The sequence below is a fragment of the Kitasatospora sp. SUK 42 genome, assembly GCF_015776785.2.
Taxonomy (GTDB): Bacteria; Actinomycetota; Actinomycetes; order Streptomycetales; family Streptomycetaceae; genus Kitasatospora.
In genome coordinates, this window is the sequence record NZ_LFMD02000007.1 from 1,021,635 (window position 1) to 1,078,225 (window position 56,591).

The window sequence follows — 56,591 nt, forward strand, 5'->3', positions numbered from 1 at the left end:
CGCCGGCGCCGTCCGGGCCCGCGTCGAGGTGGCCGCCCAGCGCGCCGACCCGCTCGCGGAGACCGACCAGTCCGTACCCGCCGCCGGTGCCCGAGCCGTTCGGCGGCGCCCCGCCCGGCCCGTTGCGGACCTCGACGGTGGTGGCCGGCGCCCCGTAACCGACCCGGACGGTGACGGGTGCGGCGGGCGCGTGCTTGCGCACGTTGGTCAGCGCCTCCTGGACGACCCGGTGCACCGCCAGCCGGTGGGTGGTCGGCACGGCCTCCGGGTCGCCGGAGAGGGCGAGTTCGACCCGCTGCCCGGCCTGGGTCGCCTCGCCGACCAGTTCGGTGAGGTCGCGCAGGGCGGGCGCCGGGACACCGGCCGTCCCCGCCACCGGGGGTGGTTCGTCCTCGGCCTCCCGAACCGGCGGGTCGGCGCGCAGGGCGCCGAGGACGTCGCGCAGGTCGTCGAGCGAGCGGGCGGCGGTGGTGCGCAGCAGTTCCAGGCGGTGGGCGAGGCGGTCCGGGTCGGCGGCGACGGTGCCGGCCCGGGCCTGGTCGCGCAGCACCCCCGCGTGCAGCACCAGCAGGCTGAGGCGGTGGGCCAGTACGTCGTGCATCTCGCGCGCGATCCGGGCCCGTTCGGCGGCACGGGCCTGACCGGCACGCAACTCCCGTTCACGGCTCAGTGTCTCGACCTGCTCGTGCAGCGTGCGGATCAGCACCCGGCGGCCGTGCAGCCACAGACCGAAGGACAGGGTGGCGGCCTGGACGAGGAGTTGGGAGCCGGTGGTGCCCGCCCAGCCGACCAGCGAGTCGGCGCGGACCGCGCTGAGCACGGCGATGACCGCACCGCCGGCCACCGCCGGACCGGTCCGGCCGAGGAAGGCGAGGTAGTAGACGCTGAACAGGCCGGGGAAGGCACGGTTGAACAGGCCTCCGGTGAGCACCGGCAGGACGGCGGAGGCCACGGGGTAGCGGCGGGCGAACAGCAGGGAGAGCGCGGCGAGCGCTGCCACGACGGTCCGGGTCGGGCGCAGCGGGCCGTCGGTGTGCAGCCATTGGGAGAGGCCCTCCTCGACGGCGAGGGCGAGGATGCCGAGCAGCAGCAGCGTCTCACTCCAGGGCCGGCGGTCCGGGCCGTACCAGCCGAGCAGGCCTGTGCGCATCGGGCTCCTCCGCTCCCACCTCCGACCGTCCGGCCGTCCGAACGCCCGCGTCCCGGGCGTCCCTGTCCCCGGGCGTCCGCGCCCCCGGGCCTCCGACCGGCCGACTCGATGCTACGGGCGGGCGACTGCGGGGCGCGCCCTCCTCCCGGGCAGCCGCACCCTCGACTTTCGTCGAGGGTCGGCGTCGCTCACCGGCCGATCCGGGTCCGCCGCGGCCTCCCTAGCGTCGACGGCATGACGACCGAACCGCTCCGCCACCGCCCCGACTCCCCGCCGTCGCAGCGCAGTTCGCCCGCTTCGCCGAACGGCGGGGACCACCTGCTGTTCCTCGCCGAGGCACTGCGCACCTTCCACGACACCGGCGCGCTGGCACCGAGCGGCGCGGAGCTGGTGAACGCGCTGGTGGTGCCGGTCACCAGCCGCCCGAACCGGCCGATCTCGGTGCTGGAGGTCGGCGCCGGGACGGGCGTGGTGACCCGTCGGCTGGCCCACGTGCTGCGCCCGGGCGACCGGTTGCACGTGGTCGAGGCGAACCCGCGGTTCGCCGAACGGCTGCGGGAGGACCCGGTGCTGGCCGCCCGGCAGCCGGGGGTGGCGGTGCGGCTGTCGGCCTGCCGGATAGAGGAGCTGTCGGAGGCGGCCCGCAGGGAGGGCACGGCGGAGGACGAGACGGAAGGCGCGGCGGAGCGGTACGACGTGATCGTGTCCGGGCTGCCGTTCACCAACTTCGAGCCGGGCCAGGTCCGGAACATCCTCGACCTCTACCTGCGGCTGCTGGTACCCGGCGGCGAACTGACGTACTTCGGCTACCTCGGCACCACCACGGCTCGCACCCTCGTCTCGGGCCCCCGCCAGGGTGCCCGCCACCGGGCGGTGGTGCGACTGCTGCGCCGCTTCGAGACGACGTACGGGCTGGGCGAGCGCACGGTCTGGCGCAACCTGCCGCCCGCCCGCGCCTACCTGCTGCGCTCGCCGGGCGGACGGGAGGAGTGGGCGCCACCGACGAACACCTCGGACATCTCGGACGCATCGGACACAGCGGACGCGCCGGACGGGCGGCGGTTGGGCGGGGCGGCGCGGGCCACCCGATGATGGAGCGGGGCCGCGCCCGGCCCCGACTCTCTGACGGCGAGGAGCCTGTGATGACCCTTTCGGTACGTGACGTGACGGACCAGAACCGCTTCGAGGCCTGGGTGGACGGCCAGCTGGCCGGGTTCGCCGCGTACCTGCGCAGCGACAACCTGGTGGTCTACCCGCACACCGTGGTCGAACCCGCCTTCGAGGGGCAGGGCATCGGCAGTGCGCTGGCCCGGGCCGCGCTGGACGACGCCCGCGAGCGCGGCCTGCCCGTCCTGGCCACCTGCCCCTTCATCAAGGGCTGGATGCTGCGCCACCCCGAGTACATCGACCTCGCGTACGAGAACCGCAGCCGGGTCGCGGACTGAGCGAGCGGGGCGGCCCAGGCGGGCGGGGCGGGGGACACCCTCCGTCCCGAACAGATGACAATCGACAGATTTCAAAATTCAGATAACAGACGACAGCGAACAGATTTTGAAATCTGTTCGCTGTCGTGCCATAGTGAGATCCGGGTCACACCGCCCTCGCCACCCGGCGCCGCGCCTGCCCCTGGAGTACTCATGTCCGCGACCACCCGCCCCGCACAGCGCACCCTCGGCACCTCCGGACCCGTCACCTCCGCCCTCGGCCTCGGCTGCATGGGCATGTCCGACATGTACGGCCCGGCCGACGAGGCCGAGAGCATCGCCACCATCCACGCCGCCCTGGACTCCGGGGTCACCCTCCTCGACACCGGCGACTTCTACGGCATGGGCCACAACGAACTGCTGATCCACGAGGCCCTGCGCGGTCGCGACCGCGCGAGCGTGCAGATCAGCGTGAAGTTCGGCGCCCAGCGCGGCCCGGACGGCCAGTGGCTGGGCTACAACGCGAGCCCGGCCGCCACCAAGACCGCACTCGCGTACACCCTGCGCCGCCTGCGCACCGACTACGTCGACGTCTACCGCCCCGCCCGCCTCGACCCGGACGTCCCGATCGAGGAGACCGTCGGCGCCATCGCCGACCTGGTGAAGGCCGGCCACGTCCGCCACATCGGCCTGTCCGAGGTCGGCGCCGACACCCTGCGCCGCGCCGCCGCCGTCCACCCGATCAGCGACCTGCAGATCGAGTACTCGCTGCTCTCCCGTTCGATCGAGGCCGCCATCCTGCCCACCGCCCGCGAACTCGGCATCGGCATCACCGCGTACGGCGTGCTCTCGCGCGGCCTGCTCAGCGGCCGCTGGAACCCGGACCGCACGCTCGCCGACACCGACCTCCGCGGCCACAGCCCGCGCTTCCAGGGCGACAACCTGGCCCACAACCTCGCACTCGTCGAAGCGCTGCGCGAAATCGCCGCCGCGAACGACGCCACCGTCGCCCAGCTCGCCGTTGCCTGGGTGGCCTCGCGCGGGCAGGACGTCGTCCCGCTGGTCGGCGCCCGCCGCCGGGACCGCCTGGCCGAGGCCCTCGGAGCGCTGGACGTCACGCTGAGCCCGGCCCACCTGGCCGCCATCGACGCGGCCTTCCCCGCCGGCGCCGCCGCGGGCGACCGGTACGCTGCCGCGCAGATGACGAGCCTGGACAGCGAACGCTGACCGACCCGGCCACCGGCGCCACCGCACGGCCGCACGGCCACCACCGCACCACCGCACCACCGCACCACCCCGACCGCACGACCTAAGGACGGACCTCCCCGTGACCACGGACACCGCACTCACCGCCGAACAGATCCTGATCGCGGCGGAGGAAGTCCTCCGGCGGTTCGGCCCGGCCAAGGCCACCGTCGTGGACGTCGCCCGCGAGCTGGGCGTCAGCCACAGCAGCGTCTACCGCCACTTCCCCAGCAAGGCCGCACTGCGCGAGGCGGTCACCCAGCGCTGGCTCGACCAGGCGCACCACGAGCTCGAAACCATCTCGATCCAGACCGGCGGCGCCGCCGAGCGGCTGCACCACTGGCTGACCACCCTGTTCGCGGCCAAGCGCAAGAAGGCCCTGGACGACCCCGAGCTGTTCGCCACGTACATGGTGCTGGTCGAGGAGAACAGCGCCACCGTCGAGGCGCACATCGACACCCTGGTCAAGCAGATCGCCCAGATCGTCCAGGACGGCACGGACGGCAAGGAGTTCAAGCTCGCCCACATCCTGACCACCGCCCGCGCCGTCTTCGACGCCACCTCCCCGTTCCACGACCCGGCCTACGCGCCCAGCTGGTCCGAGCCGACCGCGGACGAGCGCTTCGAGGCCGTCTGGAAGATCATCCTCGGTGGCCTGAAGGCCAAGTGACGAACCGCCACCTATCCGGACGGACCGGGGCGCCGGCACCCGGGAGAAATCCGCTCGCCCGCACCCCGGCCATCCGGCAGACTGCCGCGCACGGTTGATCTCACCTGGAGGATGACATGCGTACGGCCGGTCCGGTCCTGGACAGCCTGGAGGGGCTCGCCCTCGGCGACGCCTTCGGCGACCGGTGGTTCCCGGTCCCGGCCGACGAGGCGCCCGCCGCCCTGGCCGCCCGCCTGGTCCGCCCGGCGCCCTGGCACTGGACCGACGACACCGCGATGGCCCTCGTCCTCGTCCGCCACCTGGCCGCCCGGGGCGAGGTCCACCAGGACGAGCTGGCGCGGGAGTTCGCCGCCGAGTACACCCGGGAGTACCAGCGCAAGTACGGCCCGTCGATGCACCGGGTGCTGCGCGGGATCGAGGCCGGCGGGGACTGGCGCGCCATCACCTCGGACCAGTTCGAGGGCCAGGGGTCGTACGGGAACGGCGCCGCGATGCGGGTCGCGCCGCTGGGCGCATGGTTCGCCGACGACCTCGACGAGGCCGTCCGGCAGGCCGAACTCCAGGCGCTCACCACGCACTTCCACCCGGAGGCGGTGGCCGGGGCGGTGGCGGTGGCGCTCGCCGCGGCCCTCGCCGTCCGGAGCCGGGGCGGGATCCCGCCCGGCCGGGCCGAGTTGCTGACGGAGATCGCCGAGCGGCTTCCGGAGAGCGACGTCCGCTCCGGCCTGCGGATCGCCGCCCGGCTGCCCGGCCACACCAGCGTCCGGCACGCCGCCACGGTGCTCGGATCGGGGCGGATGATCTCGGCCCCGGACACCGTCCCGTTCGCCCTCTGGTCCGCCGCCGGGCATCTGGACTCGCTGCCCGAGGCCATCTGGCACACCCTGGAGGGCTGGGGCGACAAGGACACCACCTGCGCCATCGCCGCCGGGGTGGTCGCCGCCCGCACCGGGCTCGCGGACGTCCCGGCCGCCTGGCTCGCCGCCCGCGAGGACCTGCCGGGCTGGGCCGCGGAGTCGGCTCCGACCCCCTGAACCGAGCAGGCGGGCCCGCCCCTCCCCCGGGGCCGGCCCGCCTGCGGTCGTCGAGTGGACTCCCGGTCAGCGGCGCGAGTTTCCGAACAGCAGCCGGTAGGCGATCAGCAGCACCAGTGCGCCGCCGATCGCCGACACCCAGGTCGCGCCGTCGAAGAAGCGCGCCGTGATCGACCTGTGCAGGAAGTGCGACGCGATCCAGCCGCCGACGAAGGAGCCGGCGATGCCGATCAGGGTCGTCACGATCAGGCCGCCCGGGTCCCTGCCCGGCAGCAGCAGCTTGGCCAGGGCCCCCGCCACCAGGCCCAGCACGATCCACGCGATGATGCTCATCCGCCATCCCTCCCGTCCTGCGGCGCGACGGCCCCGTCCCGCCCGCTCTGCCCCGAAGGACGCCGCCCGCCCGCCCCCGGTTCCCCTCGCCCCATCCCGCGAGGCGACTCCGGCCGGGCCGGGGAGGCTCCGGGCAGGGCCGGTCCAGGAGGGGATGTTGTGGGCCGTGCCGACCCACAGGGCGAGGAAGTTGTACGTGGTCCAGGTGCGCCGCCGCACCGGGACCGGTCGGAGGTCGTCGCTGGTGAAGCCGTCGCGGTGCTGCCGCTGTCTGCCGCCGCTGGTCGCGGTGTCGGCCATGGGCAACTCCCGTCTGACACGACTGGGATCAGAGGTGGGGGATGATGTCCGTTCCGTAGGCGTCGATGGTGGTCTCGACCGCGTCGTGCATGGCGTAGACGGCGAACTGGTCGACGCCGAGCGAGCGGAGCTCCGCGAGCCGGGCGCGCTGGGACTCGGCCGTCCCGATCAGGCAGAAGCGGTCGACGATCTCGTCCGGAACGAAGGCCGTGTCGGGGTTCCCGGCCCGCCCGTGGTGGCTGTAGTCGTAGCCCTGGCGGCCCTTGATGTACTCGGTGAGGGCCTCGGGCACCAGGTCGGAGTGTTCGCCGTAGTGGCTGACCAGGTCGGCGACGTGGTTGCCGACCATCCCGCCGAACCACCGGCACTGCTCCCGGGCGTGGGCGAGCGCGGCGGGCGATTCGTCGGCGGTGACGTACGCGGGCGCGGCGACGCAGATGGTGAGCGCGTCCGGGTCCCGGCCCGCCTCGACGGCCGCGGCCCGCACCGCCTTGACCATGTACTCGGTGAGGTAGGGATCGGCCAGTTGGAGGATGAATCCGTCGGCCTGGCGTCCGGTCAGGTTCAGCGCCTTGGGCCCGTACGCGCCCATCCAGATCGGCAGCGCCGCGCCGGGGCCCACCCACGGCAGGTGCATCTCGGTGCCGTCCACCTCGACGGTCCGTCCCTCGGCCAACTCCTTGATGGCGTGCATGGCCTGGGAGAGCCGGGCGAGCGTGGCGGGCTGGCGTCCGGCGACCCTCATGGCGGAGTCGCCGCGGCCGATGCCGCAGACGGTGCGGTTGCCGTACATGTCGTTGAGCGTGGCGAACAGGGAGGCGGTGACCTCCCAGGTCCGGGTGGAGGGGTTGGTGACCATCGGGCCGACGGTGAGCCGCTCGGTCTCGGCGAGGATGCGGCTGTAGATGACGAACGGCTCCTGCCACAGCACACAGGAGTCGAAGGTCCAGCCGTGGCTGAACCCGGCCTGTTCGGCGCGGATCATGCGGTCGATGAGCAGGCGGGCGGGCGGGTCGGTCTGCAGGACGAGGCCGATGTCCATGGGTGGCTCCGGAAGGGGAGGTCGGGCCGCCGCCCGCTCACAGAACGATCGCGGATCGGGCGCCGGACGGGCGCCGAACGATCGCCGAACGGGTGCCGAACGGGCGGCGGCAGGTCAGAAGGGTCGGGGCGGGCGGTCAGACGAGGTACTGGCAGGTGTCCCGGCGCAGGAAGGCGCCGTGCCCGGCCCGGCCCAGCCAGGTGCCGTCGTCCAGCACGACGGTACCGCGCGAGATCACCGTCCTTGCCCGGCCCGTGAGTTGACGGCCCTCGTAGGCCGAGTAGTCCACGTTCATGTGGTGGGTCGCGGCGGAGACGGTCTGCACCGCGGTGGGGTCGTAGACGACCAGGTCGGCGTCGGCCCCCGGTGCGACGGTGCCCTTGCGCGGGTGCAGCCCGAACATCCGGGCCGGGGTGGTGCAGGCGATCTCGACCCAGCGCCGCCGGCTGATGTGCCCGTCCACCACGGCCTGGTGGAGCAGGTCCATCCGGTTCTCCACGCCCGGAAGGCCGTTGGGGATCTTCGAGAAGTCTCCGCGGCCGAGTTCCTTCTGCCCGACGTAGCAGAACGGGCAGTGGTCGGTGGAGACCACCTGGAGGTCGTTGGTGCGCAGCCCCCGCCAGAGCGCCGCCTGGTGCTCGCGGGGCCGCAGCGGCGTGCTGCACACGTACTTGGCGCCTTCGAAGCCGTCGGCGCCCTCCTCGGCGAGGTTGTCGGTGGAGAGGAAGAGGTACTGCGGGCAGGTCTCGCCGAAGACGTTGAGCCCGGCGTCGCGGGCCTGGGTGAGTTCGGCGAGGGCGGATGCGGCGGAGACGTGCACGACGTAGAGCGGGCTTCCGGCCACCTGGGCGAGCCGGATGGCCCGGTGGGTGGCCTCGGCCTCCAGCAGCTCGTGCCGCACCTCGCCGTGGTGGCGCGGGGCGCTGCGCCCGGCGGCCAGGGCCTGTTCGACCAGGACGTCGATGGCGATGCCGTTCTCGGCGTGCATCATGATCAGCCCGCCGTTGGCGGCGCCGCGCTGCATGGCGCGCAGGATGCGGCCGTCGTCGCTGTAGAAGACTCCGGGGTAGGCCATGAAGAGCTTGAAGGAGGTGGACTCGCCGGAGTCGACGAGGGCGTCCATCTCCTTCAGGACACCGTCGTTGACGTCGGAGACGATCGTGTGGAACGCGTAGTCGATGGCGCAGTTGCCCTCGGCCTTGGCGTGCCAGGTGTCCAGGCCCTCGCGCAGCGAGCCGCCGACGGGCTGGACGGCGAAGTCGACGATGGTGGTGGTGCCGCCCCAGGCGGCGGCGCGGGTGCCGGTCTCGAAGGTGTCGGAGGCCGCGGTGCCGCCGAAGGGCAGTTCCATGTGGGTGTGGGCGTCGACACCGCCCGGGATGACGTAGTGGCCGGTCGCGTCGATGACGGTGTCGGCGCTCCAGGCCTCGGCGGCGGCGCTGCCGGTGGCGGCCAGGGCGGCGATGCGTTCGCCCTCGATGAGGACGTCGGCGTGGAGTTCGTCGGTGGCGGTGATGACGAGGCCGCCGCGGACGACGGTGCGCTGGTGCGGGTCGCGGGTGGTCATCGCGCTGCTCCTCAGGCCTCGGCGATCGGTCCGTAGGCGTCGGGGCGGCGGTCGCGGTAGAACGCCCACTGCTGGCGGACCTCTTCGATCAGGCCGAGGTCGAGGTCGCGGACGACGAGTTCCTCCTCCTTGTCGGAGGCGACGTCGCCGACGAACTGGCCGCGCGGGTCCACGAAGTAGGAGGTGCCGTAGAAGTCGTTGTCGCCGTACTCCTCGGTGCCGACCCGGTTGATGGCGGCGACGAAGTACTCGTTGGCGACGGCGGCGGCCGGCTGTTCGAGCTGCCAGAGGTAGGCCGACAGGCCGCGGCTGGTGGCGGAGGGGTTGTAGACGATCTGCGCGCCGGCCAGGCCGAGGGCGCGCCAGCCCTCGGGGAAGTGGCGGTCGTAGCAGATGTAGACGCCGACCCTGCCGACGGCGGTGTCGAAGACCGGCCAGCCCAGGTTGCCGGGCTTGAAGTAGTACTTCTCCCAGAAGCCCTTGACCTGCGGGATGTGGTGCTTGCGGTACTTGCCGAGGTAGCTGCCGTCCGCGTCGATCACGGCGGCGGTGTTGTAGTAGACGCCGGTCTGCTCCTCCTCGTAGACCGGCACGACCATGACCAGGCCGAGTTCGCGGGCGAGCTCCCGCATCCGGCTCACGGTCGGGCCGTCCGGGACGGCCTCGGCCCAGCGGTAGTGCTCGGCTTCCTGGACCTGACAGAAGTACGGGGAGTTGAAGACCTCCTGGAAGCCGATGATCTTCGCGCCCTGGGCCGCGGCCTCACGGGCGTACCTCTCGTGGAGGGCGATCATGCTTTCCTGGTCGCCGGTCCAGCGGGTCTGGACCAGCGCGGCACGGACGGTCTGCGACATGGGTACCTCCGCAACTCCGCGGTCCGGCCGCTCCGGTCGGACGCGCGGTCTGAGGGTTGACGGGGCGGGTCTCGCCTGCGGGCCCGCTCGGGGAACCGCAGGGGTCTACGTGCGTAGAAGGCGATCTGTAGACGGTAGGCCGGGCCTCGGTGGCCTGACAATACGTCGGTGGCAACGCGTCTGGGGCGATCCTGTTGCGCGGACACGCGGGCTGTCCCGGGTGGGATGAAACGCTGGTTTACCCCGGAAGTCGCCCCCTTACTCGTTCGGGTGAAAGCGGGCGCACGGGGTGCGGAATCAGCCACGCGGCCCGCGCCCGACGCGCACCCCACCCGTACCGGACACGCGCTCCACCCGCACCCGCCGCGCACGCCGCTCCCGCGCCCGGCCGGTGCTCCACCCGCCCCCGGCCCGTGCTCGGCTTGACTTCGTCCGACCCGCTCGGGAAAGATCCGGCACATGGACTCCGGCGCCACTCTGGTCTGCCGCCTGCACGTCGATCTGCGACGCCAGGCGAGTTCCATCTGTGCCTGTTGACCTTGCTCCTTCCCGCCGGTCCCACCCTGTGACTCCTGCCAGGGCCCGCACCGCGCACCCGCACCCGCAGTTCTGATCCCGCCCCGCCCGGCCACCCGTGCGTGCCGTGCCGCCCAGTCGGCCCGCGCCCGCCGCCCTGGTCGCCGGATCCGGGCCAGCCCGTCGACGCTCCGCCGCAACCGAGGACGCCCCATGAGCCTGGACCTCGCTTCCCAGCCCCCGACGCCCGCCGCTGAGACACCTGCTGTCGAGACACCCGTCGGCGAGGCACCCGCCGGCGAGAAGCCGGCCGCCGAGAGGCCCGCCCCCGAACGGACCCGCGCTCCGCTCACCCCGAACACCCTGCGGAGCATCGTCCGCGAGCTGGCCGAGCAGCCGGAACACTGGATCCACCACGTCCGCCTCTCCACCGAGGAGCGCTGGTACCGGCGGCTGGTGGCCGATGAGGACCACGAGGTGTGGCTGATCAGCTGGCTGCCCGGCCAGTCCACCGGCTTCCACGACCACGGCGGTTCGCGGGGCGCGTTCACCGTCGCCCTCGGCGAGTTGGAGGAGCTGTCCCTCGGCGGCCCGGACCAGGGCCTGCTGATCCGCCGGATCTCGGCCGGCACCACCCGCGCCTTCGGCCCCGAGTACGTGCACGACGTCCGCAACACCGCCTCCGGCCCGGCCGTCACCCTGCACGCCTACTCGCCCCCGCTCAGCTCGATGGCGCACTACGACCTGCGAGCCGGTGGGCTCGTCCGCACCTCGGAGGAAGGACCGGAGCAGTGGTGAACACGATCGACGACCTGGTGGAGCGAGCGCGCGAGGGCGTGCACCGACCGCGCGCCCGGGAGGCGTACCAGGCGCACCTGGAGGGCGCGCTGCTGGTGGACATCCGCCCGGCGGCGCAGCGGGCGGCCGAGGGCGAGATCCCCGGTTCGCTGATCATCGAGCGCAACGTGCTGGAGTGGCGGCTCGACCCGACGGGAAGTCACCGCATTCCCGAGGCCTCGGGTTACGACGTCGAGGTGATCGTGGTCTGCTCCGAGGGCTACGCCTCCAGCCTGGCCGCGTCCTCCCTGCGTGAGCTGGGGCTGCACCGGGCGACCGACCTGGACGGCGGCTTCGTCGGCTGGGCGGCCGCCGGGCTGCCGACCCGCTCGGGGGGCTGAGCCGCTCGGAGGGGCTGACCCGCTCGGAGGGGCTGACCCGCTCCGGGGGCTGGGCCGGGCTGGCGACACGCCCGGGCGTCCAGAACGGGCCACCCCCCTGCCCGGCAGCCGGACCCGGCGCCAGTGCCGGGTCCGGGGCGGTGGCCTGGGCCGACTTGACGTGTCAAGCGGTAAATCAGAGACAGGAGATGAGACAGGTCATAGTCTGATCCGAGTTTCCGCCGGTCCGAACCTGGGCAGCCACGCGGGCGGAAGACGCCCGGGCGGTGGATCCGACAAGCGGCACCAGCACCATTCAGCCACTTGCCGACACACCGCCATCAACTGAACGACCGACCGAACACAGGCGCCGCCTCCCCGGGGCGCCCTGATGAGGAAACTCCCCGTGATCACATTCGAGGGCGCCGGCAAGCGCCACCCCGACGGCACCATCGCCGTCGAGGGCCTGGACCTGGAGGTCCCGACCGGTCGGATAACCGTCCTGGTCGGGCCGTCCGGCTGCGGCAAGACCACCCTGCTACGCATGGTCAACCGGATGGTCGAACCCACCTCCGGCCGGGTGCTGCTGGACGGCACCGACGTCGCCCAGCTGGAGCCCGCCAAACTGCGCCGCGGCATCGGGTACGTGATCCAGCAGGCGGGACTCTTCCCGCACCGCAAGGTGATCGACAACATCGCCACCGTCCCCTACCTGCTCGGCTGGGACCGCAAGGAGGCCCGCGCCCGGGCGGCCGAGCTGCTCGAACTCGTCGGGCTCGCCCCCGAGACGGCCAAGCGGTACCCGTTCCAGCTCTCCGGCGGCCAGCAGCAGCGCGTCGGCGTGGCGCGCGCGCTGGCCGCCGACCCGCCGGTGCTGCTCATGGACGAACCCTTCAGCGCCGTCGACCCGGTGGTGCGCGCCGGGCTCCAGGAGGAGCTGCTGCGGCTCCAGTCCGAGCTGCACAAGACGGTGCTGTTCGTCACCCACGACATCGAGGAGGCCGTCCGGCTCGGCGACCAGGTCGTGGTGCTGCGCGAGCACGGCCGGATCGCCCAACTGGCCGACCCGCACACCCTGCTGACCACCCCCGCCGACGACGGCGTGGCCGCCTTCCTCGGCCGTGACCGGGGCCTGCGCGGCCTCGGCCTGCGCCCCGCGAGCGCCGTCGCGCTCCGTCCGGTCGGCGACGGGCTCCGCTACGGGGGCTGGGAGTTGGCCCTGGACGACGCGGGCCGCCCGATTGGCTGGATCGATCGCACCGCGGTCAGCGCCGAACTACATCCGGCGGCCGGATTCCGGCCGGAAACCGACACCCTGCGCACCGCGCTGGACGCCGTCGTCCTCTCCCCCGCCGGGGTCGCTGTCGCGCTGGACGGCGACGGCCGGGCCACCGGCACCGCGAGCCGGGACGCGATCCTGGCCGCACTCACGCCCACCGGAGCGACCGCCGTCGGCGGCATCGACGCGAACGCCGACGAGAGCTCCGACACGAACGTCGGAACGGGCCCCGACGCGAACGCCGGCGCGAAGGCCGACGCGAAGACCACCGTCAGCACCCGGAAGGCCCTCGCCGCCGACGGGACGGGCGAGGCCGGGACGACGGACCGGGTCGGCGGGCCGGAGGGATCCGACGGTGGACGATGAACCGATCGTCCGCTGGTACTGGATCGGCGACCACCTCGGCTACCTCGGCAACCTGCTCGCCGACCACGCCGTGATCGCGCTGCTCCCTGTCCTGATCGGCCTGCTGCTGGCCGTCCCGCTCGGCCTGGCCTGCGCCCGCTTCCCCCGGCTGTACCAACCGCTGTCCGCCGTCTTCAACATCGTCTACGCGCTGCCCTCGCTGGCCGTCTTCGTGGTGCTGATCCCCTACACCGGGCTCGCCACCCAGGCGACCGTGATGATCCCGCTCACCTTCTACGCCCTCGCCGTACTGCTGCCGACCACCGTGGACGGGCTGCACGCCGTCCCGGACTCCGTCCGGCAGGCGGCCACCGCGATGGGGTACGGGCCGTGGCACCGGCTGACCACGGTCGAGCTGCCCGCCGCCGTGCCGTACCTGATCGCCGGTCTGCGGGTCGCCGCGGTGTCCAGCATCTCGCTGGCCAGCGTCGGTGCGCTGGTCGGACGCGGCGGGCTCGGCTACCTGTTCGTCGACGGCTTCCAGCGCACCTTCCCGACCCCGATCGTGGCCGGCATCGTGCTGATCGCCGTCCTCGCGCTGGCCGTCGACCTGCTGTTGGTGGGCGCCCGGCGGCTGCTCGCGCCCTGGGCCGTCCGGGAGAAGGGGGCGGGCTCGTGAACTGGCTGAACTGGCTGAGCGACTTCTTCTCCGCCCCGGACCACCGCAGCGGTCCGGACTCGATCGTGCACCGGGTCTCCGAGCACCTGCTGCTCTCCGGCGAGGCCCTGCTGTACGCGGCACTGCTCGCCGTCCCGCTCGGGCTGCTGATCGGCTACACCGGGCGCGGTGTCACCGCGGTCACCGCGCTGGCCGGGGCCGCCCGTGCCCTGCCCACCCTCGGTCTGGTGACGCTGGCGGTGCTGCTCGCCGGGGTCGGCGACACCGCCGTCCTGATTCCGCTGGTCGCGCTGGCCGCGCCACCGCTGCTGGTGGCGGCCGTCGAGGGGGTGCGCGGCACCGATCCGGACGTCCGGGACGCCGCGCGCGGGATCGGACTGACCCACCCGCAGGTGCTGTGGCAGGTCTGCCTGCCGTCCTCCGCGCCGACCCTGCTGGCGGGATTCCGCACCGCGACCGTCCAGGTGATCGCGACCGCCACGGTGGCCGCCTACGTCGGGCTGGGCGGTCTCGGCCGCTACGTCATCGACGGGCTGGCCACCCGCCAGTACGCGGTGACCGTGGGCGGCGCGCTGCTGGTGGTGCTGCTCGCGGTCGGGGCCCAGCTGTTCTTCACCCTGCTCGCCCGGTTCGCGCTCCCGCCCGGAGTCCGCGCCCAGCGCCGGGCCCGCTGACGTTCCTCTTCCCATCCTTATCCTTTCCGGAAGGACTACTGTCACCATGTCGACAATCAAGAAGAGCAGGCGTGCCGTTCTCCTCGGCACGCTCGCCGCGCTCGCCCTGGGCGCCAGCGCCTGCGGCTCCTCGGGCGACAGCAACCCGCTCGGCGGGGGCTCGACCGCGGCGGCCTCCGGCGGGGGTGCCACGGCCGGCGGCGGCTCCGGGTCGACGGTGGTGATCGGCTCGGCGAACTTCCCGGAGAACGTCCTGCTCGGCTCGATCTACTCGCAGGCGCTCAAGGCCAAGGGCGTCAAGGTCGAGGAGAAGTTCAACATCGGCAGCCGCGAGGTGCTCTACGGTCAGCTGCAGAGCGGCAACCTGACCGTGCTGCCCGAGTACAACGGCGCGCTGCTCGCCTACCTGGACCCCAAGTCCACCGCCGTCACCACCCAGGACGTGAACGCGGCGCTGGCCAAGACGCTGCCGGCCTCGCTGGGGCTCCTGGACTCCTCGCCCGCCGAGGACAAGGACTCGCTCAGTGTCTCCCAGGAGACCGCCGACAAGTACGGCCTCAAGAGCATCTCCGACCTGGCCGCCAAGGCCGGCGAGTTCACCATCGGCGGCCCGCCGGAGTTCAAGTCCCGCCGCGAGCAGCAGTTCAAGGACGTCTACGGGCTGACCTTCAAGGAGTGGAAGCCCACCGCCGACACCACGGCCAACGCGCTCAAGGACGGCGGCATCCAGGTCGGCAACGTGTTCACCACCGACCCGAAGATCGTCCAGTACAAGCTCGTCCCGCTCTCCGACCCGAAGAACCTGTTCGGCGCGCAGAACGTCACCCCGCTGGTCAACAAGTCGGGCCTGGACGCCAACGCGACGGCGGCGCTCAACGCGGTGTCGGCCAAGCTCGACACGGCCGGGCTGACGGCGCTGATGAAGCGCGTCGCGATCGACAAGGAGGACCCGTCGACGGTGGCCAAGGACTGGCTGAAGTCCAACGGGCTCGGCTGACGCCCGGTCGCAGGGCGAACTGACCGGTACGACGAACTGACCGGCCTACGGCGAACGGCGGTGCGGAGGGACTCCCCTGCGGACCGCCGTTCGCCGTGTGCGTGGGGGCGTCGGGGCGATTTCCGGCCCGCCCGGGAGTCTGCGGGCGTCCGCAGGAGCCTTTCGGCGTCCCCAGGTGTCCCCAGGCGCCCTCGGTATCCCCAGGCGTCCCCAGAAGACCTTCCCTTCCGCGCCGCGGACATGACAGTGTGGCGCCATGCGCACTCGTCTCCTCGCCGCCACCCTCACGGCACTTGCCGCGGTGAGCCTCGCTGCCTGCTCCAGCTCGGGTTCGAGCACGAGCAGGAACGATTCCGCGGCCGGCTCCCCCACCGCCGCCACGCCTTCCGGCGCCGCGACCGCCTCGACCACCTCCGGGGCTCCGACCACTCCGGCCGCTCCGACCACTCCGGCGGCCCCGGCCAGCGCGACGCCCGAGGCCCCCGCGCCGTCCGGGCCCGGTGCGGACCCCTCGGCCCCGGCCAAGCCCGCGCCGCCCGCCGACGCCGGACTGCCGGCCAAGCCGGACGCGGATCTGAGCGGCAAACTGGTGGCCGCGCTGAACGCGATCGACCCGGCGATCGTCGCCGGCAAGCCCGACCAGGCGGTGGAGCAGGCCCGCGCGCAGTGCCAGTCGATCTACCAGTTCCCCAAGGACAAGGCGAAGCTGATCGACCTGGCCAACCAGCACTTCACCACGCCCGACCACCCGCAGGGCTTCGGACCGGACGCCGCCGCGAAGATCAACGACGCGCTGCGCGCCACGCTCTGCCCGCCGCCGCGCTGACCCCGGTCACGCCGATCGGCGTGCGTCGACCGCCATCGGCTTTGGCCGCCGATGCCTCGATCCGGATCGCAGCGCCCCCGAACCGCCCGGTGTCCTGAGCGCCGGGCAGCCATGGCCGCGCCCCGCCCGTCGGGTGCGCGGCCATCGGCGTTCCCGGCCACGGGCTCGCTCCCGCCGCCGCCCGACCGCCGCTCCCCACCCTTCGGCCGCCGGGGTCGTATGCTGACGAACTGTTAGGTCTCTTGACAGACCAGTGGTCTAGTCCAAACATAAGCATGTCGATCCGACCGGGATGCACTGTGGGGGTGTGACCACCGGCGGCTGAGGCATTGCCCTGCCCTGCTCCGCTCCACCCCCGCTCCGTACGGCGTGCACGCATTCACTCCGCCGCCCGCCTCCACGCGAGTCGGAGGGTTCCGCACGCCCCTGTGTCCGTTGCCCCATCCGGACCCGGGACCCGCGCGGCCGACCCCACACGGCCGCCGGCGTCCCGGCCCGCAGGACTCCCCAACATCCCGCCCCACCACGCCTGTTGGAGAATCAATGCGTCTTCGCAGAACCGTTCAGGCCGCACTGACGGCCTGCGCCACGTTGGCCGCCTCGGCCGGCCTCGTCGCCGCCGGAACCAGCGCCGCCCAGGCCGCGACCCCGCTCCCGAGCCGGGTCTTCGCCCCGTACTTCGAGTCCTGGACCGGCCAGAGCCCCGCCACGCTGGCCGCGCAGTCCGGTGCCAAGTACCTGACGATGGCCTTCCTCCAGGCCGCCACCAAGGGCTCCTGCACCCCGTACTGGAACGGCGACACCTCGAAGCCGGTCGCCTCCTCGACCTTCGGCGCCGACTTCAACACCATCCGCGCCAACGGCGGGGACGTGATCCCCTCCTTCGGTGGCTACACCGCCGACAACACCGGCACCGAGCTGGCCGACAGCTGCACCGACGTCAACCAGATCGCCGCTGCCTACCAGAACCTGATCACCACTTACGACATCAGCCGGATCGACCTCGACATCGAGGACAACTCGCTGACCAACACGGCCGGGATCGACCGCCGCAACAAGGCGATCAAGATCGTCGAGGACTGGGCCGCCGCCAACGGGCGCAACGTCCAGTTCTCGTACACCCTGCCGACCACCACCAGCGGGCTGGCCGACAGCGGCCTCGCGGTGCTGCGCAACGCGGTCAGCAACAACGCGCGGATCGACGTCGTCAACATGATGACCTTCGACTACTACGACGGCGCCACCCACGACATGGCGGCCGACACCCAGACCTCCGCGCAGGGCCTGTACAACCAGCTCGCCAAGCTCTACCCGTCCAAGACCCCGGCGCAGCTGTGGGGTTCGATCGGGATCACCGAGATGGTCGGCATCGACGACTACGGCGCGGCCGAGACCTTCACCGTGGCCAACGCGAACACCGTGTACAACTGGGCGGTGTCGAAGGGCATCAACACGCTGTCCTTCTGGGCGCTCCAGCGTGACAACGGCGGCTGCGTGGGCAAGGCCGGCGACGACACCTGCTCCGGCATCAGCCAGAACACCTGGGACTTCAGCCACATCTTCGCGCCGTTCACCAGCGGTTCGACGGTGACCAACGACTTCTCGGTCGCGGTGAACCCGAGCTCCGGCACTGTCACCGCCGGTTCGTCGACCTCGGCGGCCATCGCGACGTCGGTGACGGCGGGTTCGGCGCAGAGCGTCAACCTGTCGGTCAGCGGCGCCCCGGCGGGCGTCACCGCCACGGTCACCCCCGGCAGCGTCACCGCCGGCGGCAGCGCCACCCTGAACATCTCCACCACCTCGGCGGTGGCGCCCGGGAGCTACCCGCTGACGGTCACCGGCAGCGCGGCCTCCGGCAGCCACACCGGCACCTTCACCCTGAACGTCACGGGCACCCAGCCCGGCAACGACTTCTCCGTCGCGGTGAACCCGAACTCCGGCACGGTGGCGGCCGGCTCGTCCGCTTCGGCGGCCATCGCCACGGCCGTGACGACCGGCTCCGCGCAGAGCGTCAACCTGTCGGTCAGCGGCGCCCCGGCGGGCGTCACCGCCACCGTCACCCCCGGCAGCGTCACCGCCGGCAGCGGCGCCACGCTGAACATCTCCACCACCTCGGCCGCCGCGGCGGGCACCTACCCGCTGACCGTGACCGCGACCGCGCCCTCCGGCACCCACACCGCGACCTACTCGCTGACGGTCACCGGCTCGACTCCGGCGACCGGCCTGGTCAACGGCGGCCTGGAGACCGGCAGCCTGGCCCCGTGGAACTGCCAGAGCGGTGGCGCCGTGGTGTCCACCCCGGTCCACTCCGGCTCCTACGCGCTGCAGGCCGCGGCGACCGCCAGCCAGACCGGCGAGTGCTCGCAGACCGTCACGCTGAAGCCCAACACCAGCTACACCCTGAGCGGCTGGGTGCAGGGCAACTACGCCTACGTCGGCGTCAGCGGCGGTGCCAACGCCAGCGGCTGGGCCAGCTCCTCCAGCTGGACCAAGGTGTCCGTCCCCTTCACCACCGACGCGACCGGCACCGTCACGGTGTACCTGCACGGCTGGTACGGGCAGGGCAACGTCTACGGTGACGACTTCTCGATCGCCTGAGGACGCTGGCGGGTGACCGGTGACAGATGACCGGTAACGAATAACAGATAACAGCTGACAGATTTCAACATCTGTCAGCTGTTATCTGTTTTCTGTCGGTTGTCGGCCGGTCGCCGGGGGTCGGGTGTTGGGTGTTGGGTGTTGGGTGGCGGTCGCCAGTCGCGGGTTGCCGGGTGTCGGTCGCCCGGGTGCTGAGGGCTGGGTGCCGGCTGTTGCCGGGCCGTCGGCCACCGGCCGTCAGACCATGGCCGCCCGCATCCGCGCCGGCCGGCACATCGTCACGTACGCGATCGTCGCCAGCACCCCGGACCCCAGGACCACGAGAGCCAGCAGCACCGCCGACGGCCGTCCGCCGAGGCTGCTGAGCGGCGCGACCACCGCGCCGCACAGGAAGTTGCCGGTGCCGAGCAGCGCCGACGCCGTCCCCGCGGCCTGCGGCTCGACCAGGCTCAGCGCCTGTGCCGACGTGTTCGGCAGCAGCACTCCGAGGCTGCCCATCATCACGAACAGCGGCGGGCAGAACCCGGCCAGCCCGAAGTCCCACACCGTGGTCAGCAGCACCAGCGCCACTCCCGCCGCGACCACCGTCGCGAGCCCGCCCAGCATCAGCGCCCGCGCCGAGTAGCGCGGCGCCAGCAGCCGCCCGTTCACCTGCGTCATCACCACGATGGCGACCGAGTTCAGCCCGAACAGCAGACTGTAGGTCTGCGGCGAGACCTGGTACACGTGCTGCAGCACCGTCGACGACCCGCTGATGTAGCCGAACAGCGCGCCGAAGGCCAGCGAGCTGGTCAGCGCCAGCCCCAGGAACGGCAGGTCGCGCAGCAACCGGCCCATGGTGCGCAGCGCGGAGCCCACCCCGCCACCGTTCCGGCCCTGCGACGGCAGGGTCTCGCGCAGCGCGCCGAAAGCGGCCAGCGTGAGCAGCAGGCCGAGCGCCGTCAGCGCGCCGAAGGTGCCGCGCCAGGAGGTGACCCGCAGCAGCTGCGCGCCGATGATCGGGGCGAGGATCGGCGCCAGCCCGGATATCAGCGCGATCGAGGCGAGGAAGCGCAGCAGCGCGACGCCCTGGAAGCGGTCCCTGGCGACGGCCCGCCCGATGACCAGCCCCGCCGATCCGGCCGCGCCCTGGATGAAGCGGGCGACGATCAGCACCGACAGGTTCGGCGCGATCACGCACACCACGCTGGACAGGGTGTAGGCGACCATCCCCACGAGCAGCGGCAGGCGGCGTCCGTAGCGGTCGCTGAGCGGTCCGAAGAGCAGCTGCCCGGCCGCGACCCCGAACATCGAGAAGGTGAGGGTGAGCTGAACGGCCGCCGGTTCGGCGACCAGGTCGTCCGCGATCGCGGGAAGGCCGGGGAGGTAGAGGTCGGTGGTGAGCGGGCCGAGGGCGGTGAGGCCGCCGAGCACCGCGATCACGGCCCGGCCGGTACCGGCCCGACCGCTGGAGGATTCCGAACCGGATGACGGGCCGGGTGACGGGTCGGAGGACGGGCCGGACGACGGCTCGGGCGAGGAGGCGGACGAGAGATCGGCGGCGGAGTCGGACGGGGCGGCGGACGGGGTGGCGGGTGAGGTCGACGTGGCGTCGGCGGGACCGACGGTCGGGCCGGGCATGGGTCTCCTAACGGGCGCGATGACGTGGGGTTCGTTGGTGGTCCGTCCTATCGCAGCCCGGCCAGGTCGTCGTCGGCAGGGGTGCGTCCGGGCGGACCCGCCCACCGGCCGGTCACAGCACGCGCACGACGACGGCCCGTCCGCACCTTCCGGTGCCCGACGGGCCGCTTCGTTCCCTGGTCAGGACGGCTGATCCGTGATCAGCACCCTCAGCGCTTGGCGACGTGTTCGGCTCGAAGGGCCGCCTGCAGCGTCGCGCCGTCCTGCCACGCGTAGAGCTGGTTGCCGGTGAGTGTCACATTGTAGTGCCCGCAGCTGCCCGTCGCCTTGGTCGCGATGCTCTCCGGGAACCAGCCGGCCTTGAGCGAGACCGGGACCGGAACCGGGTGCGGGCCCTTGCCCGGCAGCCCGGTGGTGCAGCCGGCGGGCAGCCGCCCCTCGCGGAGGGTGGCGCGCAGCAGGCGGTCGTCGCCCTTGGTGGACATCAGGTACTTCACCGAGGAGGCGTCATCGGGCAGCCAGGCGGGCATCGACCGGCCGTCGGCCTTCGCCTGGGAGCCCGTCTCGTAGGAGGTCTGCCGCTGGTGGCGCCCGTCGTACCACTCGGACACCCGCGGGCCTATTGCCACGGCGGCCACGGCGACGGCCATGCCGGTGCCCGCGACTCCCAGCGCGACCTTGCTCACGATGCCCTTCATGCCCGACTGCCCTCTCTGTGGCCGTTGTCTATTCGTCCGTTGCCAGTGCGTCCGTTGCCGGTGCGTCCGCTGCCCGCGCGTCCGTCGCCGGTCCGCCCGAGGCCCGTCCGGGCGGAACGGTCCGCCGTTCGGGTGTACCTATCGTGGCCCGGGTCACCCCGTCGGAACGTCACCACGAGGTCGCGAGCTTGCATCCATCCCACGGGGTAGCGTCTCCACCTTCAGGCGTATGTCCGGCGGCCCGGTCCGGGGATACGTGCCGTTCCGGAGCTCCGGTCGCCGCTCACGCTCAAGTTCTGCCCGCCCCCGATCGAGCGTGACCCCGGGGCGGCCCCGCCGCAGCCCGGCGTGCTGCATCCGATGGCATCGGTGCTGCTGAAACGGTGACAGGGCCCGGACCGGGGGCGGGCGGGAGACGGCGTCAGACCGCGACGGGCACCGGCCGGGCGACCGGGAAGGGCCGGCCGTCGAGGGTCCAGTGCGGGTCGATCGGGCGCAGCAGGGAGGCGTACACCTGGGCGGCGACGTCGGGGTGGCGGATCTCGCCGGTGGGCGGGCCGGCCGGGATGTCGTGCCCGGCGCAGGCGACCCACGCGGTGCGCTCCTCGACGGTGCGGCCACCGTGGCCGCCGGCGTCGACGTGCCCGTGGTCGGTGACGACGATGACGGTCCACTGCTCCTCGGCGTAGCCCGCCCGGCCGCGGACGGCGCCGAGCAGGCGGCCGAGCCTCTCGTCGGCGGTGCGCATGGCGGCGCGGTACTCCTCGCCGCAGCCGAGGAAGTGGGCGGTCTCGTCCACGGCGCCGAGGTAGACGAAGGAGGCCTCGGGGTCGGCGCTGCCGAGGACGTGGACGGCCTCCCGGGTGACCTCCTCGTCGACGGCCTCCCAGGCCTCGGGCGTGTCCTCGGCGGGGGCCACGTAGGAGAGCCGCCCGGGGGCGCGGAAGAGCGGGCCGCCGGACTCGTTGATCATCAGCGGGTCCCAGCCGGCCGCGACGAAGGTGCGGCGGCGGTCGCCCCGGTTGAGGCGGGTGGCGAAGTCGGGGAAGACGTCGAGCCGGTTGCCGCCCAGGTGGTTGCCCCACACGCCGTGCTTGGCGGGCTCGACCCCGGTCACGATGGTCGCCCAGCACGGCCCGGACATGGTGGGCGTGGTGTCCGCGACGGTGACCGGCACCAGGAACCCGGCCTCGGCGACCTCCTGGAGGCGCGGCATCGGCACCTGCGCCAGGTAGTCGTGGCGGACTCCGTCGATCCCGACGACGAGTACGCGGGGGCGGGGCCACTGGGCTGCGGACATGGCGGGGCTTCCTTTCGGTCGTGCACATCCGGCCGCGCCCGCCGAGGGCGCCGCCGACCGCGCCATGCTTCACCGCCCGCCGTACCGTCCGGCGTCTGATCGGCGTCGGACGGTCGAACGGCAGGTGTCCGCAGGATGTCGGGAGGCCGCCGGGCGGCGGTCAGCCGGTCCTGCGGACGAACCGGCGGTCGGCCTCCGCGAGTTCGGCGACCGGTCCGGCGGCGCGCAGCACGACGTCGAGGACGCGTTCCGGGTCGGCGGCGTAGCAGTGCGCGAACCAGGGCAGGTTGGCCTCGACCACCGCCCAGTGCTCGGCCGGGTCGTACGGGTCGGCGAGCGGACCGACGTCCAGGGCGACGGCGCTGGGCAGGGTGTCGCCGACGGCGTCGAGCAGGCGGCGGGCGAAGGCCGTGGCCGCCTCGGTCAGCGGCGCCGGGTCGAGCCGGCCGAAGCGGGCGTACCGGCTGCCGGTGAGCACCTCGCCGTCGCACACGAACAGCCGGTACTCGGCGGCGAAGGTCACCGGGTCGCTGACCAGGACGGGCGTGTCGGGGCCGATCCGCTCTCCGGTGCGCGGCAGCCGGGAGCCGTCCGGGTAGACGGCGGGCGGGACCGACTTGTCGGCCGGGGGTTTGACGAAGGCCGGGTGGCGCAGCGTCCAGGCCTCGGCGAGGGTGGTGAGTTCGATCCGGCGGCGGGTGAACTCCTCGGGGAGGCGGGCGAGCCAGTCGTCCTCGGGTTCGAGCAGGGCGAGGCCGAGCGGCGCGGCGATCCCGGCGGCGGCGAGCGGCCCGCCGTACCAGTGGACGGGCCGCCCGGCGAGCCGTTCGACCGTTTCCGGGGCGTCGAGGACGGCGGTGGTGAGGCCGCGGCGCTCGGCCGCCTCGGCGAGCAGGACGGTGGTGCTGGTCCGCTGGGCGGAGGTCAGCAGGACCCGGTCCGGCTTCGGGACCCGGTCCGGCTTCGGGGCGCGGTGAGGCGCCGGGATGCGGCCCGGCGTCGTCCGGCCGCTCACGGCTGTGGCCGGAACTCGTGGACGACCTCGATCCGGCCGACGATGTGCCGGTTGAACTCCGCCAACTCCTCGGCCGGGACCCATAGTTCGAGGATCGTCCGGCCGCCGGCCCGCTGCACGGGGTAGCGCGCGAGGAAGGCCGTCTCGACCTCGAAGCGGGTGACGTAGCCGACGCCGGAGGCGGGCACGTTCCAGTCGCGGGCTATCCGGATCGCGTAGTCCTCGTTGAGGACGGGGTAGAAGATCGGCTGCTCGGGCAGCCGGGGCGGCCAGGCGCGCCAGTCTGCGGCCTCGACCAGCGCCAGCTCCTCGGGGCCGGTGGGGCGCCAGAGGGTGGTGGTCGGGGGCGTCCGGGTGCTCGGGCCGTTCATGGGAGGGACGGTAGCCGGGCCGTGGCGGGCCCGGCCACCGGTTTTACCTGCTCGAACGGGGTGGACGGCCCGTCAGCGGTAGGCGGACTCGCCGGTGATGGCCTCGCCGAGGACCAGCGTGTGGATCTCGCTGGTGCCCTCGTAGGTGAGCACCGACTCCAGGTTGTTGGCGTGCCGCAGCACCGGGTACTCGGTGGTGATGCCGTTGGCGCCGAGGATGGTGCGGGCGCTGCGGGCGATCTCCAGCGCGGTGCGGACGTTGTTGAGCTTGCCGAAGCTGATGTGCGGCGGCCGGACCGCGCCCTGCTCCTTGAGCCGGCCGATCCGCAGCGCCACCAGGTACGCCTTCTCGACCTCCAGCATCATCTCGACCAGCTTCTGCTGGGTGAGCTGGAAGCCCGCGATCGGGCGGTCGAACTGGATCCGGCTCTTGGCGTAGTCGAGGGCGGCGGTGTAGCAGTCGCGGGCGGCGCCGACGGTGCCCCAGAGGATGCCGTAGCGGGCCTCGTTGAGGGAGGAGAGCGGTCCGCGCAGACCGGTGACCCCGGGCAGGACGGCGTCGGCGGGCAGGACCACCTCGTCGAAGGAGAGCTCGCTGGTGACGGAGGCGCGCAGGGAGAGCTTGCCGTGGACGTCGGTCGCGGTCAGGCCGCGGGCACCGCGCTCGACCAGGAAGCCGCGCACGCCCTCCTCGGTCTGCGCCCAGACCACGGCGACGTCCGCGATGCTGCCGTTGGTGATCCACATCTTGCTGCCGGACAGCACCCAGTCGCCGTTCCCGCCGCCCTTCCGGACCGCCCGGGTGCGCATGTTGGCCGGGTCCGAGCCGAAGTCGGGCTCGGTGAGGCCGAAGCAGCCGATCAGTTCACCGGCCGCCATGCCGGGCAGCCAGCGCTGCTTCTGCTCCTCGGAGCCGAAGGCGTGGATCGAGCGCATCGCGAGCGAGCCCTGGACGGAGACGAAGCTGCGCAGACCGGAGTCGGCCGCCTCCAGCTCCATGCAGGCCACCCCGTACGCCACGGCGCCCGCGCCCGCGCAGCCGTAGCCGTCGAGGTGCATGCCGAGCAGGCCGAGGGCCCCGAGCTCGGGGGCCAGCTCCCGGGCCGGGAAGACGCCGCGCTCGAACCAGTCGCCGAGATGCGGGCGGATCCGTTCCTCGGTGAACTTCCGGACGGTGTCGCGGATCAACCGCTCCTCGTCGGAGAGGAGGTCGCCGACGGCGAGCAGGTCGGCCGGGTCGATCCGGGTCGGCTTCGTCATGGAAGCTCCTTGTGGTCTCGGCGGAACACCGGCGAGTATTCCGCAACCGGGCGGACGGCTGGCAGGGCGCGAACGAGTGAGGAAGGCGACACGTCCAGCGGCGAGTACGTGGTCGGCGAGCTGACGGCCGAGGAGCTGGGCGGCGCGGCGGAGGGGCAACGGACAGCGCGCACGGAACTGACGGAACCGGGAGAACTGGCGGAACCGGGAGAGGGGACGGGACCGTCGGAACCGACGGAACCGGGAGGGCTGGCGGAGCCGGCGGGACGGAAGGAGCGGGGCATGGCGCGCTGGGCGCTGGTCGTCGAGGAGACGGTTGGTCTGGACAAGAACCGGACCTGGGGCAGCAAGGTACTCGGCGAGGTCGAGGGCACCCGGGAGGAGGCCGTCGAGGAGCTGCGGCGGCTCGTCCCGTCGTTCACCCCGCAGCACCCGTTCAACATCCGGCGGCGGACGCTGCTCCGGGACGGGGACACCTACCTGCTGATTGCTCAGGGGAGCATGCGCGACTACCACTGCGTGTTCAAGGTGTGGGAGTTGCTGTGGGACAGCACGCGGCCTGAGGTGCAGGCGGAGCGGCTGACGGAGGACTGAGGTATCGCGGAGCGGGGCGACAGCGAACAGAAGACAGCTGACAGATTTCGAAATCTGTCAGCTGTCTTCTGTTCGCCGTCAGCTGTCAGCTGTCAGCTGTCAGCTGCCGACGGTCAGCCGCCGACCGTCATCCGCCCGCCCGACGTCACCCCACCCCGCACAGCCGCAGCACCGCCGTCGTCGCCGCGCCCGCGACGACCACCGCCGGGAACGGTGCCCGACGCCAGGCGAGCACCCCCGCGACCAGTACGCCCGCCGGGCGGGCCCAGCCCGCGAAGCCGTGCCCCTGGGTCAGCGCACCGGTCGCCACCAGCGCGACCAGCAGGACCGCCGCCGCGACGGCCAGCAGGTGCCGCAACCGCTCCGAGAGCGCGAGCCGGTGCCCGAGCAGCGGCCCGGCGATGCGGTAGGCGTACGTCCCGGCGGCCAGCAGCAGGATGGCGTACAGCGGCATCATCGGACTTCCTCCTTCACGGCCGCCGCGACGGCCTCCGGCTCTCTCGACCCCTCCGACTCCTCTGCCCCCTCCGCCCCCTCCGGCCCGCCCGCAGCCGCCGGCCTCCCGGCGAACAGCAGCCCGACCAGGGCCAGCAGCACCGGCAGCCCGGCCGGCACGTACGGCGTGGCCGCGACGGCCACGACGGCGCCCACCAGGGCGGCCGTACGGGTCCGGCGGTCCACCAGGGAGGGCAGGACGAGCGCGAGCAGAACCGCCGGGAAGGCCGCGTCCAGGCCCAGCGCGTCGGTGTTCCCGATCAGCCCGCCCGCGAGCGCTCCGAGCAGCACCGCGACGTTCCACACCACGAACAGCCCGATCCCGCAAACCCAGAACGCCGCCCGGCGCCGCTGCGGCCGGTCCTGTTGCAGCACGAAGGCGGCCGACTCGTCGGTGATCAGCTGGGCACCCAGCAGACGCCGCCACCACGGGCCCTGGAGCACGTCGGCGACGGTGAACCCGAACGGCAGCAGCCGGGCGTTGAGCACCAGACCGGTGACGACGGCGGCGAGCGCGCCACCGCCGGACAGCACCACGCCGACGGCGGCGAACTGCGAGCCGCCGGCGAACACGAGGACGGAGAGGACGATCGGCACCCAGAGGGGCAGGCCGCCGGAGACGCTGATCGCGCCGAAGGAGGCGCCGACGAGGGCGTCGGCGAGGCAGACCAGAGCGATGTCACGGACAGTGGCATGTTCCAGTGTTCGGAGCAGCGAACGCATGTCCATCAGAGTGAACCGGCTACCCGCGGTTCGTCAAGCCGAACGATTGGACCGATAGAGCGAACGAACATCATCACGCGCGGCCGTGGCAGCATGAACGGCACCGGACGGTACGAGTCGGAGGCCGGCCGCGAACCGGCGACGAACCACGTACCGGAGGACCCAGGGGAACCAGGAGGAAGCCCGAGTGGCGAGCATGAGTGACCGGACCACCCCGCCCACGGGCGCCAACGGCTCCGGCGCGGAGCTGATCGGCCAGATCGCCGCCTCCATCCGGCGCGAGCGCGAGCGCAGCGGGCTGTCGATGGCCGAGCTGGCCCGGCGTGCGGGGATCGCCAAGTCGACGCTCTCGCAGCTGGAATCGGGCGCCGGCAACCCCAGCGTGGAGACGCTCTGGGCGCTCGGGGTCGCACTGAACGTGCCGTTCAGTCGCCTGGTCGACCCGCCGCGCCCGACGGTCAAGGTGCTCCGGGCCGGAGAGGGCCCGGTGACCCACTCCGAGCAGGCCAACTACGCGGCCACCGTACTCTCCTCCTGCCCGCCGAACGCCCGGCGCGACATCTACCGGATCGAGGCCCAGCCGGGCGAGACCAGGGCCTCGGACCCGCACATGCCCGGCACCGTCGAGCACGTGATGATCGGGTCGGGTCGGGCCCTGGTCGGTCCGGCCCAGGAGCCGGTCGAGCTGGGCCCGGGCGACTACATCAGCTACCCGGGCGACGCCCCGCACGTGTTCCGCGCCCTGGCCCCGGACACCCTCGCGGTGATCGTGATGGAACACATCTGACGCGCATCCGATCGCCTGCCGGGCTGGACGGCCTACTTCAACAGGCCGTCCAGGAAGGGGTTCCCGAACACCCGGTGCGGGTCGTACCGGTCCAGGACGGCGATCGCCTCGTCCCAGCCGGGTCCGCCGCCGGCGCGCAGGCTGTCCGGGATCACCCGGCCGAGCAGGTCCGGGTCGGACCAGGCCGCGTCTGCGGTGTAGGCCCAGCCCTTGGACCACTCGACCCGCAGGCCCGCCCGGGTGCCGTCGAAGGTGCGCAGCAGCCACTGCTCCAGGTCGCGGGCGAAGCGCTCCAGGCCTGGGGTGCCGGGGAAGGCGAGGACGTCCAGCCACACGGCGGTGTCCCACTCCGGCCGGTCGGCCCGGGGGCGCAGCGCGGAGAGCAGCGGGGGCCGGGCACCGGGGACGCCGGAGTAGGAGGGGTCATCCAGGCCGGTGACCCGGATCTCCACCGCACCGTTCACCGGGAACTCGCCCCGGGCCTGGTACTCGGCGAGCAACTGCCGGTAGTAGGCGGCGAATTCGCTGACCACCCACTGGAGGTCGGAACGCTTGGCCAGGATCGCGTAGCCGTTGGCGGTGACCCGCAGCGTGGTGGGCCGGACGTACTGCAGCAGGGCGCGCGAGGGCCCCCAGAGGTCGGAGCGCAGGCCGCCGGCGAGCAGGTGGGTGATCAGGTCGCCGCTGAGCAGTTCGCGCAGCAGCCCGCCGGAGAGCAGGACGTCGGTGAGGTCGCCGGTCAGCGCCACCTTGGCGACGATGTACTGGAGTTGGCCGAACAGCGGGGCCGATCCCCAGGCACCGGTGACGATTTGGCCGACCAGTCGGGCGACCGGTTCCGGAATGCTGTCCGAGAAGGGGTAGTTGTAGGGCTGGTCGACGGCCCTGGACGCGAGCGGCTTGGTCGGGGTGACGCTCCAGGTCTTGAGCCACGGGTACTCGGTGTAGGCGAACCAGATCGCCTCGACCCGGCCGTCGCGCTCGACGAAGTCGGCGAGGGTGCGCGGGCCTCCTCCACCCAGCAGTCCGCCGAGCAGTCCACCGAGAAGCCCGCCGCCGTCCGTACCGCTCCCGGGGCGGGCGAACAGCTCGCTGGCCGGAATGTCGAGCCTGCTGACGCAGCGCAGCGAGTGGTCGGCGCCGGCCCGCAGGACGACCTCGGTGAGGAACGCGCGGCCCAGGTGCACCAGGAAGGCGGCGCTGTCGGCCTCGGCGCGGTCGAAGGTGCGCAGCGCGTAGCGGCCGGTGGCCGGGTCGAGGACGACGGCGGTGAGCCGGACCACCTGGTTGCTGACCGAGCCGTAGCCGTGCCCGTCCGGCCGCAGCTCGCCGGCGGCGGGGGCGGCGGTGCCGTGGCCGCCGATGGCGAGCGCTCCGCCGACGGTGAGGTCGCCGGGCGCCGGGCAGGCGGTGAGTCCGAGGCCCCGGTCGCCCAGGTGGGCGAGCAGCGCCTCCATGCTCGCGCCGGTCTGCACCCGGACGGTGGTGGGCGAGTCCGCGGCGATGGCGGTGAGGTGGCGGCTGGTGTCCACCAGCAGGACGCGGGCGCTCTCCGGGGTCCCGTTGGCGACGGTGAGCGGCGCCCAGGTGTGCCGGTAGCCGGTGGCGCGCAGGCGCCAGCCGTTGGCGTGCGCCCAGTCGGCGAGGGCCGGAACCTCCTCGGGGGTGCGGGGCGCGGAGGTCCACAGCTGGTCGGTGCGGATCTCGCCGGACCAGTTCTCGAAGACCCGCTGGTAGAGCTCGGTGCCCGCGGGCAGGCCGGGCGGTACGGGTGTGGCGGCCGCGGCGCTGTCCGGGCCGACGGTGCCGCGCAGCAGCCAGGCCGCACCGCCGAGCGCCGCCGACGCGCCGAGCAGCCGCCGCCTGGTCAGGCCGCGCTCCCCGCCGTGTCCCTGGCCGCCCTCCCCGCCGTCCGTTCCGCCGTCCGTTCCCCCGTTCACGCCGTTCACGCCGTTCACGCCGTGCCCTGTCGTCATCCGGTCCGCCCCCTGCGCTGGTACCCCCGGGCCGGGCTGCGGCGTTCCGAGGCGGGCCGGTGTCCCCCCGACCTGGTCAGGAGCGTACGAAGCGCCGTACGGCCGTTTGAAGCGATCCGGCCGAGATCTCACTCCTTCGAGTGATCAAGGCCCGAACGGCTGCGAACAGCGCCCGGGGGCTGAACTCCGACGCCTCGGCAGTCCTGCCCGCGGGCTCCGGCGGTCGTCTCACGGCGAACGACCGCGGACGGCGAGGGGCGACGGCGGCATCGGCGCTGGTCGCGTGCCCGGTCATGCGCCCGCCCTCGGCCGTTGCCCGGCTCATCGGCGAACGCATAGGTTGATCTTGACCACCCGCCCTCACCCGCCCTCACCCGCCGGAGGCTCCGCCGTGCCCTCGTCCGCCCCGCTGACCGTCACCGTGGCCCAGCCCGCCTGCGCCGCCCCCGGCCGCCCGGACACCCTGGCCGTCAACGTCGAGCGGCACGCCGAGGCCGTCCGCGCGGCTGGGACCCGGTTGGTGGTCTTCCCCGAGCTCTCGCTGACCGGCTACGACCTGGCCGCCCCCGCCGTCGACCCGGCGGACGACCGACTCGCCCCGCTGGTCGCGGCCTGCGCCGCCACCGGTGCCGTCGCCCTGGTCGGCGCACCGGTCGTGGAGGCGGACGGGAGCGAGTCCATCGCCACCCTGGCGGTGACCGGCGAAGGCGCCAAGGCCGTGTACCGCAAGATGCGGCTGCACGGCCCGGAGTCCGACCGGTTCACCCCGGGCCAGAAGCCCGTCGTCCTGGAGCTGGACGGTCTGCGGCTCGGCCTCGCGATCTGCGCGGACGCCGCCGACCCGTCGCACGCCGAGGAGACCGCCGCGCTCGGCATCGACGCCTACGTCGCCTCCACCCTGTACGGCCCGGGGGCGGCCCAGGCCGAGCGCCGGGACGGCCACCTGCGGGAGCGGACCACCGTACACGGGGTCTGGGGCGTGCTCTCCACCTGCGCCGGGGCCAGTGGCGAGTTCCCGGAGACCTCGGGCGGCTCCGGCCTCTGGTCCCCGGTCGGCGAGCCGGTGGCCCAGGCCGGCACCGAGCCGGGCGAACTGGTCCGCGGCGGGCTGGTCCGCGGCGAGCTGCCCCGGCCGTAGCGCGGAGGTCGCGGGCCCGGGCGGAAATACCCGGGGCCCGTGCGCGGCTGTCGTGATCGTAAGACCCGGAACCGGGCCGAGAGGGCCCGTACAGGAGGTGCAGCGCGCGATGGCCGATGTGCAGGAGAAGGCTCAGGACGACTCGCAGGAGTACCGGATCGAGCACGACTCGATGGGCGAGGTACGGGTGCCCGCCGCCGCGAAGTGGCAGGCGCAGACGCAGCGGGCGGTGGAGAACTTCCCGGTGTCCGGCCAGCGGCTGGAGCGCGCGCACATCGCCGCTCTGGCCCGGATCAAGGCGGCCGCGGCCCGGGTGAACGCCCGCCTCGGGGTCCTGGACGAGGAGACGGCGGAGGCGATCGCGGCGGCGGCCGAGGAGGTCGCGGAGGGTCGCTGGGACGACCAGTTCCCGGTGGACGTGTTCCAGACCGGCTCGGGCACCTCGTCCAACATGAACACCAACGAGGTGATCGCGACCCTGGCCGGTGAGCGGCTGGGCCGCCCCGTCCACCCGAACGACCAGGTGAACGCCAGCCAGTCGTCCAACGACGTGTTCCCGTCCTCGATCCACATCGCCGCCACCGCCGCCGTCACGCACGACCTGGTCCCGGCGCTGGAGCACCTGGCGGAGGCCCTGGAGCGCAAGGCCGCCGAGTTCGCGCAGGTCGTGAAGTCGGGCCGCACGCACCTGATGGACGCCACGCCCGTCACCCTCGGCCAGGAGTTCGGCGGCTACGCGGCCCAGGTGCGGCACGGGCGGGAGCGGCTGCTGGCCACGCTCCCCCGGGTGGCCGAACTGCCGCTCGGCGGAACGGCGGTGGGCACCGGCATCAACACCCCGCCCGGCTTCCCCGGAGCGGTCATCGCGGAGGTGGCCCGCACCACCGGGCTGCCGCTGACGGAGGCCCGGAACCACTTCGAGGCGCAGGGCGCGCGGGACTCGCTGGTCGAACTGAGCGGCCAACTTCGCACCGTCGCGGTCGGGTTCACGAAGATCGCGAACGACCTGCGGTGGATGGGGTCCGGCCCCCGCACCGGCCTCGGCGAGATCAACCTTCCGGACCTGCAACCCGGTTCGTCCATCATGCCGGGCAAGGTGAACCCGGTGCTGCCCGAAGTGGTGCTGATGGTCGCCGCCCAGGTGGTCGGCAACGACGCGACGGTGACGCTGGCCGGCGCGAGCGGCAACTTCGAGCTGAACGTGATGCTCCCGGTGATCGCCCGCAACGTGCTGGAGTCGGTGCGGCTGCTGGCCAACAGCGCCCGGCTGCTGGCGGACCGGACGGTGGACGGCATCACCGCCAACGTCGAACGGGCCCGCGAGTACGCGGAGTCCTCGCCCTCGGTGGTGACGCCGCTGAACCGGTACATCGGGTACGAGGAGGCGGCGAAGGTCGCCAAGCAGGCACTGGCGGAGCGGAAGACGATCCGTCAGGTGGTGCTGGAGCGCGGGTACGTCGAGCAGGGCAGGCTCACCGAGGCGCAGCTGGACGAGGCGCTGGACGTGCTGCGGATGACGCACCCGTAGCGGACTCGGACGGCCGTCGGGCGCACGCCGGGTGTGCGTCCGACGCCGTCGGACACGTACCCGACGCCGCCGGACGCGCGCCGGGGCGCGGCGGGCACTCAGGCCCTCCGCGCCCCGGACGCGGGCTTGTGGGGAAGCTCAGCCCTTGGCACGGCCGGCCCGGCCGCGCCGCATCGACGCTCCGTTCGACGTCATGGTGGCCATCGAGATCGCCGCGAGGCCGAGCAGGAACATCACGGCGCCGACGATGACGCAGGTCACGATGTTCTTGCCGTGCGCGACGGACCCGGAGACGATCCAGGGGGAGAGGATCGTCCAGACGCCGAGCACGGCGGCCGCCCAGGCCCGCGCGTGGGTGCGTTCGTAGGCCGATCCGTAGCCGGCCATCAGCACCGCGTAGGCCAGGCCCACGATCAGGCAGGTCACGGTCAGGGTGCTGAATGCGGTGAAGCCGACGATCCACGGCGATGCTGCCAGGAAGAGGCCGGCCAGTACGGCCAGGGCTTCGATGCCCTGGGCGCGGGGGGTCGAGGTGACCCTCTCGTAGCGTTCTCTCAGTTCGACGATGTCCGGATGGTGCTCCATGCCCGTCGGGATATGGGTTGCCACCGATACCACCTCCTGTGGTCCGGAACTTGGAAGGCGCTTGCCCCGTACCCATTGTGTCGCCTATCGAGCGATTTGCGCCTGATTGTCCAGAATGATCGATAACCTTCCGATCACGCCGGTGACCTGCGTCTCAACACCCCGAGGCCCCATTGCCTATGCAATTCGTTGCATAGCAGGATGCGGGCATGGCACTGGAGCACGCGATCCTCGTCTCGCTGCTGGAGCAGCCCGGCTCCGGCTACGAACTGGCCCGGCGCTTCGACCGCTCCATCGGACGCTTCTGGACCGCGACCCACCAGCAGATCTACCGGGTGCTGCGGCGGATGGAGGCGGACGGCTGGATCGCGGCGGAGGAGGTCGCGCAGGACGGCCGCCCGGACAAGAAGGTCTACTCGGCGGCCGGGGCCGGGCGGGCCGCGCTGGCCGACTGGCTGCGCGAGCCGGTCGAGCCGGAGACCGTGCGGCACGAGCTCGCGGTCAAGATCCGGGCCGCCGCCTTCGACGACCCGGCCGCGCTGATCTCCGAGGTCGAACGGCACCGCGAGGGCCACGCCGCCCTGCTCTCCCGCTACCTGCACGGCGAGCAGCGGGACTTCCCCGACCTCGACGCGCTCGACACCGCACAGGAGCTCCAGTACGTGGTGCTGCGCGGCGGCATCGAGTACGAGCGGATGACCCTCGCCTGGCTGGACGAGGTGCTCGCCACCCTGCGCCGGCTCGCGAACGGGGGCGAGGGCGGGGGCGGGGACCAGGACGGGGGCGGGGTTCAGAGTTCAGATGACAGAGTTTGAAATCTGTCATCTGAACTCTGTTCTCTGAGGCCCGTTCGCTGAAATCCGTTCGCTGAAATCCGTTTGCTGACACCTGTTCGCCGAGAGCCCTCATACCCTCAACTCCCGGGAGCCCCTGATGCTCTTCAATCCGCGCACCTACGACCCCGCGCAGTTCGACGCGCCGACCCGCCGTCTGCTCCGTGCGACCGTGGACTGGTTCGAGTCCCGCGGCAAGAAGGCGCTCATCGACACCTACATCGACCGCACCTGGTACGCCGACTTCCTCGAATTCGCCGCACGCGAAGGCCTGTTCGCCGAGTTCCTGACCCCGTCCTCGGCCGACCCCGACAAGCGCTGGGACACCGCCCGGATCGCCGAGCTCAACGAGATCCTCGGCTTCTACGGCCTCGGCTACTGGTACACCTGGCAGGTCACCATCCTGGGCCTCGGCCCCGTCTGGCAGAGCGAGAACGAGGCCGTCCGGGCCCGCGCCGCCAGGCTGCTGGCCGAGGGGCACGTCATGGCCTTCGGTCTGTCCGAGCGCACCCACGGCGCCGACATCTACTCCACCGACCTGATCCTCACCCCGGACGGCGAGGGCGGCTTCACCGCGACCGGTTCCAAGTACTACATCGGCAACGGCAACGTGGCCGGACTGGTCTCGGTCTTCGGCCGCCGCTCGGACGTCGAGGGCCCGGAGGGCTACGTCTTCTTCGCCGCCGACAGCCGCCACGAGGCGTACCACCTGGTCAAGAACGTGGTGAACGCCCAGATGTACGTCAGCGAGTTCCGCCTGGAGGACTACCCGGTGCGCGCCGAGGACGTGCTGCACACCGGGCAGGCCGCCTTGGACGCCGCGCTGAACACCGTCAACGTCGGCAAGTTCAACCTGTGCACCGCCTCGATCGGCATCTGCGAGCACGCGATGTACGAGGCCGTCACGCACGCCCACAACCGGGTGCTGTACGGCAAGCCGGTCACCGACTTCCCCCACGTGCGACGGGAGTTGACCGACGCGTACGTCCGCCTGGTCGCGATGAAGCTGTTCAGCGCCCGGGCCGTCGACTACTTCCGCACCGCCTCCCCCGAGGACCGCCGCTACCTGCTCTTCAACCCGATGACCAAGATGAAGGTCACCACCGAGGGCGAGAAGGTCATCGACCTGATGTGGGACGTCATCGCGGCCAAGGGCTTCGAGGCGGACACCTACTTCGACAAGGCCGCCAAGGACATCCGCGGCCTGCCGAAGCTGGAGGGCACCGTCCACGTCAACCTGGCGCTGATCCTCAAGTTCATGGCCAACTACCTCTTCCAGCCCGCCGACTACGCCCCGGTGCCGACCCGGCTGGACGCCGCCGACGACGTCTTCCTGTTCCGGCAGGGCCCGGCCCGCGGCCTGGGCGCGATCCGCTTCCACGACTGGCGCGCCGCCTACGACCGGCACGCACAGCTGCCGAACGTCGCCCGTTTCCGCGAGCAGGCGGACGCCTTCTGCGAGTTGCTGCTCAAGCACGCGCCCGGCCGGGAACAGCAGGCGGACCTGGACTTCCTGCTGGAGATCGGCCAGCTGTTCGCGCTGATCGTGTACGGCCAGCTGGTCCTGGAGCAGGCCGAGTTGACCGGCCTGACCGCGTCCGACGAGGGCGGCGACGTGCTGGACCGGATCTTCGACGCCCTGGTGCGCGACTTCTCCGCCCACGCGACCGAGCTGCACGGCAAGGCCTCCGCCACCGAGGAACAGGCCGCCTGGGCGCTGGCGAACGTGCGCCGCCCGGTCGCGGACGCCGAGCGCGAGGCGAGGGTGTGGGCCCGGGTCGAGGCGCTCTCGGGCGCGTACGAGATGCAGCCGTAGGCCGCAGGGGAAAACGACACCAGCAGGACTCCGGGGGTGCCGGTCGGCGGACCGGCACCCCCGGACTCGCACACCCCGGACTCGCGCACGCGGACTCCCCCGCCCGGGCCCGGGCCCAAGCCCCCGGACTCCCCGGGAAAGCACCGCTCGTCCAGCCGTCCCCGAGGCCCGTGTCCCGGGCCCGGGCGACCGCCTCGGCGCACGTGGTGACGTGCGTCTTCCCGAAGACGTGGGTCACGTGGCGGCGAACAGTCCCCTCCACGGCCACCGGTTCGGGATCGGCGTGCGGCAACCGGCGTACGGTGGAACTCGGAGGCCGTGTCATGCACGTCACCGGAACCCACTTCACCGACCGCACCGACGCCGGCCGCCGGCTGGCCGCCCGCCTGGGCCACCTGGGCGGCCCCGACACCGTCGTGGTCGCGCTGCCCCGGGGCGGGGTGCCGGTGGCCGCCGAGGTGGCGAGCGCGCTCGGCGCGCCGCTGGACATCTGCGTGATCCGCAAGCTCGGCGTGCCGTACCAGCCCGAGCTGGGCATGGGGGCGATCGGCGAGGACGGCGTACGGGTGCTGAACGAGCAGGTCATCGGGCTCGCCGGGATCAGCGACGAGCAGTTGGCCAAGGTGGAGCGGCGCGAGCGCGCGGAGCTGGAGCGCCGGGCACTGCGCTACCGGGGCGACCGCCCGGCAGCCGAGCTGCGCGGGCGCACGGTGGTCGTGGTGGACGACGGCATCGCCACCGGCTCCACCGCCCTGGCCGCGTGCCGGATCGTGCGGGCGCGCGGGGCGGCCCGGGTGGTGCTGGCTGTCCCGGTGGCGCCCCGGGACTGGACGGACCGGCTGTCCGCCGTCGCCGACGAGCTGGTCTGCGTGGACACGCCGTCGCCGTTCTTCGCGATCGGCGAGTTCTACGCCGACTTCTCGCAGACCGAGGACGAGGAGGTGCTGCGGCTGCTCGCCGAGGCCCGGGGCGAACGGCCGGAGCACTCCGCCGAGGTCGACCGCGAGCTGGCGCTGTCCGCCGCCGGGGTCCGCCTGGCCGGTCGGCTGACCGTCCCGGCCGGGGCTCGCGGGATCGTGGTCTTCGCGCACGGCAGCGGCAGCGGGCGGCACAGCCCGCGCAACCGGTACGTGGCCGAGCACCTGAACCGGGCCGGGCTGGGCACCCTGTTGTTCGACCTGCTCACCGAGGCCGAGGAGCCGGACCGGCGCAAGGTGTTCGACGTGGGCCTGCTCGGCTCGCGGCTGACCGCCGTCGCCCGGCGGCTGGACGGGCCGGACGGGCTCGACGAGACCCGCGGCCTGCCGCTCGGCCTGTTCGGCGCCAGCACGGGAGCCGCCGCCGCGCTGCACACCGCCGCCGAGCTGGGCCCGGCGGTGCGCGCCGTGGTCTCCCGGGGTGGGCGTCCGGACCTCGCCGCCCCTGCGGTGCTGGGCCGGGTGAGCGCGCCGACGCTGCTCCTGGTCGGCGCCCTGGACGCGACCGTTCTGGACCTCAACCGGCAGGCCGAGGCCCTGCTGCGCTGCGAGAGCGAACTGGTGGTGGTAGCGCACGCGAGCCACCTGTTCGAGGAGCCGGGCACGCTCGACCGGGTCGCCGAGCTGGCCGCGGACTGGTTCCTGCGGCATCTCCCCCGCACCGGGCCCACCGGTGGCCCGACCGGCGACGCACCGTGATGAGGTTGCGCGGAGGACGGTTGCGCAGAGGACGGTTGCGCAGAAATCGGTTGCGCAGAATTCGTGCGGAACCCCCCGATGAGCAGCGCATTTTGCGCAGCCGAAGCCGGGATTTCCTAATCAGCTTGTACACATTGAGCAGTGAAAAATCGACCTGTTGCCCAACCACCCCGACAGTAGCAAGCTCTGCGCAACCGCACCGCCCACCCGTTCGCCGTGCGGCCGAGATCCACGTGATCCAGCGGAAGCCTCAGAGCCGAGGCCCCAGAGTGGAGGAACGAGCGATGACCCCGCAGTCCCACGCCCTTGAGTTGACCCCCGAGGAGCGCGAGGCCGGTCTCGACGCCGACCAGCTGCGCCGCCTCGTCGGCCTCGTCGAGCACGACGCGGCCGCCGACCCGTTCCCGGTCACCGCCCAGGACGCGGTCGTCTTCGTGGTCGGCAACGCCACCCAGACGGCGCAGTTCTACCAGGTCGTGTTCGGCATGGAGCTGGTCGCCTACTCCGGCCCGGAGACCGGCCGCCGCGACCGCAAGGCCTACGTGCTCCGCTCCGGCTCCTGCCGCTTCGTGATCAAGGGCGGCGTCCAGCCGGAGAGCCCGCTCCTGGACCACCACCGCCGCCACGGCGACGGCGTGGTCGACCTGGCGCTGGAGGTCCCGGACGTCGACAAGTGCATCGAGCACGCCCGCGCGAGCGGCGCCACCGTGCTGGAGGAGCCGAACGACGTCTCGGACGAGAACGGCACCGTGCGCCGCGCGGCCATCGCCACCTACGGCGAGACCCGCCACACCCTGATCGACCGCTCCCGCTACAGCGGCCCCTACCTGCCGGGCTACGTCACCGCGAAGAGCTCCGTCACCCACCCGGAGGGCTCGCCCAAGCGCCTGTTCCAGGCCCTCGACCACGCCGTCGGCAACGTCGAGCTGGGCCGGATGGACGAGTGGGTCCAGTTCTACAACCGGGTCATGGGCTTCGTGAACATGGCCGAGTTCGTCGGCGACGACATCGCCACCGAGTACTCCGCACTGATGTCCAAGGTCGTCGCCAGCGGCAACCACCGGGTGAAGTTCCCGCTCAACGAGCCGGCCATCGCCAAGAAGAAGTCCCAGATCGACGAGTACCTGGAGTTCTACACCGGCCCCGGCTGCCAGCACATGGCGCTCGCCACCAACGACATCCTCACCACCGTGGACGTGCTGCGCTCGCGCGGCGTGGAGTTCCTCAACACCCCGGACGCGTACTACGACGACCCGGAGCTGCGCGAGCGGATCGGCAAGGTGCGCGTGCCGATCGAGGAGCTGAAGAAGCGCGGCATCCTGGTCGACCGCGACGAGGACGGCTACCTGCTGCAGATCTTCACCAAGCCGATCGGCGACCGCCCCACCGTCTTCTACGAGTTCATCGAGCGCCACGGTTCGCTGGGCTTCGGCAAGGGCAACTTCAAGGCGCTGTTCGAGTCCATCGAGCGCGAGCAGGACCGTCGCGGCAACCTGTGAGTATCGGGGAACTCTGACGAACGGTCGAGGAGGAGCAGGGAGATGGCGTACTACCGGCAGCTGGGCAGCATCCCGCCCAAGCGGCACACCCAGCACCGCACACCCGAAGGCGGGCTGTACTACGAGGAGTTGATGGGCGAGGAGGGGTTCTCCTCCGACTCGTCCCTGCTCTACCACCGGGGCATCCCCTCGGCGGTGGTGAACGCGGTGCCGTGGGACCTTCCGGACCAGTCCACGGTGCCCAACCATCCCCTGCTCCCCCGCCACCTCAAGCTGCACGAGCTGTTCTCGGACCAGGAGTGGAAGGCCGCGGACGTCGTGAACAGCCGCCGGCTGGTCCTCGGCAACGGCGACGTGCGGATCTCGTACGTGGCCGCCGGAGCCCCGAGCGAGCTGTACCGCAACGGGCTCGGCGACGAGTGCGTGTACGTGGAGTCCGGCGCCGGCACGCTGGAGACGGTCTTCGGCTCGATCGAGGTCGGCCAGGGCGACTACGTGATCATCCCGCGCGCCACCACCCACCGCTGGGTGCCCTCCGGGGACGAGCCGCTCCGCGCGTACTGCATCGAGGCGAACAGCCACATCAGCCCGGTCAAGCGCTACCTGTCGAAGTACGGGCAGCTGCTGGAGCACGCGCCGTACTGCGAGCGGGACTTCCGCGGGCCGGTCGGGCCGCTGGTGGTCGACACCCCCGGGGACGTCGACGTGCTGGTCAAGCACCGCGGCCCGAACGGGGTCTCCGGCACCCGCTACACGGTGCCGCACCACCCCTTCGACGTGGTCGGCTGGGACGGCTGCCTGTACCCGTACGCCTTCAACATCCGGGACTTCGAGCCGATCACCGGCCGGGTCCACCAGCCGCCGCCGGCCCACCAGGTGTTCGAGGGCAACGGCTTCGTGATCTGCAACTTCGTTCCCCGCAAGGTGGACTACCACCCGCTGTCGATCCCGGTGCCGTACTACCACGCCAACGTGGACAGCGACGAGGTCATGTTCTACTGCGGCGGCGACTACGCGGCCCGCAAGGGTTCGGGCATCGGCCAGGGCTCGATCTCGCTGCACCCGGGCGGGCACACCCACGGGCCGCAGCCGGGCGCGTACGAGCGCAGCATCGGCGTGGAGTTCTTCGACGAGCTGGCGGTCATGGTGGACACCTTCCGCCCGCTGGAGCTCGGCGAGGGCGGCCGGGCCGGCGAGGACGCCAACTACGCCTGGACCTGGGCCGGTCGGGGGCCGGGCCGATGAGCACGCCGTCTCCGGAAGGCGTGATCCCCGAGCTGTTCCGCGGGCTCTTCGACGACGCGGCGGTGTTCCCCCCGGGGAACCTGCCGGTCGCCGAGGCCGTGCCCGCGCACCGCGCCCACCGCGCGGCCTGGTACGCCGAGGCGGTCGGACCGTTCCTCTGCGGGGCGGGCCGGCTGGGCGAGTTGACCGCCGTGGCGGCGGGCGGCGCGGTGGTGAAGGACGCCGTGTCCGCGGAGGGTGCCGCGGACACGGAGGGTGTGGTGGGGGCGAGCGACGCGCCGCTCAGGATCGGGCTTGTACTGCCGGGGGGCAGTGCGGAGCTCGCATCGGCGCTCGCCGCCGCCGCGCCGTTCGAACTGGCCGGCGTCGAACTGGCCACCCGGGACGCCGCCGAGGCGGTCGCCGAACTGGACCGGCTGCTGCCGCCTCACGTCCCGGCCGCCGTCGAGCTGCCGCGCGAACTCCTGCGCGGGGACGGGCTGGACGCGGTGCTGGACGTGCTGGTCGACAGCCCCTACCGGGCGAAGTTCCGCACCGGCGGGCTGGCGGCCGAGGCGTTCCCGGACGAGGAGGAGCTGGCCGCCTTCCTCACCGGCTGCGCGCGGCGCGGCCTGCCGTACAAGTGCACGGCCGGGCTGCACAACGCCGTCCGGCACACCGACCCGCGGACCGGCTTCGAGCACCACGGCTTCCTGAACGTGCTGCTGGCCGCACAGGAGACCGACCTCCGGGCCGCGGCGGCGATCCTGGCGGAACGCGACGGCGAGGTCCTGGCCAAGGCAGCACGCACGCTGACCGATCGTCAGGTTACGGTGATCCGTAACTCGTTCACCGCGTTCGGCACCTGCAGCATCGCCGAACCGCTGGGCGACCTGGCCGCGCTCGGCCTGCTGTCGTCGCCCGATCCACTGTCCCAGGAGGACCGTTGAGCACCACGCCCAGCAGCTGGCTCGCCAGCGCCCAGGACTCGCCGTTCGGCGTGCACAACCTGCCGTACGGCGTCTTCACCGCGGCCGACCAGCCGGGGCGGCGCCGGATCGGCGTACGCGTCGGGGAGTTCGTGCTGGACGCCGGGGCGGCCGCCCGGGCCGCCGGAGCGCCGTCCGCGCTGCTGGACGCGGACTCGCTCAACCCGCTGATGGCGGCCGGCCGGCCGGTCTGGACCCGGGTGCGGGCCGACCTCACGACCTGGCTGACGGACGAGTCCTTCCGCGAGGCAGTGTCGCCGGCGCTGCTGCCGGTGGACGAGGTCGAGCTGCACCTGCCGTTCGAGGTCGCCGACTACGTCGACTTCTACGCCTCCGAGCACCACGCGACCAACCTCGGCCGGATCTTCCGTCCGGGCTCGGAGCCGCTCACGCCCAACTGGAAGCACCTGCCGATCGGCTACCACGGCCGGGCGGGCACGGTGGTCGTCTCCGGCACGCCGGTGGTGCGGCCGGGCGGGCAGCGCAAGGCGCCCGCCGACGCCGCGCCGACCTTCGGGCCGACCCGGCGGCTGGACATCGAGGCCGAGGTCGGCTTCGTCGTCGGCACGCCCTCGGAGCTGGGCCGGCCGGTGGTGCTGGACGACTTCCGCGAGCACGTGTTCGGCGTCTGCCTGCTCAACGACTGGTCGGCGCGTGACATCCAGGCCTGGGAGTACGTGCCGCTCGGCCCGTTCCTCGGCAAGTCCTTCGCCACCTCGGTCTCGCCGTGGATCGTGCCGCTGGACGCCCTGCAGCACGCCCGGGTCACTCCGCCGGAGCGCGACGTCGAGCCGCTGGCGTACCTGGACGACCGGGGCGGCGAGCCGTGGGGCCTGGACCTGGCGATGGAGGTCCGGCTGAACGGGCACCCGGTCTCGCGGCCGCCGTTCGCCACGATGTACTGGACGGCTCAGCAGCAGCTGGCCCACATGACCGTCAACGGCGCCTCGCTGCGCACCGGCGACCTGTTCGCCTCGGGCACGGTCAGCGGGCCGGAGCCGGACACCCGCGGCGCGCTGATCGAGCTGACCTGGAACGGCGAGGAGCCGGTGAAGCTGCCGGACGGCACGACCCGGACCTTCCTGGAGGACGGCGACGAGGTCGTCATCACGGCCACGGCCCCGGGGCCGGACGGCGCGGTGGTCGGGTTCGGCGAGGTCGCGGGGCGGGTGCGGGGCTGACGGCTCGTTGGCCCGCAGGCTCGCGGACTCACCGGGTCACGGGCTCACTGACTCACGGGCTCGCAGGCTCGCGAATGACGGATGACAGGTAACAGCTAACAGACAACGGATAACAGCTGACAGATTTCATCATCTGTCAGCTGTTATCCGTTTCCCCGCCGCCTACAGCCCGGCCCCGCCCGTGGCGTCGATGGTCCGCCCGGTGACCCAGCGCGCGTCGTCCGAGGCCAGGAACGCGACGATGTCCGCGATGTCCTCCGGCTGCCCGACCCGGCCGAGCGCGGCGAGCGAGGCCGCGTACGCCTCCGCCTCCGCGTTGCCGCGCAGCCAGCCGGCGTTGACGTCGGTGTCCACGATGCCGGGTGCGACCGAGTTCACCGTGATCCCGCGTGGGCCGAGCTGCTTGGCCAGGTTGAGCGTGAAGTTGTCGAGCGCGCCCTTGGTCGCGCCGTAGGCGATGATCTCGGGCATCGCCAGCCGGGCGACGCCACTGGAGATGTTGATGATCCGCCCGCCGTCCCGCAGCCGCTCCAGCCCGTGCCGCACGATGAAGAACGGCGCCCGGACGTTCACCGCGAACACTTCGTCGAAAGCCTCCTCCGTCAACCCGGCGAGGTCCGAACTGCGCCCGATCCCGGCGTTGTTCACGATGATGTCGACACCGCCACCCGGCGAGTGCGCCTCGATCTCCGCATCGAAGGCCTCCCACAGCGCGGCCGCGTCCCCGTGCCGCCCCAGCTCCGCGCGCAGCGCGAAGGCCCTCCCGCCGTCGGCCCGGACGCCCTCCACCACGTCCCGCGCCGCCCGCTCGTCCCGGGCGTAGCCGACCGCGACGGTCGCGCCGTCACGCCCGAGCCGGCGGGCGATGGCCCGGCCGATCCCCCTGCTGCCGCCGGTGACCAGCGCCGTCCTGCCCTCAAGTGCGTACGCGCCCATGCCGGGCCTCCTCCTGCTGACATCCGCGATATTTCTTGAGCGATCGCTCAAAAATAAGCTAACACAGTTGTTGAGCGACTGTTCTAAAATTGACGGCATGACGGAGACGCCCGATCCCGCCCAGGCCGCCGCCCCGGCCTCCCCCCACGCCCCCGCCCCACCCCGGCCCAGGCGCGGGCGACCGCCGGGCTTCGACCGTGACGAGGCGCTGACGGCGGCCACCCTGCTGTTCTGGGAGCGCGGCTACGAGGCCACCTCGGTCACCGACCTCACCACCGCCATGGGCATTCGCCCCGGCAGCCTCTACGCCGCCTTCGGCGACAAGCGGGCCCTCTTCGAGGAGGTCGTCCGCCACTACGGCAGCTCCCCCGTCGGCGCGTTCGCGGGCCGCGCGCTCGCCGAGGAGACCAGCGCCCACGCGGCCTTCGCCCGCATCCTGCGCGAGGCCGCGGCCATCTACCCGGACCCGTCCCACCCCGCCGGCTGCCTGGTGATCAGCGCCGCCACCAACGTCACCCCGCAGGACGCCGAGGTCCAGGCCCGACTGCGGGACGAGCGAAACCGGAACGTGCAGGTCTTCGAGGACCGCCTGCGCGCCGCCCGGGAGGACGGCGAACTGCCGCCCGAAGCCGATCCGAAGGCACTGGCCGGCTACTTCGCCACGGTGATCCAGGGCATGTCCCAGCAGGCTCGCGACGGCGCCACCGCCGCCGACCTGGCGCGCACCGCCGAACTCGCCCTGCGCGCCTGGCCGTAACACCCCCCCCCGGACACCCCCAGCCGGGCACCCGCCCCGCTCACCCCACACCCCTGGGGAACGCGATCACCGGGCAAGTGATCACAACGGACCCCCTCCCCGGTACGGTGGACGGCGGGAGTCGGCATCGCCGACGACATCACCGAGGGGACGGGAGCGGCCCGATGAGCGCAGAGCCGGCAGAGGTCCAGGCCTTCCTGGAGGGTGCGGTCGGACGGATCGTGCTGAACCGCCCCCGGGCGCTCAACTCGCTGACCCACAGCATGATCACCGCCCTCCGCACGACCCTCGACGACTGGACCGCGGACGACCGGGTGCGCGCCGTCGTGCTGACCGGCACCGGCGAGCGCGGCCTCTGCGCGGGCGCCGACATCCGGGCGATGCACGACGACGCCAAGGCGGGCGGGGCCGGCACCCGCGCCTTCTTCCGCGACGAGTACCGGCTGAACGCCCTGATCGCCCGCTACCCGAAGCCGTACGTCGCGGTGATGGACGGCATCACCATGGGCGGCGGCGTCGGCCTGTCCGCCCACGGAGCGGTGCGGATCGTCACCGAGCGCTCCACGGTCGCGATGCCCGAGACCCGGATCGGGCTCGTCCCGGACGTCGGCGGCAGCCGTCTGCTCGCCCGCGCCCCGGGCGAGTTGGGCACCCACCTCGGCCTCACCTCCGCCGCCATGGGCCCCGGCGACGCGCTGCTGTGCGGCTTCGCGGACCACTACGTCCCGTCCGGGCGGCTACCCGAGCTGCTCGACGCCCTCGCGCGCGGCGGCGACCCGGCCGCCACCGTTGCCGCGCACGCCGAGCCCGCGCCGCCCGCCGCCCTCGCCGCCCACCGCGGCTGGATCGACGCCTGCTACGCGGCCGACACCGTCGAGGAGATCGTCGAGCGCCTGCTCGACTCCGGTGTGCCGGAGGCGAAGGAGGCGGCCGAGCTGGTGCTCGGGAACTCCCCCACGGCCGTCAAGGTCGCCCTGACCGCGCTGCGCCGGGCCCGTACGCTCCCCTCGCTGGAGGCCGTGCTCGACCAGGAGTACCGGATCTCCTGCGCGGCGCTGGACGGCCACGACCTGGTCGAGGGCATCCGCGCCCAGGTGATCGACAAGGACCGCGACCCGCACTGGTCTCCGGCCGCGCTCGCCGGGGTGACGGCGGCGGACGTCGACCGCTTCCTCGCCCCGCGCGCCGGCGACGAGCTGGGCCTGGCCTGACCGGCCCCGCCAACTCCCCTCCCCCGAAAGCCTGGAGCCCGCCATGACCCACCCGGCGCCGACGCCGACACCCACCGGGGAGACCGACCCGCTGTCCCGGGTGCCGCTCGGCGAACAGGTGCGCGGGCTGCTGCTGGAGGGCCTGCTGGGCGGGCGCTGGCAGCCCGGGGACCGGATCGTCGAGCGGCGCCTGGCCGCCGAGTTGAACGTCAGCCAGGCGCCGGTGCGCGAGGCGCTGCGCTCCCTGCAGACCCTCGGGCTGCTCGACGCCGAGCCCAACCGGGGCGTACGGGTGCGCGAGATAGGCCCGGCGGAGCTGCGCGAGGTGTACCAGGTGCGGGCCGCGCTGGAGCGGCTGGCCGCCGAGTCCGCGGTGGTCCGGCTGGCCGGGGACGTCTCCGCCCTGGAGCGGCACGCCGAGTCGATGGCGGCGGCGGCCGCGGCGGGCGACGCGCTCGGGCAGGCCCGGCACGGGGTGGCGTTCCACCGCGAGATCGTCGCCGCCTCCGGGAACGGGACGCTGCTGCGGGCCTGGGAGGGGCTGGGCGTCGAGGTGTGGACGGTGCTGTCGCTGCACCGGGTCCGGCCGGAGCTGCACGAGAACGCCGCCGACCACCGGCCACTGATCGAGGCCTTCCGGCGGCAGGATCCGCAGGTCGGGCGGCTGCTGGCGGAGCACGTCCTGGAGTACGCCGACCGCTCCTCCTGACCGCGTCGACCCGTCGGGGCTTCGCCTGATCGGCGACGCAATAGTTCGCATAGAAATGATCGATCATCGCTCACATTACCCACCGGTAACGATTGACTCGCGCCCGCTCCACTCCCTATCGTCCAGAGTGAGTTCCATGGAGAGAAACGCGATTCCGCATCTCGGAATCGCTGCCCTGAAGCACACCGGCAAGGGGGAACCACCCGTGTCCCAGCTCGACCAGCTTCCCGACCAAGACCCCGAGGAGATCGCGGAGTGGCGCGACTCCCTCGACGCCGCCCGTGACTTCGGCGGACCGCACCGCGCCGCCGACCTGCTGCGCCGCCTCGTCGAGCACGCCGAACTGCGCCGGCTCGGCCTCCCGCCGCTGCTGGACACCCCGTACGTCAACACCATCCCGACCGCCGCCGAACCCGAGTTCCCCGGCGACGAGGAGATGGAGCGGCGCATCACCGCGTGGAACCGCTGGAACGCCGCCGCCATGGTCACCAGGGGCAACCACCGCGGCGGCCTCGGCGGGCACATGGCCACCTACGCCTCCGCCGCCTGGCTCTACGAGGTCGGCTTCCAGCACTTCTTCCGGGGCAAGGAGGCCGACGGCTCCGGAGACCAGCTGTACGTGCAGGGCCACGCCGCACCCGGCGTCTACGCCCGCGCGTTCCTGGAGGGCCGGATCTCCGAGGCCCAGCTGGACCGCTTCCGCCAGGAGGTCGGCGGCGACGGCCTGCCCTCCTACCCGCACCCGCGCCGGCTGCCCTGGTTCTGGGAGTTCCCCACCGTCTCGATGGGCCTCGGTCCGCTCTCGGCGATCCACCAGGCCCGGTTCAACCGATACCTGACCGCGCGCGGGATCAAGGACACCTCCGGCTCGCACGTCTGGGCCTTCCTCGGCGACGGCGAGATGGACGAACCGGAGTCGACCGCCGCGCTCGCCCTGGCCGCACGCGAGGGCCTGGACAACCTCACCTTCGTGATCAACTGCAACCTCCAGCGCCTGGACGGGCCGGTGCGCGGCAACGGCAAGATCGTGCAGGAGCTGGAGCGCCAGTTCCGCGCGGCCGGCTGGAACGTGGTCAAGTCGCTGTGGGGCGAGGCCTGGGACGACCTGCTGGCCCGCGACACCACGGGCGCGCTGGTGCGACGGCTGGGCGAGGTACCGGACGGACAGTTCCAGACCTACGCCGCCTCCGACGCCCGCTACATCCGCGAGCACCTCTTCCACACCGGCCCCGAACTGCGCGCGCTCGCCGAAACCCTCGACGACCGACGGCTGTTGGAGACCGTCGCGACCTCGCGGGGCGGCCACGAGCCGCGCAAGGTGTACGCCGCGTACCGGGCGGCAGTGGAGCACCGGGGCGCACCCACGGTGGTGCTGGTGCAGACCGTCAAGGGCTGGACGCTCGGCCCCGGCTTCGAGGCCCGCAACGCCAACCACCAGATGAAGAAGCTCTCCGGCGCCGAGTTCCGCGCGATGCGCGACCTTCTCGAACTCCCGATCCCGGACAGCGCGTTGAACGAGGAACTGGTCCCCTACGCGCACCCGGGCCCGGACTCCCCTGAGGCCCGCTACCTGCGTGAGCGCCGGGCCACGCTGGGCGGACCGGCCCCGGCCCGGCGGGTGCGCTTCACCCCGCTGCCCGAACTGCCCGCCAAGCCCTTCGAGACGCTCTTCAAGGGCTCCGGCACGCAGGAGATCGCCACCACGATGGCCTTCGTCCGCCTGGTCAAGGACCTGATGCGGGACAAGGCGACCGGCCACCGCTGGGTGCCCATCGTGCCGGACGAGGCGCGCACCTTCGGCATGGAGTCGCTCTTCCCGAGCGCCGGGATCTACTCCCCGCTCGGACAGACCTACGACCCGGTCGACCGCGACCAGCTGCTCCACTACAAGGAGTCGGCGAGCGGCCAGATCCTCAACGAGGGCATCACCGAAGCCGGTTCGATGGCCTCGCTGACCGCCGCCGCGACCGCGTACGCGACCCACGGCGAGCCGGTCATCCCGTTCTACATCTTCTACTCGATGTTCGGCTGGCAGCGCACCGCCGACCAGATGTGGGCGCTGGGCGACCAGTTGGGTCGCGGCTTCCTGATCGGCGCCACCGCCGGACGCACCACGATGACCGGCGAGGGCCTGCAACACGCCGACGGCCACTCTCAGTTGATCGCCTCCACCAACCCGGCCGCGCTCTCCTACGACCCGGCCTTCGGCTACGAGGTCGCCGTGATCGTCCGCGAGGGCCTGCGCCGGATGTACGGCCACAGCGAGCAACACCCGCACGGCGAGGACGTGTTCTACTACCTCACGGTCTACAACGAGCCGCTGCCGCAGCCCGCGCTGCCGGCCGGGGACGGGGTGACGGACGGCATCCTGCGCGGCCTCTACCGCTACCGCGAGGCGGACACCGGCGCCCTGCCCGCCGACGCGCCGCGGCTCCAACTGCTCGCCTCCGGCACCGCCGTGCGCTGGGCACTCACCGCCCAGCGGCTGCTCGCCGAGGACTGGGGCGTGGCCGCCGACGTGTGGTCGGCGCCTTCCTGGACGGAGCTGCGCCGGGAGGCGCTGGACTGCGACGCGGCCAACCTCGCCCAGGCGGCGGCCGGCACCGGCGCGGCGGCCCGCGTCCCGTACGTCACCCGGACGCTCGCCGGGGCGCCAGGGCCGGTGCTGGCGGTCAGCGACTGGATGCGCGCCGTCCCCGACCAGATCCGGCCCTGGGTGGAACAGGACTGGACCTCGCTGGGCACGGACGGCTTCGGCCTCTCCGACAGCCGGGCGGCCACTCGGCGGCACTTCGGGGTGGACGCCGAATCGGTGACGGTCGCGGCGCTGGCCGCGCTGGCCCGCCGGGGCGAGGTCAAGACCGAGACCGTACGGCTGGCGGCCGAACGCTACGGCGTCCGGTTCTGAGGACCCCGTTCTGGTGACCGGCGTCTCGCATGCCAAGACTGGCGCGAGGCCGGGCGCGTCGTAGATCGTTGGGTGGTCAGGGCGCGCCCGTACGGCGCCGAGCAGCGGAATGGCCGAGCAGCGGAATGGGAGTCAACGGCGATGACCGAGACCGAGACCGGAACCGAGACCTACGAGACGATCCTGGTCGAGCGCAAGGGCCGGGTGGGGCTGATCACGCTCAACCGGCCCAAGGCGCTCAACGCGCTGAACACCCAGCTGATGAACGAGGTGGTCGCGGCCGCCACGGCCTTCGACCGGGACCCGGAGATCGGGTGTCTGGTGATCACCGGTTCGGAGAAGGCCTTCGCGGCCGGCGCCGACATCAAGGAGATGCAGGGCAACCGCTTCCCCGACGTCTACCTGGACGACTGGCTGGGCCCGTGGGACCGGCTCGGCGCGCTGCGCAAGCCGGTGGTCGCGGCGGTGGCCGGGTTCGCGCTGGGCGGTGGCTGCGAGCTGGCGATGCTGTGCGACATCCTGCTGGCGGCGGACACCGCGAAGTTCGGGCAGCCTGAGATCAAGCTGGGCGTGATCCCGGGCATCGGCGGCTCGCAGCGGCTCACCCGGGCCGTCGGCAAGGCGAAGGCCATGGAGCTGTGCCTCACCGGGCGGATGATGGGCGCCGAGGAGGCCGAGCGGGCCGGCCTGGTCTCCCGGATCGTCCCCGCCGACCAGCTGCTGGCGGAGGCGCTGGCCACCGCCGAGACGGTGGCGGCGATGTCGGCCCCGGCGGCGATCATGCTCAAGGAGAGCGTCAACCGTTCCTTCGAGACCACGCTGGCCGAGGGCGTCCGCTTCGAGCGCCGGCTGTTCCACGCGGCCTTCGCCACGGCGGACCAGAAGGAGGGCATGGCGGCCTTCGCGGAGAAGCGAGCGCCGAAGTTCGAGAACCGCTGACGAGCTGACGAGCTGACGGCGGTCGGTGGGCGGCTGACAGCGGGCGGCTGACGACCGACAGATGACAGCTGCCAGATTTCAACATCTGAAATCTGTCAGCTGTTCGTCGTTATCTGTCCGCTGTCCCCTGCTACCTGCCCGCCGTCACCCCTCCTCCACCAGCACCGTGTTCAGCCGCGCCAGCCCGCTGCGGGAGGCGGCGACCACGATCCGGTCGCCCGGGGCCAGCCGACGGGTACGGTCCGGGAAGTTCCAGTGCAGCTGCTCGTTGCGGGCGAAGCCGACCGCGATCACCCGGACGCCACCCGGGTCCTCCAGGTCGTGCCGGTTCAGGCCGATCAGCCCGCTGCCGTCCTCCACCGTCAGCTCGGCGATCAGCAGCACGTGCCGGAACACCGACAGCGTCCCCCGCACCTCACTGCCCATCAGCGCGGCGGCGAAGGCGGGCGCGGCCAGGTAGGACACCGACCGGGAGGCCGCGTTGTCCAGCGTCCGGTAGAAGTGCCGGGCGAAGTTGTCGTCGAACAGCCGCACCACCACCCGGACGTCGGGGTTGCCGTGTCGCGCCTCCAGGGCCGCCTCCAGGTTGGTGGCGTCGTCGCCGCTGACCGCGACCACCGCCCGGCTGTGCCTCAGCCGAGCACGGCGCAGCCGCTCCTCGAACGGGCCGTCACCCAGCACCACCGGGATGCCGAGCGCCCGTACGGCGGCGATGCCGCGGGCCTGCGGGTCGCGCTCCATGCAGACCACCGGCACGCCCAGGTCGTGCAGTTGGGTCGCGACCCGGGTGCCGACGTTGCCGAGCCCGAGGACGATCACGTGGTCACGGGTGCCGGTGCTGGGGTTGCGGGGCAGCCCGCGCCGCCCCGAGCCGAGCACCTCGACCGCGATGGCGGTGGCGACCGGCGCGAAGGTGATCCCGCAGATGGTGATCACCACCTGGGCGACCCGCTGCCAGCCCCCGCCCGTCCCCGTCCCGGCGGTGATGTCGGTCGGCTGGTCGGGCTGGGCGGCGCCGGCCAGGTCGAGCAGCGAGATGTAGACGGTCCAGCCGAAGTCCCGGCTGAGGTACCAGAGCACGGCGAAGGACATCAGCACCGCGGCGAGCGCGGTGAGCAGCACCAGCCGCAGCCGGGCGCTGGTGAAGAAGCGCATGGTGTCGAGCAGCCGCCAGTACAGCCGCCGCACCCAGCTGGTCGCCACCCGGGGTTCGATGGGCAGCACCTGCAGCGCGGCGGTGCCGCCCGGCACGGGCGCGGGTTCGGCCGCCGGTGGCGGTTCGCGGCGCACCCCGCCCGGGCGGACCGGTCCGTCGTCGCCGAACTCGCTGGCGAGTTTGACGAATTCGGCCGAGTCGCCCGCCTGCGGCGCGAGCAGTCGGAGCTTGCTGAGGTCCTGGCGGTCGATGTGGTCGGCGACGACGCAGATCCGGTCGGGAGTGATGGCCTCGTCGAACGCGATGTGCAGGTACCGCCCCCCGATCTCCACCGAGTTGGGCTGTCCGAGCGCGGCGGCCGCGAAGGCCGGGGCGGCGGTGGCGGAGCCGGAGAGCGCGGCGCCGTTCCTGAGGAGCCGTTCGATGTTCTCGCCGAGGCGCTGGTTGAACATCCGGAACACGATGCGGATGTCCGGGTTGTGGTCCTGGGCGCTGAGCGCGGCGTGGATGTTCTCCTGGTCGCTGCCCTCGACCAGCGCGAGGCCGCGGGCGGTGCCGACGGACACCGCGCGCAGCGCCTCCTCGGTGATGTTCGGGTACTCGACCACGGCGGCGACGCCGGCGAGTTGCTCGATCTGCGGCGCGTGGTCGCGCGTGCGGTCGGCGACCAGGACGACGACCGGGACTTCGTAGTGCTCAACGAGTTCCAGGATCAGCCGGTGCGCCAGCGCGTTGCCCCCGCAGACGATGTAGTGCTGGCTGATCGGCTCGACCGGAGGGGTCCCCCACCCTTCAGAAGTCATACCGCCGGATGATATCGACGGCGAATGGCCGGAGGATGTCATTCCGGCGACTGCGGGGAATCACTCGAACGGCCGTACCCGACGTGCGGTCAGGCCACGGTGCGGAGACGCTGGGCTTCGTCTTCTGCCCCCGCTCCGAGGAGTGCACCACCGTGGTCAACCCGATCATCACCCCCGACGGTTCCCCGGTCCAGGGACCGCTCGGCGCGCTCGCCAAGGCCGCCTGGCAGGTCCTGCTGATCGCCGGGCTGGCCTCGCTCGCACTCGGGATCGTCGTCTTCGTGTGGCCCCGGGAGACGCTGCTGGTGGTGGGCGTGCTGTTCGGCCTCTACCTGCTGGTCATCGGCATCGCGCAGCTGGTCGCCGCGTTCGGCTCCCACGCCAGCACCGCGATGCGGGTGCTGGCCTTCATCAGCGGTGCGATCAGCGTGCTGCTCGGGCTGCTCTGCTTCCGCAGCGCGGTGCAGTCGCTGCTGCTGCTCGCGCTCTGGATCGGGATCGGGTGGCTCTTCCGCGGCATCACCCAGCTCGCCGCCGCGATCTCCGACCCCCTGATGCCCGCCCGCGGGTGGCAGGCCTTCGCGGGCGTGGCCAACACGCTGGCCGGTGTGCTGCTGATGGTCTGGCCGGTCGGCTCGATCGCCGCGCTGACCGTGCTGGCCGGGTGCTGGCTGGTGATCCTGGGCGTGGTCGAGATCGCGACGGCGATCCAGGTGCGCGGCCGGGCCAAGCAGATCCCCTCGGGGGTCTGACGGCCTCGGGGCCTTCACGGTGGACCTCGTCTCGGGAGCCGGCCGTCCGTCAGAGCCAGACCGGCGCGTCCGTCCCCCAGCGCCCCGGCGGGCGGGCCCAGTCCGTGGGCGCGCCCTCGTAGCCGATCGGCGGCAGGGCGTGCCGCAGCCGCCCGTACGGCGAGTCGACCTCGGCGAGCCAGCGCGCCGGGTCGTACGGCTCGCCGTCCGTGCCGGGTGACGGTGCCGACGGCTGCTCGGGGGCGATGCCGTGGAGCAGCCAGGACGCGGTGCCGGCGAGGGAGAAGCGCAGGTGGCGGCCGCCGGGTCGGCCGGTGCGCTGCTCGGTGAGGGCCCGCAGGACAGCGGCGGCGACCAGGTAGCCGGTGCCGTGGTCGAGGGCCTGGGCGGGCAGGACGCCGGGGCGGCCGTCGGGTGCCGCCTCGTGGGCGGCGATGCCGACGCCGGCCTGGACCAGGCTGTCGAAGCCGCGCCGTCCGGCCCAGGGGCCGGTCCAGCCCCAGGCGCAGAGCTGGGCGACGATCAGCTCGGGGCGGCGGGCGAGCAGTGCGTCGGCGGCGAGGCCGTGGGCGTCGAGGGCGCCGGGGCGGTAGCCGGTGACGACGACGTCGGCGGTGGCGAGCAGGCCTTCGAAGGTGGCCCGGTCGGCCAGGTCGGCGAGGTCGAGGCGGGTGGAGCGTTTGCCGAAGCCGGTGTCGGCGTGGGCGTCCTCGGCCTCGGGCAGGCGGGGCGAGTCGATCCGCAGGACGTCGGCGCCGAGCAGGGCGAGGGTGCGGGTGGCGACCGGGCCGGCGATCACCCGGGTGAGGTCGAGGACCCTGATCCCGGCGGCGGGCCGGTCCACCGGGGCCGCGCCGAGCGGTCGGGCGGGCGCGCTGCCGACCACCCATCGCTCCATCAGGGGGTGCACGGTCGCACTCACCGGCGCGACCGCCACGGCGAGCGCTCCCGCCGCGTACGCGCGCTCCTGGACCTGCTCGGCCGGCAGTCCGCCGAGCACCTCGCCGAGCCGCTCCGGCCCGGCGTCCGGGGCGAGGCCGAGAGCGGCGAGCAGCCGGGTGCGGTGGTGCGGGTAGTTGGCGTGGGTGCGGACCCAGCCGTCGGCGGTGCGCCAGAAACCGGAGTGCGGGGCGAAGCTGACCGGTGTCCGGCCGTCGACGGCCAGGTGCCGCTCGCTGACGAAGGCGGTGGCGACGGCGCCCTCGTCCACCCGGACGGCGGGGACGGGGCCGCCGGCCCGGTGCGAGGCCAGTTCGGCGGCGGCCAGCGAACAGGCCGCCACCGTGGCCCGGGCCAGCCGGCGCACCGGCAGACCGGAGGGCAGGACGGACCGGGGGCCGTGGAAGCCCACCCGGTCCAGGAGTTCGGCCGGTCCTCCGAGGGCGGCCCACGCCTCGGCGGTGGGACGGTCGGCGGGCTCGGCCCCGGACTGCGTCGGACGGTCGGTCATGCCGGGCATTGTGCTCCGCTTCTCGGGAGTCCGCCGTGACGCCCGCCACCAACGGCGCCACCGACTCGTCACCGACAGTGGGCGGTCAACGGCAGCCGCGGGTTCAGCACGGGCCGGTTCACGACTGATCCATCACCGGACCACCCTCGATCCATCACCACCCCGCCACCGGGTCGACACCGACTCACCACCTGCTCAGTGCCTGCTCAGCGCCTGCTCGGGACCGGCGACGAGGTGGGTGGAGTCCGGCGGGTCGGCCGCCGGTCGACGGGTAGGGTGCGCACTGCGGGCGGCTGGGCCGCGCGCACGGGGGCTGTGTGACAAGGGGGACGAATGTTTACTATCCGCCGTCTCGACCTGGGCTACTTCGTCCGTCCGGCGTCCGAGGTGGGCGGCCCGGAACCACGGGTGGAGCCGGTGCTCGCGTACCTGGTCCGGGGGCCGGAGGGGCTGCTGCTGTTCGACACCGGAATCGGCGCGGGCTCGCCGGAGACCGAGGCGCACTACCGCCCGGTCCGCCGCCCGCTGCCGGAGGCGCTCGCGGCGGCCGGCGTCTCGATCGGGGACATCGACCTGGTGGTCAACTGCCACCTTCACTTCGACCACTGCGGCGGCAACCCGCTGTTCGCCGGGAAACCGATCCTCGTCCAGTCGACCGAGCTGGCCGCCGCCCGGCGCGGCGGCCACACCATCGACGCACTGGTCGACTTCCCCGGCGCCCTCTACCGCGAGCTCGACGGCGAGGAGGAGATCTGGCCCGGTGTCCTGGTGATGCCCACCCCCGGACACACCGAGGGCCACCAGTCGCTGCTGGTCAAACGCCACGGCAGCTGCGCGATCCTGCTGGCCGGGCAGGCCTACGACTTCGCCTCCGAGTACGGGCAGGCGGTGCTCGCCCGGCAGGCGGCGCGCGAAGGGGTGGCCGCGCCGCTGCCCGGCTACCGGGGCTGGCTGGACCGGGTCGCGGAACACGCGCCGGGCCGGGCGCTGTTCGCGCACGACCACGCGGCCTGGGGGCTGGCCTTCTGAGCCGCCGTTTCGAGGGGGCGCGGGTGCAGAGCGGCCAGAACAGTCGGGGCGGTCAGAGCCGTCGAAGCGTTCAGAGCGTTCAGAGCGTTCAGAAGGTGAAGCGCAGCGAGCGGACCCGGTGGTCGAAGCTGGACGGGATGAGCACCGGCCCGCCGACCGACCGGACCTCGGGCAACCGGGTGAACAGTTCGCGGAACAGGGCCGTCATCTCCTGCCGGGCCAGGTGCGCGCCGAGGCAGTAGTGGGGACCGCCGCCGCCGAAGCCGAGGTGGGGGTTGGGGGTGCGGGTGATGTCGAAGGCGTCCGGGTCGGGGAAGACCGTCTCGTCCCGGTTGGCCGAGCCGTAGTAGAGCGCGACCTTCTCCCCCGCCCGCAGCAGCGGACCGCCCGGGCCGCCGAGCAGGTGGTCGACGGCGAGGGTCCGGCGGAACTGGATGATCGGCGTGGCGTGGCGGACGATCTCGTCCACCGCCCCGTCGAGCCGCCCGTCCAGGTCGGCGAGGAGCAGGGCGCGCTGCTCGGGGTGGACGGTCAGCAGGTGCAGGCCGTGGGCGAGCGCGTTGCGGGTGGTCTCGACCCCGGCGACCAGCAGCAGGGTGAAGAAGGCGCCCAGCTCGCGGCCGGTGAGCCGGCGACCGTCCACGTCGGCGGTGACGAGCGCGGAGATCAGGTCCTCGGTGGGCCGGCGGCGGCGCTCGCGGCCGAGCCCGGCCACGATGCCCTGCATCCGGGCGAGCGCCGCCAGCCCGCGACCGGGCATCCGGAAGCGGCGGCGCAGCGGGCGGGCCACGCCGATGTCCTCGGAGGTGCGGTTGACCAGGTCGAGGATGGCGCGGCGCGGCTGCGCGGGGATGCCCATCATGGTGCAGATCACCTGGAAGGGGAGCTCCGCGGCGACCGCGGCGACGAAGTCCTCGGGCCGACCGTGTTCGACCGCGTCCACCAGGGCGGTGACGGTGCGGTGGACGTCCTCCTCCACCCGGCCGAGCAGCCTCGGGGTGAAGGCCCGCGAGACGATCCGGCGCAGCTGGGCGTGGCGGGGGTCGTCGAGGTTGACCATCGAGTCCCCGAACAGCAGCCGGACCCATCGGGCCGGTTCGGGGGTGGTCACACCCGGGCCGGAGAGGAAGACGGCGGGCGTACGGCTGGCCTCGACGACGTCGGCGTGCCGGACCAGGGCGTGGAAGCCCCGGCCGGTGGCGCGGTCGCCGAAGTAGACGGGTTCGGGACGGCGGCGCAGCTCGGCGAAGGCGGCGGCGCGCTCGGGGGCGGGCAGCTGCCAGAAGCGGGGGTTGGCGAGGTCGGGGGTGGCGGTGGGGGTGGCGGTGGGGGTGTCCGTCGAGGTGGTGTCCATGGCCGCGCCTCCTGCTTCCCGTTGCCCGAGGGGTTCGCTCCGATACGCACCGTCCGTATCAAGGTGTGCACATTTAGTGAGCAGGCGAACGGGGATGTCAAATCGCTCCGACGGCGGCGTGCACGACGATGCGGGCGACACGAACGCTACGAACGGACGATCGGTTGATCGGTCGGCCGGGGCGTCGCTCGGCAGGTCGATGGTCGTCCAGTTGATCGGTCGGATGATCAGCCGACCGGGCGGCCGGGCATGGTCTCACGGGGCGGAACCAGCCGATACCGGAGGGTGCGGTACGGGCCGGGCGGGGTGGGTGCGACGATGAGTGCCATCGTGATGACCGACCGGATCCGCCTGCTGCGTGCCACGGTCTTCGCCGCGCTGTGCGTGGCGATGGCCGCCACGGCGCACGTCGCCATGGCCGGAGCCGGGGTTTCACCGCCGGTGCTGCTCGGCACGTTCGCGGCGGTGCTCGGGCTGACCTGGCTGCTCGCCGGGAAGCGGCGCGGACTCGGTGTGATCAGCGCCTGGATGGTCGCGGCGCAGGGTGCGCTGCACCTGCTGTTCGAACAGGCCGGGGCGCTCGGCCAGG

General features: G+C 72.8%; 52 protein-coding genes and 1 pseudogene (1 of these 53 only partly in view). 33 read left to right on the forward strand and 20 right to left on the reverse strand.

Going from position 1 to position 56,591, the window contains the following annotated elements:
* The coding region (locus RZ50_RS26205; protein WP_217680853.1) for a sensor histidine kinase at positions 1-1,150 on the reverse strand (1,150 nt) is incomplete at its 3' end.
* A 234-nt stretch (positions 1,151-1,384) separates the two neighbouring features.
* Here RZ50_RS26205 and RZ50_RS26210 point away from each other — a divergent pair.
* The 5 genes from RZ50_RS26210 (at position 1,385) to RZ50_RS26230 (ending at position 5,523) form a co-directional block, all read left to right on the forward strand.
* Positions 1,385-2,242: a class I SAM-dependent methyltransferase gene (locus tag RZ50_RS26210; protein ID WP_196949751.1), complete on the forward strand. Its 858-nt coding sequence runs from the start codon at positions 1,385-1,387 to the stop codon at positions 2,240-2,242.
* 50 nt (positions 2,243-2,292) lie between these two features.
* Positions 2,293-2,595 carry a GNAT family N-acetyltransferase gene (locus RZ50_RS26215; RefSeq protein WP_196949752.1) on the forward strand — a complete coding sequence of 101 codons (303 nt, stop codon included), beginning with the start codon at positions 2,293-2,295 and terminating at the stop codon, positions 2,593-2,595.
* A 192-nt stretch (positions 2,596-2,787) separates the two neighbouring features.
* The gene (locus RZ50_RS26220) at positions 2,788-3,801 is read left to right on the forward strand and encodes an aldo/keto reductase (protein WP_196949753.1); all 1,014 of its coding nucleotides are present in this window, start codon (positions 2,788-2,790) and stop codon (positions 3,799-3,801) included.
* 100 nt (positions 3,802-3,901) lie between these two features.
* A complete protein-coding gene (locus RZ50_RS26225) occupies positions 3,902-4,489 on the forward strand; it encodes a TetR family transcriptional regulator (RefSeq protein ID WP_196949754.1) in 588 nt (195 codons plus the stop codon).
* A gap of 116 nt (positions 4,490-4,605) precedes the next feature.
* Positions 4,606-5,523, forward strand: a complete 918-nt coding sequence (locus tag RZ50_RS26230) for an ADP-ribosylglycohydrolase family protein (RefSeq protein ID WP_196949755.1) — start codon at positions 4,606-4,608, stop codon at positions 5,521-5,523.
* A gap of 66 nt (positions 5,524-5,589) precedes the next feature.
* Here RZ50_RS26230 and RZ50_RS29485 read toward each other — a convergent pair whose 3' ends face one another.
* The 5 genes and pseudogenes from RZ50_RS29485 to RZ50_RS26250 form a co-directional block, all read right to left on the reverse strand.
* Entirely contained in the window at positions 5,590-5,856 is a 267-nt protein-coding gene (locus RZ50_RS29485; protein ID WP_254803057.1) for a GlsB/YeaQ/YmgE family stress response membrane protein, read from the reverse strand.
* A gap of 150 nt (positions 5,857-6,006) precedes the next feature.
* Positions 6,007-6,156 (reverse strand): annotated as a pseudogene (locus tag RZ50_RS30375) (hypothetical protein); the annotation flags it as partial.
* Positions 6,157-6,184: 28 nt separating this feature from the next.
* On the reverse strand, positions 6,185-7,198 hold the full coding sequence (locus tag RZ50_RS26240) for a TIGR03842 family LLM class F420-dependent oxidoreductase (protein WP_196949757.1): 1,014 nt from the start codon (positions 7,196-7,198) through the stop codon (positions 6,185-6,187).
* Between the two features lie 136 nt (positions 7,199-7,334).
* A complete protein-coding gene (gene hydA, locus RZ50_RS26245; protein ID WP_196949758.1) occupies positions 7,335-8,765 on the reverse strand; it encodes a dihydropyrimidinase in 1,431 nt (476 codons plus the stop codon).
* Positions 8,766-8,776: 11 nt separating this feature from the next.
* A complete protein-coding gene (locus RZ50_RS26250) occupies positions 8,777-9,619 on the reverse strand; it encodes a nitrilase-related carbon-nitrogen hydrolase (protein ID WP_196949759.1) in 843 nt (280 codons plus the stop codon).
* A gap of 459 nt (positions 9,620-10,078) precedes the next feature.
* On the opposite strand from RZ50_RS26250, the gene RZ50_RS30380 reads away from it, so the two are divergent.
* The 9 genes from RZ50_RS30380 to RZ50_RS26290 all read left to right on the forward strand — a co-directional run bounded on the left by RZ50_RS30380 (position 10,079) and on the right by RZ50_RS26290 (position 18,690).
* The gene (locus tag RZ50_RS30380; protein WP_107086570.1) at positions 10,079-10,156 is read left to right on the forward strand and encodes a putative leader peptide; all 78 of its coding nucleotides are present in this window, start codon (positions 10,079-10,081) and stop codon (positions 10,154-10,156) included.
* 192 nt (positions 10,157-10,348) lie between these two features.
* Positions 10,349-10,933, forward strand: coding sequence for a cysteine dioxygenase family protein (locus tag RZ50_RS26255; protein ID WP_196949760.1), 585 nt, complete (start codon positions 10,349-10,351; stop codon positions 10,931-10,933).
* Positions 10,927-11,313, forward strand: coding sequence for a rhodanese-like domain-containing protein (locus RZ50_RS26260; RefSeq protein WP_196949761.1), 387 nt, complete (start codon positions 10,927-10,929; stop codon positions 11,311-11,313). Before RZ50_RS26255 ends, RZ50_RS26260 begins: the two co-directional genes overlap by 7 nt.
* A gap of 385 nt (positions 11,314-11,698) precedes the next feature.
* The gene (locus RZ50_RS26265; RefSeq protein WP_217680854.1) at positions 11,699-12,937 is read left to right on the forward strand and encodes an ABC transporter ATP-binding protein; all 1,239 of its coding nucleotides are present in this window, start codon (positions 11,699-11,701) and stop codon (positions 12,935-12,937) included.
* Positions 12,927-13,595, forward strand: a complete 669-nt coding sequence (locus RZ50_RS26270; RefSeq protein ID WP_196949763.1) for an ABC transporter permease — start codon at positions 12,927-12,929, stop codon at positions 13,593-13,595. Before RZ50_RS26265 ends, RZ50_RS26270 begins: the two co-directional genes overlap by 11 nt.
* Positions 13,592-14,269, forward strand: a complete 678-nt coding sequence (locus RZ50_RS26275; RefSeq protein WP_196949764.1) for an ABC transporter permease — start codon at positions 13,592-13,594, stop codon at positions 14,267-14,269. The genes RZ50_RS26270 and RZ50_RS26275 overlap by 4 nt, the downstream gene beginning before the upstream one ends.
* A 46-nt stretch (positions 14,270-14,315) precedes the next feature.
* Positions 14,316-15,266, forward strand: coding sequence for an ABC transporter substrate-binding protein (locus RZ50_RS26280; protein WP_196949765.1), 951 nt, complete (start codon positions 14,316-14,318; stop codon positions 15,264-15,266).
* Positions 15,267-15,522: 256 nt separating this feature from the next.
* Positions 15,523-16,092, forward strand: a complete 570-nt coding sequence (locus RZ50_RS26285) for a hypothetical protein (RefSeq protein WP_196949766.1) — start codon at positions 15,523-15,525, stop codon at positions 16,090-16,092.
* A gap of 543 nt (positions 16,093-16,635) precedes the next feature.
* On the forward strand, positions 16,636-18,690 hold the full coding sequence (locus RZ50_RS26290) for a glycosyl hydrolase family 18 protein (RefSeq protein WP_196949767.1): 2,055 nt from the start codon (positions 16,636-16,638) through the stop codon (positions 18,688-18,690).
* Between the two features lie 237 nt (positions 18,691-18,927).
* Here the strand turns inward: RZ50_RS26290 and RZ50_RS26295 are convergent, their stop codons facing one another.
* The 6 genes from RZ50_RS26295 to RZ50_RS26320 form a co-directional block, all read right to left on the reverse strand.
* The gene (locus tag RZ50_RS26295; RefSeq protein WP_196949768.1) at positions 18,928-20,310 is read right to left on the reverse strand and encodes a multidrug effflux MFS transporter; all 1,383 of its coding nucleotides are present in this window, start codon (positions 20,308-20,310) and stop codon (positions 18,928-18,930) included.
* Between the two features lie 209 nt (positions 20,311-20,519).
* Positions 20,520-21,008 (reverse strand): hypothetical protein, encoded by a 489-nt coding sequence (locus RZ50_RS26300; protein WP_196949769.1) that lies wholly within the window; start codon positions 21,006-21,008, stop codon positions 20,520-20,522.
* A gap of 421 nt (positions 21,009-21,429) precedes the next feature.
* Entirely contained in the window at positions 21,430-22,308 is an 879-nt protein-coding gene (locus RZ50_RS26305; protein ID WP_196949770.1) for an alkaline phosphatase family protein, read from the reverse strand.
* Between the two features lie 160 nt (positions 22,309-22,468).
* Positions 22,469-23,239, reverse strand: a complete 771-nt coding sequence (locus RZ50_RS26310; RefSeq protein WP_254803281.1) for an ATP-grasp domain-containing protein — start codon at positions 23,237-23,239, stop codon at positions 22,469-22,471.
* Positions 23,240-23,319: 80 nt separating this feature from the next.
* Positions 23,320-23,694 carry an ADP-ribosylation/crystallin J1 gene (locus tag RZ50_RS26315; RefSeq protein ID WP_196949772.1) on the reverse strand — a complete coding sequence of 125 codons (375 nt, stop codon included), beginning with the start codon at positions 23,692-23,694 and terminating at the stop codon, positions 23,320-23,322.
* Between the two features lie 72 nt (positions 23,695-23,766).
* Positions 23,767-24,954: an acyl-CoA dehydrogenase family protein gene (locus RZ50_RS26320; RefSeq protein WP_196949773.1), complete on the reverse strand. Its 1,188-nt coding sequence runs from the start codon at positions 24,952-24,954 to the stop codon at positions 23,767-23,769.
* A gap of 282 nt (positions 24,955-25,236) precedes the next feature.
* Here RZ50_RS26320 and RZ50_RS26325 point away from each other — a divergent pair, with 282 nt between their 5' ends.
* On the forward strand, positions 25,237-25,548 hold the full coding sequence (locus RZ50_RS26325; RefSeq protein ID WP_196949774.1) for a hypothetical protein: 312 nt from the start codon (positions 25,237-25,239) through the stop codon (positions 25,546-25,548).
* Positions 25,549-25,693: 145 nt separating this feature from the next.
* Here the strand turns inward: RZ50_RS26325 and RZ50_RS26330 are convergent, their stop codons facing one another.
* Together RZ50_RS26330 and RZ50_RS26335 are read right to left on the reverse strand one after the other, a co-directional pair.
* Complete coding sequence (locus tag RZ50_RS26330; protein ID WP_196949793.1) at positions 25,694-26,002, reverse strand: AzlD domain-containing protein; 309 nt, start codon at positions 26,000-26,002, stop codon at positions 25,694-25,696.
* Positions 26,002-26,766, reverse strand: a complete 765-nt coding sequence (locus RZ50_RS26335; RefSeq protein WP_196949775.1) for an AzlC family ABC transporter permease — start codon at positions 26,764-26,766, stop codon at positions 26,002-26,004. Before RZ50_RS26335 ends, RZ50_RS26330 begins: the two co-directional genes overlap by 1 nt.
* A 196-nt stretch (positions 26,767-26,962) precedes the next feature.
* On the opposite strand from RZ50_RS26335, the gene RZ50_RS26340 reads away from it, so the two are divergent.
* On the forward strand, positions 26,963-27,553 hold the full coding sequence (locus tag RZ50_RS26340) for a helix-turn-helix domain-containing protein (RefSeq protein ID WP_196949794.1): 591 nt from the start codon (positions 26,963-26,965) through the stop codon (positions 27,551-27,553).
* 32 nt (positions 27,554-27,585) lie between these two features.
* On the opposite strand, the gene RZ50_RS26345 is transcribed toward RZ50_RS26340, so the two are convergent.
* A complete protein-coding gene (locus RZ50_RS26345) occupies positions 27,586-29,529 on the reverse strand; it encodes a cholesterol oxidase substrate-binding domain-containing protein (protein ID WP_196949776.1) in 1,944 nt (647 codons plus the stop codon).
* Between the two features lie 391 nt (positions 29,530-29,920).
* On the opposite strand from RZ50_RS26345, the gene RZ50_RS26350 reads away from it, so the two are divergent.
* Together RZ50_RS26350 and RZ50_RS26355 are read left to right on the forward strand one after the other, a co-directional pair.
* Positions 29,921-30,667, forward strand: a complete 747-nt coding sequence (locus tag RZ50_RS26350) for a carbon-nitrogen hydrolase family protein (protein ID WP_196949777.1) — start codon at positions 29,921-29,923, stop codon at positions 30,665-30,667.
* Positions 30,668-30,776: 109 nt separating this feature from the next.
* Positions 30,777-32,195, forward strand: coding sequence for an aspartate ammonia-lyase (locus RZ50_RS26355; RefSeq protein ID WP_196949778.1), 1,419 nt, complete (start codon positions 30,777-30,779; stop codon positions 32,193-32,195).
* A 138-nt stretch (positions 32,196-32,333) separates the two neighbouring features.
* Here RZ50_RS26355 and RZ50_RS26360 read toward each other — a convergent pair whose 3' ends face one another.
* Positions 32,334-32,780, reverse strand: a complete 447-nt coding sequence (locus RZ50_RS26360) for an SPW repeat protein (RefSeq protein ID WP_196949779.1) — start codon at positions 32,778-32,780, stop codon at positions 32,334-32,336.
* 209 nt (positions 32,781-32,989) lie between these two features.
* Here RZ50_RS26360 and RZ50_RS26365 point away from each other — a divergent pair, with 209 nt between their 5' ends.
* From RZ50_RS26365 to fahA, 7 genes are all read left to right on the forward strand, one after another.
* Entirely contained in the window at positions 32,990-33,595 is a 606-nt protein-coding gene (locus RZ50_RS26365; protein WP_196949780.1) for a PadR family transcriptional regulator, read from the forward strand.
* Positions 33,596-33,713: 118 nt separating this feature from the next.
* Positions 33,714-35,429: an acyl-CoA dehydrogenase family protein gene (locus tag RZ50_RS26370; protein ID WP_196949781.1), complete on the forward strand. Its 1,716-nt coding sequence runs from the start codon at positions 33,714-33,716 to the stop codon at positions 35,427-35,429.
* A gap of 323 nt (positions 35,430-35,752) precedes the next feature.
* Positions 35,753-37,105: a phosphoribosyltransferase family protein gene (locus RZ50_RS26375; RefSeq protein ID WP_196949782.1), complete on the forward strand. Its 1,353-nt coding sequence runs from the start codon at positions 35,753-35,755 to the stop codon at positions 37,103-37,105.
* Positions 37,106-37,389: 284 nt separating this feature from the next.
* Positions 37,390-38,604 (forward strand): 4-hydroxyphenylpyruvate dioxygenase, encoded by a 1,215-nt coding sequence (hppD, locus tag RZ50_RS26380; protein WP_196949783.1) that lies wholly within the window; start codon positions 37,390-37,392, stop codon positions 38,602-38,604.
* Positions 38,605-38,646: 42 nt separating this feature from the next.
* Complete coding sequence (locus RZ50_RS26385; protein WP_196949784.1) at positions 38,647-39,849, forward strand: homogentisate 1,2-dioxygenase; 1,203 nt, start codon at positions 38,647-38,649, stop codon at positions 39,847-39,849.
* Positions 39,846-40,778, forward strand: a complete 933-nt coding sequence (locus tag RZ50_RS26390) for a hypothetical protein (protein ID WP_196949785.1) — start codon at positions 39,846-39,848, stop codon at positions 40,776-40,778. The genes RZ50_RS26385 and RZ50_RS26390 overlap by 4 nt, the downstream gene beginning before the upstream one ends.
* A complete protein-coding gene (fahA, locus tag RZ50_RS26395; protein ID WP_196949786.1) occupies positions 40,775-41,998 on the forward strand; it encodes a fumarylacetoacetase in 1,224 nt (407 codons plus the stop codon). The genes RZ50_RS26390 and fahA overlap by 4 nt, the downstream gene beginning before the upstream one ends.
* A gap of 162 nt (positions 41,999-42,160) precedes the next feature.
* Here fahA and RZ50_RS26400 read toward each other — a convergent pair whose 3' ends face one another.
* Positions 42,161-42,934, reverse strand: a complete 774-nt coding sequence (locus tag RZ50_RS26400) for an SDR family oxidoreductase (protein WP_196949787.1) — start codon at positions 42,932-42,934, stop codon at positions 42,161-42,163.
* A 97-nt stretch (positions 42,935-43,031) separates the two neighbouring features.
* Between RZ50_RS26400 and RZ50_RS26405 the strand changes: the two genes are divergently transcribed.
* From RZ50_RS26405 to RZ50_RS26425, 5 genes are all read left to right on the forward strand, one after another.
* A complete protein-coding gene (locus tag RZ50_RS26405) occupies positions 43,032-43,691 on the forward strand; it encodes a TetR/AcrR family transcriptional regulator (RefSeq protein WP_196949788.1) in 660 nt (219 codons plus the stop codon).
* Positions 43,692-43,855: 164 nt separating this feature from the next.
* A complete protein-coding gene (locus tag RZ50_RS26410; RefSeq protein WP_196949789.1) occupies positions 43,856-44,902 on the forward strand; it encodes an enoyl-CoA hydratase/isomerase family protein in 1,047 nt (348 codons plus the stop codon).
* 43 nt (positions 44,903-44,945) lie between these two features.
* Positions 44,946-45,611, forward strand: coding sequence for a GntR family transcriptional regulator (locus tag RZ50_RS26415; protein WP_196949790.1), 666 nt, complete (start codon positions 44,946-44,948; stop codon positions 45,609-45,611).
* A gap of 205 nt (positions 45,612-45,816) precedes the next feature.
* Positions 45,817-48,519 carry a pyruvate dehydrogenase (acetyl-transferring), homodimeric type gene (gene aceE, locus RZ50_RS26420; protein ID WP_308272294.1) on the forward strand — a complete coding sequence of 901 codons (2,703 nt, stop codon included), beginning with the start codon at positions 45,817-45,819 and terminating at the stop codon, positions 48,517-48,519.
* A gap of 141 nt (positions 48,520-48,660) precedes the next feature.
* Positions 48,661-49,458 carry an enoyl-CoA hydratase gene (locus RZ50_RS26425; protein ID WP_217680855.1) on the forward strand — a complete coding sequence of 266 codons (798 nt, stop codon included), beginning with the start codon at positions 48,661-48,663 and terminating at the stop codon, positions 49,456-49,458.
* A gap of 144 nt (positions 49,459-49,602) precedes the next feature.
* Here the strand turns inward: RZ50_RS26425 and RZ50_RS26430 are convergent, their stop codons facing one another.
* Positions 49,603-51,417, reverse strand: coding sequence for an NAD-binding protein (locus RZ50_RS26430; protein ID WP_196949506.1), 1,815 nt, complete (start codon positions 51,415-51,417; stop codon positions 49,603-49,605).
* 83 nt (positions 51,418-51,500) lie between these two features.
* Between RZ50_RS26430 and RZ50_RS26435 the strand changes: the two genes are divergently transcribed.
* The gene (locus RZ50_RS26435) at positions 51,501-52,169 is read left to right on the forward strand and encodes an HdeD family acid-resistance protein (RefSeq protein ID WP_308272296.1); all 669 of its coding nucleotides are present in this window, start codon (positions 51,501-51,503) and stop codon (positions 52,167-52,169) included.
* A 49-nt stretch (positions 52,170-52,218) separates the two neighbouring features.
* On the opposite strand, the gene RZ50_RS26440 is transcribed toward RZ50_RS26435, so the two are convergent.
* Positions 52,219-53,619 (reverse strand): CoA transferase, encoded by a 1,401-nt coding sequence (locus tag RZ50_RS26440; protein ID WP_196949504.1) that lies wholly within the window; start codon positions 53,617-53,619, stop codon positions 52,219-52,221.
* A 333-nt stretch (positions 53,620-53,952) separates the two neighbouring features.
* On the opposite strand from RZ50_RS26440, the gene RZ50_RS26445 reads away from it, so the two are divergent.
* The gene (locus RZ50_RS26445; protein ID WP_196949503.1) at positions 53,953-54,648 is read left to right on the forward strand and encodes an N-acyl homoserine lactonase family protein; all 696 of its coding nucleotides are present in this window, start codon (positions 53,953-53,955) and stop codon (positions 54,646-54,648) included.
* 88 nt (positions 54,649-54,736) lie between these two features.
* On the opposite strand, the gene RZ50_RS26450 is transcribed toward RZ50_RS26445, so the two are convergent.
* Entirely contained in the window at positions 54,737-56,002 is a 1,266-nt protein-coding gene (locus tag RZ50_RS26450) for a cytochrome P450 (protein WP_196949502.1), read from the reverse strand.
* A 318-nt stretch (positions 56,003-56,320) separates the two neighbouring features.
* Between RZ50_RS26450 and RZ50_RS26455 the strand changes: the two genes are divergently transcribed.
* On the forward strand, positions 56,321-56,591 hold the beginning of the coding sequence (locus tag RZ50_RS26455) for a hypothetical protein (protein WP_196949501.1). The gene runs 659 nt beyond the window's last position; only the first 271 of its 930 coding nucleotides appear in the window; its start codon is at positions 56,321-56,323; its stop codon lies off the right edge, out of view.

Bases quoted from the DNA above. Each gene is read 5' to 3' on its own strand.
- RZ50_RS26210 (WP_196949751.1), top strand. From the start codon at position 1,385: ATGACGACCGAACCGCTCCGCCACCGCCCCGACTCCCCGCCGTCGCAG.
- RZ50_RS26215 (WP_196949752.1), top strand. From the start codon at position 2,293: ATGACCCTTTCGGTACGTGACGTGACGGACCAGAACCGCTTCGAGGCC.
- RZ50_RS26220 (WP_196949753.1), top strand. From the start codon at position 2,788: ATGTCCGCGACCACCCGCCCCGCACAGCGCACCCTCGGCACCTCCGGA.
- RZ50_RS26230 (WP_196949755.1), top strand. From the start codon at position 4,606: ATGCGTACGGCCGGTCCGGTCCTGGACAGCCTGGAGGGGCTCGCCCTC.
- RZ50_RS29485 (WP_254803057.1), bottom strand. From the start codon at position 5,856: ATGAGCATCATCGCGTGGATCGTGCTGGGCCTGGTGGCGGGGGCCCTG.
- RZ50_RS26240 (WP_196949757.1), bottom strand. From the start codon at position 7,198: ATGGACATCGGCCTCGTCCTGCAGACCGACCCGCCCGCCCGCCTGCTC.
- hydA (WP_196949758.1), bottom strand. From the start codon at position 8,765: ATGACCACCCGCGACCCGCACCAGCGCACCGTCGTCCGCGGCGGCCTC.
- RZ50_RS26250 (WP_196949759.1), bottom strand. From the start codon at position 9,619: ATGTCGCAGACCGTCCGTGCCGCGCTGGTCCAGACCCGCTGGACCGGC.
- RZ50_RS30380 (WP_107086570.1), top strand. From the start codon at position 10,079: ATGGACTCCGGCGCCACTCTGGTCTGCCGCCTGCACGTCGATCTGCGA.
- RZ50_RS26255 (WP_196949760.1), top strand. From the start codon at position 10,349: ATGAGCCTGGACCTCGCTTCCCAGCCCCCGACGCCCGCCGCTGAGACA.
- RZ50_RS26280 (WP_196949765.1), top strand. From the start codon at position 14,316: ATGTCGACAATCAAGAAGAGCAGGCGTGCCGTTCTCCTCGGCACGCTC.
- RZ50_RS26285 (WP_196949766.1), top strand. From the start codon at position 15,523: ATGCGCACTCGTCTCCTCGCCGCCACCCTCACGGCACTTGCCGCGGTG.
- RZ50_RS26290 (WP_196949767.1), top strand. From the start codon at position 16,636: ATGCGTCTTCGCAGAACCGTTCAGGCCGCACTGACGGCCTGCGCCACG.
- RZ50_RS26295 (WP_196949768.1), bottom strand. From the start codon at position 20,310: ATGCCCGGCCCGACCGTCGGTCCCGCCGACGCCACGTCGACCTCACCC.
- RZ50_RS26300 (WP_196949769.1), bottom strand. From the start codon at position 21,008: ATGAAGGGCATCGTGAGCAAGGTCGCGCTGGGAGTCGCGGGCACCGGC.
- RZ50_RS26305 (WP_196949770.1), bottom strand. From the start codon at position 22,308: ATGTCCGCAGCCCAGTGGCCCCGCCCCCGCGTACTCGTCGTCGGGATC.
- RZ50_RS26315 (WP_196949772.1), bottom strand. From the start codon at position 23,694: ATGAACGGCCCGAGCACCCGGACGCCCCCGACCACCACCCTCTGGCGC.
- RZ50_RS26320 (WP_196949773.1), bottom strand. From the start codon at position 24,954: ATGACGAAGCCGACCCGGATCGACCCGGCCGACCTGCTCGCCGTCGGC.
- RZ50_RS26325 (WP_196949774.1), top strand. From the start codon at position 25,237: ATGGCGCGCTGGGCGCTGGTCGTCGAGGAGACGGTTGGTCTGGACAAG.
- RZ50_RS26330 (WP_196949793.1), bottom strand. From the start codon at position 26,002: ATGCCGCTGTACGCCATCCTGCTGCTGGCCGCCGGGACGTACGCCTAC.
- RZ50_RS26335 (WP_196949775.1), bottom strand. From the start codon at position 26,766: ATGCGTTCGCTGCTCCGAACACTGGAACATGCCACTGTCCGTGACATC.
- RZ50_RS26340 (WP_196949794.1), top strand. From the start codon at position 26,963: ATGAGTGACCGGACCACCCCGCCCACGGGCGCCAACGGCTCCGGCGCG.
- RZ50_RS26345 (WP_196949776.1), bottom strand. From the start codon at position 29,529: ATGACGACAGGGCACGGCGTGAACGGCGTGAACGGCGTGAACGGGGGA.
- RZ50_RS26355 (WP_196949778.1), top strand. From the start codon at position 30,777: ATGGCCGATGTGCAGGAGAAGGCTCAGGACGACTCGCAGGAGTACCGG.
- RZ50_RS26360 (WP_196949779.1), bottom strand. From the start codon at position 32,780: ATGGAGCACCATCCGGACATCGTCGAACTGAGAGAACGCTACGAGAGG.
- RZ50_RS26365 (WP_196949780.1), top strand. From the start codon at position 32,990: ATGGCACTGGAGCACGCGATCCTCGTCTCGCTGCTGGAGCAGCCCGGC.
- RZ50_RS26370 (WP_196949781.1), top strand. From the start codon at position 33,714: ATGCTCTTCAATCCGCGCACCTACGACCCCGCGCAGTTCGACGCGCCG.
- RZ50_RS26375 (WP_196949782.1), top strand. From the start codon at position 35,753: ATGCACGTCACCGGAACCCACTTCACCGACCGCACCGACGCCGGCCGC.
- hppD (WP_196949783.1), top strand. From the start codon at position 37,390: ATGACCCCGCAGTCCCACGCCCTTGAGTTGACCCCCGAGGAGCGCGAG.
- RZ50_RS26385 (WP_196949784.1), top strand. From the start codon at position 38,647: ATGGCGTACTACCGGCAGCTGGGCAGCATCCCGCCCAAGCGGCACACC.
- RZ50_RS26390 (WP_196949785.1), top strand. From the start codon at position 39,846: ATGAGCACGCCGTCTCCGGAAGGCGTGATCCCCGAGCTGTTCCGCGGG.
- RZ50_RS26400 (WP_196949787.1), bottom strand. From the start codon at position 42,934: ATGGGCGCGTACGCACTTGAGGGCAGGACGGCGCTGGTCACCGGCGGC.
- RZ50_RS26405 (WP_196949788.1), top strand. From the start codon at position 43,032: ATGACGGAGACGCCCGATCCCGCCCAGGCCGCCGCCCCGGCCTCCCCC.
- RZ50_RS26410 (WP_196949789.1), top strand. From the start codon at position 43,856: ATGAGCGCAGAGCCGGCAGAGGTCCAGGCCTTCCTGGAGGGTGCGGTC.
- RZ50_RS26415 (WP_196949790.1), top strand. From the start codon at position 44,946: ATGACCCACCCGGCGCCGACGCCGACACCCACCGGGGAGACCGACCCG.
- RZ50_RS26425 (WP_217680855.1), top strand. From the start codon at position 48,661: ATGACCGAGACCGAGACCGGAACCGAGACCTACGAGACGATCCTGGTC.
- RZ50_RS26430 (WP_196949506.1), bottom strand. From the start codon at position 51,417: ATGACTTCTGAAGGGTGGGGGACCCCTCCGGTCGAGCCGATCAGCCAG.
- RZ50_RS26440 (WP_196949504.1), bottom strand. From the start codon at position 53,619: ATGACCGACCGTCCGACGCAGTCCGGGGCCGAGCCCGCCGACCGTCCC.
- RZ50_RS26445 (WP_196949503.1), top strand. From the start codon at position 53,953: ATGTTTACTATCCGCCGTCTCGACCTGGGCTACTTCGTCCGTCCGGCG.
- RZ50_RS26450 (WP_196949502.1), bottom strand. From the start codon at position 56,002: ATGGACACCACCTCGACGGACACCCCCACCGCCACCCCCACCGCCACC.